Annotated in this window: 62 protein-coding genes; 37 read left to right on the plus strand and 25 right to left on the minus strand. The window is 56.4% G+C overall.

All coding sequences use genetic code 11. The features are described 5' to 3' along the window. The first annotated feature begins 128 nt into the window (after positions 1-128). On the plus strand, positions 129-548 hold the full coding sequence (locus ACGYLO_RS12340) for a hypothetical protein (protein ID WP_394376735.1): 420 nt from the start codon (positions 129-131) through the stop codon (positions 546-548). Between the two features lie 327 nt (positions 549-875). Next, positions 876-1,967 (plus strand): GTP cyclohydrolase FolE2, encoded by a 1,092-nt coding sequence (gene folE2, locus ACGYLO_RS12345; protein ID WP_394376736.1) that lies wholly within the window; start codon positions 876-878, stop codon positions 1,965-1,967. 423 nt (positions 1,968-2,390) lie between these two features. Here folE2 and ACGYLO_RS12350 read toward each other — a convergent pair whose 3' ends face one another. After that, positions 2,391-2,588, minus strand: a complete 198-nt coding sequence (locus tag ACGYLO_RS12350; protein ID WP_394376737.1) for a CsbD family protein — start codon at positions 2,586-2,588, stop codon at positions 2,391-2,393. Positions 2,589-2,924: 336 nt separating this feature from the next. On the opposite strand from ACGYLO_RS12350, the gene acpS reads away from it, so the two are divergent. The 6 genes from acpS (at position 2,925) to ACGYLO_RS12380 (ending at position 6,637) form a co-directional block, all read left to right on the plus strand. Next, positions 2,925-3,338: a holo-ACP synthase gene (acpS, locus tag ACGYLO_RS12355; RefSeq protein WP_394376738.1), complete on the plus strand. Its 414-nt coding sequence runs from the start codon at positions 2,925-2,927 to the stop codon at positions 3,336-3,338. A gap of 106 nt (positions 3,339-3,444) precedes the next feature. Then, the gene (locus tag ACGYLO_RS12360) at positions 3,445-3,990 is read left to right on the plus strand and encodes a hypothetical protein (RefSeq protein ID WP_394376739.1); all 546 of its coding nucleotides are present in this window, start codon (positions 3,445-3,447) and stop codon (positions 3,988-3,990) included. 64 nt (positions 3,991-4,054) lie between these two features. After that, on the plus strand, positions 4,055-4,282 hold the full coding sequence (locus ACGYLO_RS12365; protein WP_394376740.1) for a hypothetical protein: 228 nt from the start codon (positions 4,055-4,057) through the stop codon (positions 4,280-4,282). A 45-nt stretch (positions 4,283-4,327) separates the two neighbouring features. Then, complete coding sequence (locus ACGYLO_RS12370; protein ID WP_394376741.1) at positions 4,328-5,773, plus strand: hypothetical protein; 1,446 nt, start codon at positions 4,328-4,330, stop codon at positions 5,771-5,773. A 73-nt stretch (positions 5,774-5,846) separates the two neighbouring features. Then, positions 5,847-6,200, plus strand: coding sequence for a hypothetical protein (locus ACGYLO_RS12375; protein ID WP_394376742.1), 354 nt, complete (start codon positions 5,847-5,849; stop codon positions 6,198-6,200). Then, positions 6,197-6,637: a hypothetical protein gene (locus ACGYLO_RS12380; RefSeq protein WP_394376743.1), complete on the plus strand. Its 441-nt coding sequence runs from the start codon at positions 6,197-6,199 to the stop codon at positions 6,635-6,637. Before ACGYLO_RS12375 ends, ACGYLO_RS12380 begins: the two co-directional genes overlap by 4 nt. On the opposite strand, the gene ACGYLO_RS12385 is transcribed toward ACGYLO_RS12380, so the two are convergent. Continuing rightward, the gene (locus ACGYLO_RS12385; RefSeq protein WP_394376744.1) at positions 6,616-7,122 is read right to left on the minus strand and encodes a disulfide bond formation protein B; all 507 of its coding nucleotides are present in this window, start codon (positions 7,120-7,122) and stop codon (positions 6,616-6,618) included. The two genes, ACGYLO_RS12380 and ACGYLO_RS12385, sit on opposite strands and share 22 nt — an antisense overlap. After that, positions 7,119-7,853, minus strand: coding sequence for a DsbA family protein (locus ACGYLO_RS12390; RefSeq protein ID WP_394376745.1), 735 nt, complete (start codon positions 7,851-7,853; stop codon positions 7,119-7,121). The genes ACGYLO_RS12385 and ACGYLO_RS12390 overlap by 4 nt, the downstream gene beginning before the upstream one ends. Before the next feature lie 395 nt (positions 7,854-8,248). Here ACGYLO_RS12390 and ACGYLO_RS12395 point away from each other — a divergent pair, with 395 nt between their 5' ends. From ACGYLO_RS12395 to ACGYLO_RS12405, 3 genes are all read left to right on the plus strand, one after another. Next, positions 8,249-9,436 (plus strand): glyoxalase superfamily protein, encoded by a 1,188-nt coding sequence (locus ACGYLO_RS12395; RefSeq protein ID WP_394376746.1) that lies wholly within the window; start codon positions 8,249-8,251, stop codon positions 9,434-9,436. Between the two features lie 188 nt (positions 9,437-9,624). After that, on the plus strand, positions 9,625-10,428 hold the full coding sequence (locus tag ACGYLO_RS12400; protein ID WP_394376747.1) for a hypothetical protein: 804 nt from the start codon (positions 9,625-9,627) through the stop codon (positions 10,426-10,428). A 117-nt stretch (positions 10,429-10,545) separates the two neighbouring features. Next, positions 10,546-10,929: a helix-turn-helix domain-containing protein gene (locus ACGYLO_RS12405; RefSeq protein ID WP_394376748.1), complete on the plus strand. Its 384-nt coding sequence runs from the start codon at positions 10,546-10,548 to the stop codon at positions 10,927-10,929. Between the two features lie 7 nt (positions 10,930-10,936). Here the strand turns inward: ACGYLO_RS12405 and ACGYLO_RS12410 are convergent, their stop codons facing one another. Beyond that, the gene (locus ACGYLO_RS12410) at positions 10,937-11,572 is read right to left on the minus strand and encodes a hypothetical protein (protein WP_394376749.1); all 636 of its coding nucleotides are present in this window, start codon (positions 11,570-11,572) and stop codon (positions 10,937-10,939) included. Positions 11,573-11,817: 245 nt separating this feature from the next. On the opposite strand from ACGYLO_RS12410, the gene ACGYLO_RS12415 reads away from it, so the two are divergent. Next, entirely contained in the window at positions 11,818-12,543 is a 726-nt protein-coding gene (locus tag ACGYLO_RS12415; protein WP_394376750.1) for an ankyrin repeat domain-containing protein, read from the plus strand. A 75-nt stretch (positions 12,544-12,618) separates the two neighbouring features. Here the strand turns inward: ACGYLO_RS12415 and ACGYLO_RS12420 are convergent, their stop codons facing one another. Continuing rightward, entirely contained in the window at positions 12,619-13,221 is a 603-nt protein-coding gene (locus tag ACGYLO_RS12420; protein WP_394376751.1) for a hypothetical protein, read from the minus strand. 171 nt (positions 13,222-13,392) lie between these two features. On the opposite strand from ACGYLO_RS12420, the gene ACGYLO_RS12425 reads away from it, so the two are divergent. The 15 genes from ACGYLO_RS12425 (at position 13,393) to ACGYLO_RS12495 (ending at position 23,839) form a co-directional block, all read left to right on the plus strand. After that, complete coding sequence (locus ACGYLO_RS12425) at positions 13,393-13,593, plus strand: hypothetical protein (protein WP_394376752.1); 201 nt, start codon at positions 13,393-13,395, stop codon at positions 13,591-13,593. Between the two features lie 132 nt (positions 13,594-13,725). Next, positions 13,726-14,346, plus strand: coding sequence for a hypothetical protein (locus tag ACGYLO_RS12430; protein ID WP_394376753.1), 621 nt, complete (start codon positions 13,726-13,728; stop codon positions 14,344-14,346). 134 nt (positions 14,347-14,480) lie between these two features. Beyond that, the gene (locus ACGYLO_RS12435) at positions 14,481-15,473 is read left to right on the plus strand and encodes a phage Gp37/Gp68 family protein (RefSeq protein WP_394376754.1); all 993 of its coding nucleotides are present in this window, start codon (positions 14,481-14,483) and stop codon (positions 15,471-15,473) included. 264 nt (positions 15,474-15,737) lie between these two features. Next, positions 15,738-16,181: a hypothetical protein gene (locus tag ACGYLO_RS12440; RefSeq protein WP_394376755.1), complete on the plus strand. Its 444-nt coding sequence runs from the start codon at positions 15,738-15,740 to the stop codon at positions 16,179-16,181. Next, entirely contained in the window at positions 16,178-16,744 is a 567-nt protein-coding gene (locus tag ACGYLO_RS12445; protein ID WP_394376756.1) for a hypothetical protein, read from the plus strand. The genes ACGYLO_RS12440 and ACGYLO_RS12445 overlap by 4 nt, the downstream gene beginning before the upstream one ends. After that, positions 16,713-17,591 carry a hypothetical protein gene (locus ACGYLO_RS12450; RefSeq protein WP_394376757.1) on the plus strand — a complete coding sequence of 293 codons (879 nt, stop codon included), beginning with the start codon at positions 16,713-16,715 and terminating at the stop codon, positions 17,589-17,591. Before ACGYLO_RS12445 ends, ACGYLO_RS12450 begins: the two co-directional genes overlap by 32 nt. 62 nt (positions 17,592-17,653) lie before the next feature. After that, the gene (locus tag ACGYLO_RS12455) at positions 17,654-18,307 is read left to right on the plus strand and encodes a 3'-5' exoribonuclease domain-containing protein (protein ID WP_394376758.1); all 654 of its coding nucleotides are present in this window, start codon (positions 17,654-17,656) and stop codon (positions 18,305-18,307) included. 56 nt (positions 18,308-18,363) lie between these two features. Continuing rightward, positions 18,364-18,747 carry a hypothetical protein gene (locus ACGYLO_RS12460; protein WP_394376759.1) on the plus strand — a complete coding sequence of 128 codons (384 nt, stop codon included), beginning with the start codon at positions 18,364-18,366 and terminating at the stop codon, positions 18,745-18,747. Then, complete coding sequence (locus ACGYLO_RS12465; RefSeq protein WP_394376760.1) at positions 18,744-19,109, plus strand: hypothetical protein; 366 nt, start codon at positions 18,744-18,746, stop codon at positions 19,107-19,109. The genes ACGYLO_RS12460 and ACGYLO_RS12465 overlap by 4 nt, the downstream gene beginning before the upstream one ends. Positions 19,110-19,222: 113 nt before the next feature. Beyond that, entirely contained in the window at positions 19,223-19,729 is a 507-nt protein-coding gene (locus tag ACGYLO_RS12470; RefSeq protein ID WP_394376761.1) for a hypothetical protein, read from the plus strand. A gap of 9 nt (positions 19,730-19,738) precedes the next feature. After that, the gene (locus ACGYLO_RS12475; protein ID WP_394376762.1) at positions 19,739-20,635 is read left to right on the plus strand and encodes a hypothetical protein; all 897 of its coding nucleotides are present in this window, start codon (positions 19,739-19,741) and stop codon (positions 20,633-20,635) included. Positions 20,636-20,698: 63 nt separating this feature from the next. Continuing rightward, complete coding sequence (locus tag ACGYLO_RS12480; RefSeq protein WP_394376763.1) at positions 20,699-22,000, plus strand: hypothetical protein; 1,302 nt, start codon at positions 20,699-20,701, stop codon at positions 21,998-22,000. Between the two features lie 12 nt (positions 22,001-22,012). Continuing rightward, complete coding sequence (locus ACGYLO_RS12485) at positions 22,013-22,228, plus strand: hypothetical protein (RefSeq protein ID WP_394376764.1); 216 nt, start codon at positions 22,013-22,015, stop codon at positions 22,226-22,228. Positions 22,229-22,334: 106 nt separating this feature from the next. Further along, complete coding sequence (locus ACGYLO_RS12490) at positions 22,335-23,063, plus strand: hypothetical protein (RefSeq protein WP_394376765.1); 729 nt, start codon at positions 22,335-22,337, stop codon at positions 23,061-23,063. Between the two features lie 8 nt (positions 23,064-23,071). Continuing rightward, on the plus strand, positions 23,072-23,839 hold the full coding sequence (locus ACGYLO_RS12495) for a hypothetical protein (protein ID WP_394376766.1): 768 nt from the start codon (positions 23,072-23,074) through the stop codon (positions 23,837-23,839). An 18-nt stretch (positions 23,840-23,857) separates the two neighbouring features. Here the strand turns inward: ACGYLO_RS12495 and ACGYLO_RS12500 are convergent, their stop codons facing one another. From ACGYLO_RS12500 to ACGYLO_RS12520, 5 genes are all read right to left on the minus strand, one after another. Continuing rightward, entirely contained in the window at positions 23,858-24,619 is a 762-nt protein-coding gene (locus tag ACGYLO_RS12500; RefSeq protein ID WP_394376767.1) for an exonuclease domain-containing protein, read from the minus strand. Between the two features lie 20 nt (positions 24,620-24,639). Continuing rightward, positions 24,640-24,945 (minus strand): hypothetical protein, encoded by a 306-nt coding sequence (locus ACGYLO_RS12505; RefSeq protein WP_394376768.1) that lies wholly within the window; start codon positions 24,943-24,945, stop codon positions 24,640-24,642. After that, entirely contained in the window at positions 24,945-25,298 is a 354-nt protein-coding gene (locus ACGYLO_RS12510) for a hypothetical protein (protein WP_394376769.1), read from the minus strand. The genes ACGYLO_RS12505 and ACGYLO_RS12510 overlap by 1 nt, the downstream gene beginning before the upstream one ends. A gap of 11 nt (positions 25,299-25,309) precedes the next feature. Then, a complete protein-coding gene (locus ACGYLO_RS12515) occupies positions 25,310-26,035 on the minus strand; it encodes a hypothetical protein (RefSeq protein WP_394376770.1) in 726 nt (241 codons plus the stop codon). Positions 26,036-26,172: 137 nt separating this feature from the next. Continuing rightward, positions 26,173-26,577 (minus strand): hypothetical protein, encoded by a 405-nt coding sequence (locus ACGYLO_RS12520; protein WP_394376771.1) that lies wholly within the window; start codon positions 26,575-26,577, stop codon positions 26,173-26,175. A gap of 348 nt (positions 26,578-26,925) precedes the next feature. Between ACGYLO_RS12520 and ACGYLO_RS12525 the strand changes: the two genes are divergently transcribed. After that, positions 26,926-27,102 carry a hypothetical protein gene (locus ACGYLO_RS12525; RefSeq protein WP_394376772.1) on the plus strand — a complete coding sequence of 59 codons (177 nt, stop codon included), beginning with the start codon at positions 26,926-26,928 and terminating at the stop codon, positions 27,100-27,102. A 67-nt stretch (positions 27,103-27,169) separates the two neighbouring features. On the opposite strand, the gene ACGYLO_RS12530 is transcribed toward ACGYLO_RS12525, so the two are convergent. The 6 genes from ACGYLO_RS12530 to ACGYLO_RS12555 all read right to left on the minus strand — a co-directional run bounded on the left by ACGYLO_RS12530 (position 27,170) and on the right by ACGYLO_RS12555 (position 34,552). Beyond that, positions 27,170-27,376, minus strand: a complete 207-nt coding sequence (locus ACGYLO_RS12530) for a cold-shock protein (protein WP_394376847.1) — start codon at positions 27,374-27,376, stop codon at positions 27,170-27,172. A gap of 99 nt (positions 27,377-27,475) precedes the next feature. After that, positions 27,476-28,012 carry a hypothetical protein gene (locus ACGYLO_RS12535; RefSeq protein WP_394376773.1) on the minus strand — a complete coding sequence of 179 codons (537 nt, stop codon included), beginning with the start codon at positions 28,010-28,012 and terminating at the stop codon, positions 27,476-27,478. A gap of 11 nt (positions 28,013-28,023) precedes the next feature. Beyond that, complete coding sequence (locus tag ACGYLO_RS12540) at positions 28,024-28,593, minus strand: hypothetical protein (protein ID WP_394376774.1); 570 nt, start codon at positions 28,591-28,593, stop codon at positions 28,024-28,026. A 70-nt stretch (positions 28,594-28,663) separates the two neighbouring features. Next, positions 28,664-29,509 (minus strand): M48 family metalloprotease, encoded by an 846-nt coding sequence (locus tag ACGYLO_RS12545; RefSeq protein ID WP_394376775.1) that lies wholly within the window; start codon positions 29,507-29,509, stop codon positions 28,664-28,666. A gap of 70 nt (positions 29,510-29,579) precedes the next feature. Beyond that, positions 29,580-33,311 (minus strand): AAA family ATPase, encoded by a 3,732-nt coding sequence (locus ACGYLO_RS12550; protein ID WP_394376776.1) that lies wholly within the window; start codon positions 33,309-33,311, stop codon positions 29,580-29,582. Positions 33,312-33,313: 2 nt separating this feature from the next. Next, positions 33,314-34,552: an exonuclease SbcCD subunit D gene (locus ACGYLO_RS12555; RefSeq protein ID WP_394376777.1), complete on the minus strand. Its 1,239-nt coding sequence runs from the start codon at positions 34,550-34,552 to the stop codon at positions 33,314-33,316. A gap of 145 nt (positions 34,553-34,697) precedes the next feature. Between ACGYLO_RS12555 and ACGYLO_RS12560 the strand changes: the two genes are divergently transcribed. Next, complete coding sequence (locus tag ACGYLO_RS12560) at positions 34,698-35,363, plus strand: DarT ssDNA thymidine ADP-ribosyltransferase family protein (RefSeq protein WP_394376778.1); 666 nt, start codon at positions 34,698-34,700, stop codon at positions 35,361-35,363. Between the two features lie 81 nt (positions 35,364-35,444). Here ACGYLO_RS12560 and ACGYLO_RS12565 read toward each other — a convergent pair whose 3' ends face one another. Together ACGYLO_RS12565 and ACGYLO_RS12570 are read right to left on the minus strand one after the other, a co-directional pair. Beyond that, positions 35,445-37,304, minus strand: coding sequence for a hypothetical protein (locus ACGYLO_RS12565; protein ID WP_394376779.1), 1,860 nt, complete (start codon positions 37,302-37,304; stop codon positions 35,445-35,447). A 57-nt stretch (positions 37,305-37,361) separates the two neighbouring features. Further along, positions 37,362-38,108, minus strand: a complete 747-nt coding sequence (locus ACGYLO_RS12570; protein WP_394376780.1) for a hypothetical protein — start codon at positions 38,106-38,108, stop codon at positions 37,362-37,364. Positions 38,109-38,289: 181 nt separating this feature from the next. Here ACGYLO_RS12570 and ACGYLO_RS12575 point away from each other — a divergent pair, with 181 nt between their 5' ends. From ACGYLO_RS12575 to ACGYLO_RS12585, 3 genes are all read left to right on the plus strand, one after another. Then, entirely contained in the window at positions 38,290-38,928 is a 639-nt protein-coding gene (locus ACGYLO_RS12575; protein WP_394376781.1) for a hypothetical protein, read from the plus strand. A gap of 70 nt (positions 38,929-38,998) precedes the next feature. Further along, entirely contained in the window at positions 38,999-39,379 is a 381-nt protein-coding gene (locus tag ACGYLO_RS12580) for a hypothetical protein (RefSeq protein ID WP_394376782.1), read from the plus strand. A 144-nt stretch (positions 39,380-39,523) separates the two neighbouring features. Continuing rightward, a complete protein-coding gene (locus ACGYLO_RS12585; RefSeq protein WP_394376783.1) occupies positions 39,524-39,790 on the plus strand; it encodes a hypothetical protein in 267 nt (88 codons plus the stop codon). On the opposite strand, the gene ACGYLO_RS12590 is transcribed toward ACGYLO_RS12585, so the two are convergent. Further along, a complete protein-coding gene (locus ACGYLO_RS12590; RefSeq protein WP_394376784.1) occupies positions 39,753-40,301 on the minus strand; it encodes a hypothetical protein in 549 nt (182 codons plus the stop codon). The two genes, ACGYLO_RS12585 and ACGYLO_RS12590, sit on opposite strands and share 38 nt — an antisense overlap. 112 nt (positions 40,302-40,413) lie before the next feature. Here ACGYLO_RS12590 and ACGYLO_RS12595 point away from each other — a divergent pair, with 112 nt between their 5' ends. The 3 genes from ACGYLO_RS12595 to ACGYLO_RS12605 all read left to right on the plus strand — a co-directional run bounded on the left by ACGYLO_RS12595 (position 40,414) and on the right by ACGYLO_RS12605 (position 42,388). Beyond that, the gene (locus ACGYLO_RS12595) at positions 40,414-41,274 is read left to right on the plus strand and encodes a hypothetical protein (protein WP_394376785.1); all 861 of its coding nucleotides are present in this window, start codon (positions 40,414-40,416) and stop codon (positions 41,272-41,274) included. A gap of 152 nt (positions 41,275-41,426) precedes the next feature. Beyond that, the gene (locus tag ACGYLO_RS12600; RefSeq protein WP_394376786.1) at positions 41,427-41,804 is read left to right on the plus strand and encodes a hypothetical protein; all 378 of its coding nucleotides are present in this window, start codon (positions 41,427-41,429) and stop codon (positions 41,802-41,804) included. A gap of 107 nt (positions 41,805-41,911) precedes the next feature. Next, positions 41,912-42,388, plus strand: coding sequence for a hypothetical protein (locus ACGYLO_RS12605; protein WP_394376787.1), 477 nt, complete (start codon positions 41,912-41,914; stop codon positions 42,386-42,388). A gap of 22 nt (positions 42,389-42,410) precedes the next feature. Here the strand turns inward: ACGYLO_RS12605 and ACGYLO_RS12610 are convergent, their stop codons facing one another. The 5 genes from ACGYLO_RS12610 to ACGYLO_RS12630 form a co-directional block, all read right to left on the minus strand. Beyond that, positions 42,411-42,632, minus strand: coding sequence for a hypothetical protein (locus ACGYLO_RS12610; protein ID WP_394376788.1), 222 nt, complete (start codon positions 42,630-42,632; stop codon positions 42,411-42,413). A gap of 149 nt (positions 42,633-42,781) precedes the next feature. Then, the gene (locus tag ACGYLO_RS12615) at positions 42,782-43,399 is read right to left on the minus strand and encodes a hypothetical protein (protein ID WP_394376789.1); all 618 of its coding nucleotides are present in this window, start codon (positions 43,397-43,399) and stop codon (positions 42,782-42,784) included. Positions 43,400-43,520: 121 nt separating this feature from the next. Continuing rightward, on the minus strand, positions 43,521-43,832 hold the full coding sequence (locus ACGYLO_RS12620) for a hypothetical protein (RefSeq protein ID WP_394376790.1): 312 nt from the start codon (positions 43,830-43,832) through the stop codon (positions 43,521-43,523). Positions 43,833-43,843: 11 nt separating this feature from the next. Then, the gene (locus ACGYLO_RS12625; RefSeq protein ID WP_394376791.1) at positions 43,844-46,051 is read right to left on the minus strand and encodes a PcfJ domain-containing protein; all 2,208 of its coding nucleotides are present in this window, start codon (positions 46,049-46,051) and stop codon (positions 43,844-43,846) included. Further along, complete coding sequence (locus ACGYLO_RS12630) at positions 46,051-51,747, minus strand: strawberry notch C-terminal domain-containing protein (protein WP_394376792.1); 5,697 nt, start codon at positions 51,745-51,747, stop codon at positions 46,051-46,053. The genes ACGYLO_RS12625 and ACGYLO_RS12630 overlap by 1 nt, the downstream gene beginning before the upstream one ends. A gap of 191 nt (positions 51,748-51,938) precedes the next feature. Here ACGYLO_RS12630 and ACGYLO_RS12635 point away from each other — a divergent pair, with 191 nt between their 5' ends. Together ACGYLO_RS12635 and ACGYLO_RS12640 are read left to right on the plus strand one after the other, a co-directional pair. After that, a complete protein-coding gene (locus ACGYLO_RS12635) occupies positions 51,939-52,478 on the plus strand; it encodes a hypothetical protein (protein WP_394376793.1) in 540 nt (179 codons plus the stop codon). Positions 52,479-52,537: 59 nt separating this feature from the next. Then, a complete protein-coding gene (locus tag ACGYLO_RS12640; protein WP_394376794.1) occupies positions 52,538-52,846 on the plus strand; it encodes a hypothetical protein in 309 nt (102 codons plus the stop codon). Between the two features lie 123 nt (positions 52,847-52,969). On the opposite strand, the gene ACGYLO_RS12645 is transcribed toward ACGYLO_RS12640, so the two are convergent. Then, on the minus strand, positions 52,970-54,328 hold the full coding sequence (locus tag ACGYLO_RS12645; protein ID WP_394376795.1) for a hypothetical protein: 1,359 nt from the start codon (positions 54,326-54,328) through the stop codon (positions 52,970-52,972). Positions 54,329-54,514: the final 186 nt, after the last annotated feature.

The raw sequence follows: 54,514 nt of genomic DNA on the forward strand, positions 1-54,514 counted from the left end.
TCAGGCACACCCCATGTAGAAGACGTAAATCTGCAACAATGAATCCGCGTCACAGGTTTATTTTTCACAATACCCTACCCTGCCATCAAGGCACCCCCTATTTCACTATCAGCACAACACAGAGGACCGTGATCGACATGACCAGACAGAACGCCCTGACCCCAAATGGCCATGTCCGCGCCCGGCACGCCAAACCCGCCACGACCCGCAGCACGTCGACATCAGCTGAGGTCGGTGAGGCACATGCCAACCGCTACCCCAAGCATGAGGACCCAACCAAAGGTCAGGTCTACAATGGTGTCTGCAACACCACTGCATGTGTGGGGCGCCGTGCCGTCTGGTTGAACCGCGGAACCTTTGGGCTCTACTGCACCACATGTGCGCGTGGCCAAAACCGATATAATGAAGTCCCAATCTGCATCCCGGTCGATCGCAAGCCAACAATCGCTGAGATGGATGCACACCATCATGCCATGATGGCGGATATGTCCGCTCTGCGCAAAGCACGGCATGAACAAACAACTGAGCCTTATTTCAGCAATAGTTAAGTTATTCGCTTTACCCCGATTCCGTCTATCCCTATATAAATCAAGTACGCCGATCAAACATTGGATCACGCTTCGACCGGCCAGGCGATTCTGGCCATACGACCAAGAGGCCGAGCAGCCCATGAGCCCAAAAAAGGGCCAGGTCATCAAAAGGAAATCATAAGACGTGACAAGCATGGCGGCCCTTAAAAGGGCGGTCCAATAGGGCTATCTGTACAAAACATACGTCAAAACATGTATGTTCTGTCGACCAAAAGGCTAGAATGCCTATGGCCATTTGGTTAGTCCTGACCTACACAGCCGCCATAACAGACATGAGGCTGAGCTATGAACATCGTCAATAACATATCAAGAAAACCAGATCGGGAAGCAGCTGAGGCGGCTCTTGCGACTCTGAAAAACTGGATGTTCAACGCAACATCCGAAGAACTGGCTGAGATCAACGCATCTGACATGCGAATGCTCGCAGGTGATACCTACCCTACATTCAATCGTGACTATCCCAAGAACTTTACGGTCGACGAAGCTTATCGCGATACCCTGCCTGACCTGCAGAATGGCCCGTCCAGCCTGATCCGCGGCGCGCAGCAGATGATCCAGCATGTTGGCATTTCCAACTTCCGGTTGCCCATCGGCTTTCGTATGCGAGATGGTGGTGCCTTGACGCTCGAGACATCCGTCACCGGCTCGGTCTCGCTTGAGGCGGAGAAGAAGGGCATCAACATGTCCCGAATCATGCGCAGCTTTTACAACTATGCCGAACAGACCTTCAGTTTCGAGGTAATGGAAGCCGCGCTTGACGGTTATAAGGCTGATCTTGAAAGCCTAGACGCCCGGATCCAGATGCGCTTCTCCTATCCGATGAAGATCGAAAGCCTCCGGTCGGGCTTGTCGGGCTATCAGTATTACGACATTGCCCTTGAGCTCGTGGAGCAAAACGGTAAGCGCAAGAAGATCATGCATCTCGACTACGTCTACTCGAGCACCTGCCCCTGTTCGCTTGAGCTGTCTGAGCATGCCCGCGCCACCCGCAGCCAACTGGCCACACCGCATTCGCAGCGCTCGGTCGCTCGTATCTCTGTTGAGATGACGCCGGATACCGATACCCTCTGGTTCGAAGATCTGATCGAGATGTGCCGTAAAGCCGTGGCGACCGAGACACAGGTTATGGTCAAGCGTGAGGATGAACAGGCTTTCGCTGAACTGAATGCCGCCAACCCGATCTTCGTCGAAGATGCCGCGCGCCTCTTCTGTGAGCAACTCCTTCTGGATGATCGGGTCAACGATTTCCGTGTTGTGGCCAGCCACCAGGAAAGCCTGCACAGCCATGATGCGATCAGCGTGCTCACCCAGGGTGAGACCTTTGCGCAGGAGAGCATCGATCCGAAGTTCTTCAATACGATGTTCCACACCGGCTGACCCACTCAGGCATCCAGACCTATTAACTGGGTCCGATCGTAATGATCGGGCCCAGTTTCGTTATCCCATATCAGCGCGCGAAAATCGCTCATCGCTTCGATTATCGCATATCCCTGAAAAAACGGGCAACGGGAGCCCCAACGATGGCGATAGAACCTATGATAACAAGGCTGACGGATGCATTGTTTTCGTATCCTTGATCGCAGAGGTACATACCTACGCCCACTGACGCCAAGCCAGCGCAAATCAATATTTTATCAAGCATTTCAACTACCCGGCAAGAATTACCGCGTTCCATATTATGTTCAATTTCATTTAATCTGTCGGAATATACCGAGAAATTTGTTCTTTTAAAGGCAGTGCTCCAGAATGAAGAAACGGCCCTCACAGAGGGCCGTTTGATCAGGCTGAAATCGACCAGTGTCAGTGCCGTGTGGCGAACTCATCCACCTGCCGCTCAGCTTCATCCTTGGCGATGCCGTAGCGCTCCTGGATTTTACCGACAAGCATTTGGCGATCGCCGGCAGCCTGATCGATCTCATCATCGGTAAGTTTACCCCATTCAGCCTGTACGGAGCCTTTCATCTGCTTCCAGTTGCCTTGAACCCTGTCCCAATTCATCGCTCTCTCCTCTTCAAATTTGCTTCGCAAGATTAACGTAGCGAATATGGAAGGGGTTCCATTTTACGGTAATGAAAAAAGGCGAACCCTCGCAGGCCGCCCTCATCCTTTGCAGAAGCCTGAAGCCTGCTGGCCTCAGTGTATGTCAGACGGCCGTGCCCTCAAGTCCGTATCGCATTTGTTTTCCACTTTTTGCTGTTGTGGCATTTATCGATGGAAGAGGGCTGACCGCCCACTGGCGCCGTAGCACCGCATTCCTGCTGAGGTTGACTATGCGTGATCGTCGAGCATAAGTAAATACTGTATTTTTCGCATATGGTCTGGGTTCTCAGAATTATGATATTGGGTATCGGCTCCGATCTGACGCGCATCGACAGGATCAGGGCGTCCATCGACCGTCTTGGGGTCCGATTCCTGCAGCGAGTATTCACATCAGGTGAGATGGCCAAGGCAAACACAATTCTGGATCCCGCGGGCTTCTACGCCAAACGATGGGCGGCCAAAGAGGCCGTTCTCAAAGCACTGGGCACTGGCCTGAACCGCAACATTAGTTGGAGGTGCATAGAAACCTACCACTTGGAAGGCGGCCGACCTGCCGTGAGGTTGCTTGGTGGTGCAGCTGATCATCTTGCAGCCATCTGCCCGCCAGGACATCGCGCCGAGGTCCACCTGACCCTGTCGGATGAACAGGGCTTAGCACAGGCTTTCGTGATCATAGAAACGAGACCGATTTCAGAGGACGCGGATTAATGCATGGCATTTTCACAACATCAGGCGACCATATTCGCAGGCCCTAGTAAGGTGAGAAATTCGGACATAGATCAAAAGTATCCCATGAGGAGATATGGAGTAGAGCATGACAGAGATCTCGATCACCGGCATTTTCGTTCTCGAGCGTGACATCGAGCGTTTCAAGCCTGACTTCATTCTGTCGATCACCGATCGGGATGGATGTGATCAAGAGATTGCGATGGATGTCCTCGCCAAAGCGCAGGTCCCCTACCATCACATGGGGTTCTATGATGTGCCGCGGCTCCTGAATGGCTGTGTACCGCCAAGTATGCCTGACATGATCGAGATGATGGCTGTGCTCGACAATGAGCTGCCTGACGCGCCCGAGCGTCTTTTGGTGCATTGTCATGCAGGCGTGTCGCGATCGCCAGCCGTTGCCCTGATCGCCCTTGCGCATCTCTCGGCACGGATGGGTGAGACATCAGAAGAAGACGGGCGCCGGATCGCGCAGCAGGTCTTTGATGCACAACCCATGTCACAGCCCAACAAACGCATCCTCGCCCTGGCCCAGCAGCTCTTCGGAGATATGGGGGATGCCATGGTCCGCGAAGGCATCATGCTGCGGGAGGCCTGCGACTACGGCAAGGTCGCCGCAAACGATATTTGGTAGGTCTTGCGAAAATCAAAGTCTCCCAAAATACCTATCGCCTATCAATTCTGAAACGGTTCCCCTTATGCTTCATGACCTTCTTACTGCCAAATCCTTCCCAATCTACCTCGGCCGTGCCCTGCTGGTGCTCGCCCTGATCGGTCCACTGTCCTACTGCGCTGTAGAGGAAAACCGCTCGACATCTCAGGAGAAGATTGCATCCCAGCAGATCGTTGCTGACCTGCAGGCCGCCTGCATTGCCGAGCGTGGCGCATGGGACAACTGGAAAGAGACTTGCGAATTTGAAGATTGACGGTACTGTGCATGAATTACCCATACCGCTACTGCCGAGGATCGCATGGCTCTGAAATCCAAGAAGACACTCGCCAAACTGAACCTCGAAGACAAGTTCACCAAAATCGACGGCATTGAGCTGATCGACTTCTATCAAGTCCTTCATGCTCCGGGGTCAGCAATCGACAGGCCAATTGGCATTGCCGATCTCGGCCAGGCCCTCGGCTTGGATGCGATGCATGCAGACGCTGTGCTGCGGGCTGCGGCGCGCGCAGGATATCTTGAGCCCTCCAATATGGGCCTTGGCCTCTGGCATCGCACCGTTCAGGGCAATGCCCTTGCACAGGCAAAACCCTCGAAACGTATCGAATGGGAGCAGGTTGAGGCCATTCTGCCGGCCGTCATTGAGGAGAGCACTGCGATCAACCGTGAATTTGGTCACCTCGTCTACATCAAGGAGATCCTGCTTTTCGGAAGCGCGATGGATAACGACCGCATGAGCTATGGTGACGTTGATCTGGATTTCAACATTCAACGCCGCGCCGAGTATGACAGCGAACCACAGGTGCGGGATGCGATCCTTGAACGCGTCCCTGAATCCAAGCTGCGTGGCATTCTCGGCGTTCCAGCTTTGGCCGCGGAGAGCCAAGACGCATCGGAGATCCTGAGGCGCATCAAGAAGATCAGCCCCTTCGTCTCAGTCCATCGCAATGAAGCGGAGTCGAATGGGTTTCGTCGCCGCCAGATCTTCGAATGGGATTTAGAGGCTTCCCAACCTGTACCGCAAAAAGCGCTCCAAAAAGAAGTGCCCGCCACTGTGGCAAATTACTTTGTGGAGACTCCTCCCGTGACGGCGCTGGCACCGGTGGGGCGTATCATTGACAAGGATCCCTCCGGGGGTGAGTTGCGCTTTACCAGACCGCGCGGCCTGGGCCTCTATCAACATGCCTTCGCGCTCGAGGAGGAGGCGTTCAAGCCTGAGGTCGTCGACGGTGTGGTACAGCCTCGGAAAATCAAGAAAACGAGCGAGCTGGCCGCGGCCGGCTACCAGCACCTATGTCCGCATTGGAAAGAGGATATCGGAGGTCTTGAGATGTTGCGCCGCACATTCGCTTGGTGTGAGGAGCGCGGAACACTGCATGCCAAGCAGGGCTATGTCATCCGTCTCATGGTACATCCACACAATCGCTTCTTGGCGCTTGATGGGTACAATCACCCCGTATTGGCCTTCTGTGATTACGCTAAAGGGCGGGTCAAGGGAGACGTCTGCCATTCAGAAGCTAAGCGCGTAACTCTGAATGATCTGGCGGGTGGCTTTGCCATTGTGAAGGCCTTCCATAACTGCCTAACGGAGCTCAAGTTCAAACCCAATGATAGCCTCGACTTCATTATGGATATCGATCGTTTTTTGTCCATCGAGGCAGAGGAAATGCCCACCCTGAAGGAGATCGAGGAGAGAGGCATGGATGCAATCTGGTATGCAGATCATGACAGCATGCCGACACCCTAAGTCCATGCAATGCACAAGCCATAATAGGCCCTCATCTATATGTGCGAAAAACGTAGATGCTTAACCTGGGAAAATGGAACTGATGACGGTAGAAACCAAGACACGAGCTGCGCTTTCGCTGAATGATGTGGAGCCCCAAAACTACGCCGACTGGGCCAGCTTGGCGCCCTGGGATGTCTTCTTCTCTGATCTCGTCCTTACCGTGCATCACATTCTGACTGAGCCCACCTGCCCTTCGGTCAAAATCGCCTTTGAAATGCCCGAGCGCGCCGGTACGGATGTACTGGCGCACGGCTGTGGTGATACGCTAGAGGAAGCGATCGCCACTGCTGTGGCGAAGGCCAAGGAGGCACTGCCTGCATTGACTGAAAAGCGTCGCGCGGAAGTCGCCGTGCTTAAGGAAAAGCGGAAGTTGGATAAAGTATGACGGATCAAAACATCGAGACCCAAGACCGACCGATAACGGATCTCGCGAAATCGCTTTATGAGCTCTCAGCACGCACCACTCCCGCCTCAGATGCTGATCTCATCCAGGCCGCGGCAAAGTATGTTGAAGGGTCCATCCCCCCTTCAGAATTGCCTGTGCCTGAATACGATCTGGCGCATCTAGGTGGCAACTGCCCCGTACAGGCGGAAGGTGTGATCAACGGAAAGTCCTTCTATTATCGCGCCCGTTGGGATCGATGGTCTTTGAGTATCGGGGCTGACCCCATCGGCGCGCCGGAATGGACCCATGTAGAGATTTGCGGCGCGGCCTTGGAAGCGGGCTGGATGGAAGAGGACGAAGCGAAAGAGCACCTCGAACGGGCTTTGGCGCTTTATGCTGCTGGGCGACCTGGGGCTCAGATCCCGCCGGTGGGCTGATTATCTCGTGTAAAGTATGCCTTGATCCAGAGCGCTGCGAGCAGAGATGACAAGATAGCGTTCCATGACGCCATCGAAAGACCTGCCATTTGCCAGGCCACCTCATCACATTTGACGACCTTTGCTGTCATGATGATTTCCAATGCGCGTTCAGGTGATACATTTGTGAGATCGACATTCCCCGAACAGGATTGAAGCCCCTTCCAAAAACCCCGCTCAACACCTGTGTGGAATACGCCAATACCCGCAGATGTGAAGGTTGCCAGCGCGCCGAGGATGTAAACCCAGGGCTGGCGGAGCCGAATGCTGATCAACATCAAGATCACAGCCAGCAGATGCGGCCAACGCTGCCAAAGGCAGAATGTACAGGGCGCGTATCCTCCGATATGCTCAAAGCCGAGTGCCCCCAACAGCAGGGATGCAGAGCCAAGGCCAGCAAGCAAGCTCAACCTTTTGCGGTTAAAAGTGCGGCCCGCCCAAATCATGCAATACGAGCCGCATCGATCCGGCCGCGCAGGGAGGAGAAGCCTGACCAACCGCTGAACATATTGATACGCTCGGGAGCCTTATCATTCGCAACAAAGAACATTGGGGTGCCCTGAATGGGGAAGGTGCGCATCGTGGCCTGGATCCGGCTGGTCACGTCAAGCTCGGACTCTGAGAGCATCTTATTGATCTCATGCTCAGCAAGTCCAAGCTCTTCCCCATAGCGATTGGCAACGATCGGCAGTGCTCTTCCCGTCCGAAGATCCAAGCCAGCTGCGTAGACGGTTTTCAATATTTCGGCCGGCGCTGCATTGGCGCGGGCGAAGCCGGCCAGGAGCCGAGTTGAACCCAATGAGCTTTCTGAAAGGCCAATCGGGGCATAGGCAACACCCAACCCAGCGGCTTTTGCGTAGGCCAGCAATTTCTCGAGCCCGTCTTCGACGAAGGACCTGCAGTAGGTGCAATCTGTCGTCCCGATAATGAGAATACTTTTCGCATCAATGCCAGGCGTCAGGTCCAACGTATGACTGTCGATACCCGCGCGCGTCAATCGATCATCGAGCGTGCCCTTCCCCGGAAGAACCGGAAAAGTTGGGTCCAAAAAGGTTGCCCCAATGCCGGCCGCGGCCGCCACTCCAAAGCAACCGCCACCGATGATCAGCATGCGGCGCATCTGCTTGGCTTCCTTGCGCTCGCGCACTGATAGTTTCTTGTTGTTTGATTTTCGCATGTCTTCTGTCCTCGCTTTACCCAGCACATATGCCCAAAAAGCGCAGTTGAAAGGCTCAATGAATTACATTTTTCTCATCGGTGTGACCAAACCAGAATATTTGACATCAGTACACGGTAAAGAGGCTTAGATGCGTCGATGATGGTAAGATGTGACGGGTGATCTCATACGTTATCCACAAAAGATTGCGGATATGTCAATTCAACGGATTGTCACACCATGGCCTTCGCATATCATAAGAACGGTGCCGCGCATGGCCGTTCCGATCCGGGCATCCGCCTATGAAGAACATGCGCTCCGACGAAAACGCCATAGCGATCTCCTTTTTCATGGGGTCCTGGCGGTCATGGATCGAGCTGCCGACGAATGACCCCTTTTGAGAAGGATGCTTTCGCATGCCCAATACGACACCCGGACTCCCGGATTCATTGACGACGGCTAAGGCCCAGGCCCGCCGATTGAGAACAGCCCTCGAGGGCCGCCTGCCCCTTAAACATGGCCAATCGCTTGAATTGATTGCTCGGCTGCATGGCCAGGAAAGCTGGGGACACCTCCACGATATCTTCGAAGGCAAACCCTCTCCAAATGCAATCGAGGAAAGTGATGACCCGATTGCATTGGCAGGTCTGGTGCTGGCCGAGCGCACGACTGTCGGTACCTTGATGCAAGACATCGATAACCGCTCAAGGCAGCACTATGGCGCACCAATGCTGACGATGGCAGGAGCGTGCCTGTCCGCAATCTTATCTCAATGCGCTAAAAGGCAAGACGTCGATTGGGCAGGAGACACCTCAAGCATGCCGAATGATGTTTCGCCATCATACCTGCGCTGCTTGAAGGATCATGATCTCCATGAAGGCATGGTACGCGCTCGAGCTCTGGGGCAGCTAAGCTCCCGGAAATTTACGGATCAAGTCCTCAAGATGACAATCGACCTCTTACAGAGGCCGGTTCAGCCGCGCCGTGTAGGTGAGGATGTTTTCAATAGTCTCCTCCAGCACCTCACTGCGAAATTTCGCGACATGCCTGCATATCCTGCGTCTGAGCTTCCCCCAGCTCGGGTCTTCGACGGCCTCCATAGCCTCGTGATCGGCGAGGATATTACGGCCCTACATGGGGCCTTCCCGGGTATCATAGATATGCGCGGCCCAGGGATCATCCATCCAGTGGAAATCGCGAAGGCCCTGAACACCCCCTACCCGGAAGCTGGTTTTTCTTCCGGGACAGTTGCCCTCAAATTTATGGCCGGACTAAAGATTGGCATGCGTCTACAGGATATGCCATCCGCGCGACCGGTGGGTGGAGAACGCCTGTCCGTATTGTTGAGCCTATCTGACATAACCTCATGTAAGGGCGCAGAAGTTCTCCTGGCACAGGCACGCTCGTTGCGGCTACATATCCTAGTTCATGTTGATCGGCTTGATATGGACGCGGACCTACTTGCTCCAGTTCGCAGTAACGTCTCAAGCTTGATTGAGATCAGTGATGAACGCGAGGTGCGCGTGAAATCCTTATCTCACCCCAGCAAAGACAAAGATGGCTTGGGGCAGATCTTTAATCAGTTTAAGCGTCGGGCACGCTGAACCCAGCTGGTGTACAGAAATGACATGTTTAGCTGTGATTTTTGTACACCTCCTCCATCCTTCCTCTCACTGTATGGCTCGCTACATGTTGCCCCGCAGCCTCGCTTGCTGGGCTAAACGCTCTGCGTAGATTGAATGCGAAAAGCAAACGATTAACTATAGAGCTACACCGTCGAAGGGAGACAATCATGCCGGAAATCATCAAGGCTTGGGTTTATAACCCCACCAAGGCAATTTTCGGCAAGAAGTCCGACCGCGCAGCGCGCCTCCAAGTGTCCTGCGAAAATCCCCAGAGCTGCGATCTCTTCGTGAATGACAAGAGCTGCTTGCTCACCGGTTCCTGTGCCAGCTGCAAGTTTGGAGCGAAGACCCGCAAAGAGGGTCCGACCCAGCGGGCGCGGAAGTTCCACGACTGGATTTCCGACGAGACGGACTACTGCAAGAAAATCGATCGGGGTGTCAAATCCCTGAAGGCCTACAACCGGATCTTCAAGAGCAACGGGCATTACTACCTGCCCTACGGTGGTATGTCGGATGCGATCTTTATCGATGGCGCTCCCTTGCGTAGTCAGTGGGTGCCCGAGGAGGCCATGGATGCCGAGCAGCTGGAACGTCTCTGCACAGCGCGGCCCCGTAATGTCTTTGGAGAAGTGATCAGCCGATATCAGTCTGAGGAGGTTCTGAAATTCCTTGCGGACATCAAAATCTATTATCCGGAGCTCTTTGCCCTTCTCTCGGATGAGCAGAAGGCCCGGGTCGAGACCATCGACTATGTCGGCCGCCAAGCGGATCTAACCACCGTGGCACCGGGGCCTGTGACTTTGTCAAAGGATGTTTGGGAGTGGGACGGTGAAACACTGCGGCGCGAGGGGAGCATGTTGTTGCAGCCTGTACCGGGCGCCTGCGTGCAGACCATCGTGCCTGAGCCCGGTGCAATGGTGACCATCACACGCAACGAGCAGGTCACTGAGAAAACCGTGCTTTTGGACTAAAAACGCAATGAGTTCCTATAGATAGATGAACAGCTTTTGTTTGACACCCTCCATGACGCTGCTAAATCGAGAAAACTGAAACGACATTGGAGCCAGCCTCCGGATTGGATATTGAAGATGAGCACACATGTTATCGATAGCCATGTCGGGAAGAAGATCCGAGAACTGCGCAACTTGGCCGGTGTGAGTCAGACCAAGCTTGCCGATAGTCTGGGCATGAGTTTCCAACAGGTTCAAAAGTACGAGACCGGTGCCAATAGGGTTTCCGCATCTAAGCTTTTTGAGATCGCTTCATACTTTAATGCCCCCATCGGCGCTTTCTTTCCCGAGCAAGAAGGCAGCTCAGAATTTGAAGGCATCAGCCCAGATGAAGCTGGCCTTGTGCGCGCATATCGTGAATCGAGCCCGGAGATCCGGACTGCAATACGATCTCTAACGCGGTCCCTAAGCATGGAGCAGGATAGCAGCCGGTCAGGCAATCACGAAGCTCAGGCAGAGTAAGTGAGCTTTACCGAAACGCCCCTCCACAGGCTAATATAGCATCTTCCATTGCGTCCTGCACTTTAGGTGCATCGGTGCGGTACTGCTCAGACAAGAGGTAGAAAACGGCATCTCGACCATTATAAGTTTTCGTTTCAGGGATGGCGTAGAAGTCTACACCTTGAATGGTCGCGCTCCCTTTCAGGTACTCTCGATCTACGCTTGCTACCCAAATCCCATCATGGTTCCTCTTGGTGTACAGAACCATTCCGCGAACCCCTCCCATCCAATCATTATAGCCGCGCCACGCTCCAATCCTCTCGACAGAGTTCAGGTTTGCATATGAGATGATTTGATAGGGCTTTGGGAGTGTGTTGTAGATGATGATCCCTTCATATACAGCCTTCACTGAACAGGGATCTTCACCGCCAGAGAGAGTGAACCTTTCTGTTGGGCTGTCGATATGGACTAGATCCGCGAGTTTCTGAACAGCTTCTCGTGGGTCAAGGTCGGGAAGCTCATACCCTCTGTATGCATCATCAAAACAAGCAAGTCTTGCGATATCATTGTCCATCGATACGCACTTCGACCCATCCGCATGGGCCTGCGCCCCGAACAGCCCCGCCGCGAAAGCCAGACCGGTTACCCTAAGCAAAGTCTTCATCAGATACCCCTTTGGAATGCTGCAGTTTAAAATTCTTGTATGAATTCACTCAGCTTTGGTGATGTCAGATTCCAGATCAAGATATTTCTACTCGGAATTCCCTGCGTCAATATGATCAAGTTTGCCCAAAGGACGCCCGACCTATGGGCTCCAAAGCTCATCGAACTTGACGTCTGAGCGCCTGCTCGGCACCATTCATCCATACTATTTGTGAATATGGTTTGTGGATTTTAAGGAGAGCTGTGATGGCATCCAAGCTTAGGATTTCCCGTGTTGGAATTAGCGTCTCTCTGACCGTCCTGATGATGATTGGCACAGCGACAATGGCGCAGGACCTTTCATGCGTTGTCATGAAGGCATCTGAAGAGACGGCCGAGGATACATTAGCTAGGAACAGGTGCATCAATGAATGGTGGGAGCATGCCACAGTTACGGACGTCGAAAGCTTCCTTGAGAGCTATGATGTAAACACGCGTTATCGATCTGACTTCACCCCTCTGCACAAGACTATAATATTTGGGAGCAAAGCAGCGACTATGGCCGTGATAAGCGCTGGTGCTGACGTCAACGCGCGTAGCAATAAAGGCCAAACACCGCTACATGAAGCTCCAAGAACGGATGACCCTGAGATAGTCTCCGCGCTGCTTAAAGCGGGTGCCGACGTACATGCACGCACCACTCGAGGTGAAACACCGTTGTGGCGTGCAGCTTGGCGTGAGAGCGAGGCGATAATTAAGTTGCTCCTGGATGCCGGGGCGGATCCCAATGCCGCCGATGAAAGCGGACTTAGCGTACTTCATGTGGCTGCGAAGTATTCCACGCCGGAGGTGGTTCGGACCTTGCTGGAGGCACGAGCCGACGCGACCGCAGTCAATCAGGAGGGCGCCACAGCCTTCCAGTTGGCCGAGGATAACGAGAAATTAAAGGGAACCGAGACCTACTGGCAACTCAATGATGCGAGTTTCAAGTAACGGGACGGTCATATCTCGGGCATAGAAAAGGCCGCCCCGAAGGGCGGCCCATACATCTCTAAAAGACTTGCTGGATCAGTTCGTGACCTGCGTCTTTGCCTGCATGTTGATCGCTGCGGCGAACTCAGCTTCGCTCATTGGGATCATCACACCGTCATCCGCCACGGAGAAGACCGAGGCCGGCAGGGCAATGCGTTCGATCGGCTGATCGAGCGAGCCTTCCATTTCGCCATCGAGGTCTATGACGACAACGCCGGCGCTCTGATCCACAGAGTTAACCGTCCCCAGGGTCTCGCCAGACTTCGACGTGACCACGGCATCTGCGGTCAGAGCGGCGTCAATCCGTGCAGCTGTGTCACTGGCGGCAGAGTAGCCTTCGGCCGCAACAGCTGCAGCAGCCTCACCGGTCGCATCCAGCGCATCAGCTGTTACCTCGCCTGCATCGTTCAAGGCATTGGCTGTCGCACTTCCGGCATTCTCGACTGCGTCGCCGGTGGCGTCACCAATGGCCTGTGCGGTATCGATGATCTCGGCGCCGGCGGCGGAGGCTTCGGCACCGACGGTGGTCTGGTGTCCGTCGACGTCGGTGACCTCAGCTTCAGCTGCGAGGTCCTGCGCGCTGGCCATGCCAGCCATGAGTGCGAGTGCGGCGGTGGTCGTCATGATGTGCTTGGTCATCCTGTTCGTCTCCTTATGCTCGATTACCCTTATGGGCTTCAGACAGACAACACCCGCCTTAGCACAGCGTTCCAATGTTTGTGCGAAAAACAATAAGTCAGGCGCTTTTCCTTGTAAGGTTCGCTCTTTTGGCACATCTGACTAGCAGATGCGAAAATAGAGGAAACCATCATGCCTTCACCTATTGTCGAAGCAAAGCGCCCGAATTACGAGAACGGTTTCGCCTCAGTTCGGACTCGCGCCAAGGCCGAGGGTCTGGCGCGCCTTGCCACGCGTGAAAGCTTCGCCCGGCGTTTGACGTTGACGCAGGTTGATCTCATCGAGACAGATGCGGAATCTGAGTTGGCGGACGCGTCGCACCCTGCCCTCTAGGCCATTGGGTCTCGCTCTCTGTATATATTAAGGAAGTCCGTCAGATACCCGTATAACGGGTTGCATTCACGGAGGTCTCAGTGATTTAATGCAAGCAATTCATCACCGTAGATCGAAAGAAGACCGCGCCCAATGAGTGACATGTTCGACGTTTACTGGCGGGAACGCGGTATTGCCCTTGAGAGAAGCTCGCGTCGGAATGCAGCGCGCGCTCAACAAATCATCGATGAGCTGGCCGAAGAAAGGAATGCAGCTCTGAGGCAGAGGGATGCGGCACGAGAAAGGGCAGATGTCTGGCAGGCCCATTATATCGGCTTGAATGCGCGCGCGGAATTCCTGCTCCAAGAGCTGGATAAGGCCTATGGTGGGGCCCACCTCAACCCTGTTCGATCGCCCGCCAGCGAGGGAGAAATTACCCTTCCGAGGGGCCCGCGCGAAGGAGAAGTCATCGACTTCAGCGAGCTCGTATACCTCACGGCCATGAATCGCCATATACATGAAAAGAAGAGCCATCTTGGTCCCTACCAAAAGCTGATCGAGCGCTGGAAAATCTTCGGGGCTGGAACCCGGGAGAACCAGTGGAAAGAGCGTGTTTCTCATATCGTTGAGTTTTACGAAAATTATGTTCCGCGCCTCACTGCCTTCGCCCAGAGCGCGTCCCCCCATGTCGAGAACGACAAAATCGAAGAAGCTGAGCAGGATCCCGATTGTGGTCACCTGGACAACACAAAGCAACCCAGTCAGGATAAGTGAGCCTCCGTATTGCGCGGTAGGACTCCCTACCTGCGGCGTGATCAACACGGTGACCGCCGTATTCCTGCAAATTTGCGAAAAAGATTGCCTTACCCTGTTGTTCTGCATATCTGAAGTCTGAAACGGAGGCACAGATGGCTGAGAATACGAATATCGAATGGGCGACCCACACCTTCAATCCCTGGATGGGATGTCAGAAGGTTGGTCCGGGCTGCGACCATTGCTATGCGGAAGTCTGGGACGAGAAGGCCGACGGCGAGAGCCGTTGGGGCCCACATGCTGTGCGTACCCGCTCCAAGCAGGGCAACTGGGACCGCGTTGTCACCTGGAACAGCAAGGCGCGTGATGCAGGCATCCGCGAGTCCGTCTTCGTGGCCTCCCTGGCTGATGTCTTCGACACCCACAGCTCGATCTTGCCAGAATGGAGGGCCGACTTGGCGGCTCTCGTTAAGAAGTGCGAAAATCTCGACTTCATGTTTTTGACCAAACGTGCCGGAAACGTCGAGAAGCTGCTGGGTGAGATGTTTCCTGAAGGTGCCCCGGGCAATCTGTGGATCGGTGCGACCATCGTGAACCAAGAAGAGGCGAACCGCGATATCGTAAAGCTTCTTAAGGCTAAGTCGGCTTGCGGCTTCCCGGTAGCCTTCCTGTCGATGGAGCCCCTGCTGGGTCCGGTGGTGCTGACTGACCTGATCTACAAGGATCACGGTGAGACGATGCGCTTGAACGCTCTGACGGCCGAGATCTGGGCGGAGGAGTCTGAGAGTGCTGCGGGTTATGCCAATGAAGCAGACGGTGTGGCAAAGCTCGACTGGATCATCGTTGGCGGTGAGACCGGCGTAGAGGCGCGCCCCATGCATATCGATTGGGCACGTTCCCTGCGCGATCAGTGCGCCGCGGCGAGCACGCCCTTCCTCTTCAAGCAGTGGGGGAACTGGTTCCCTTACGGTGAGATGGACGCCAGTGGCGCGATGAACAGCGTGACCCGCGGTGAGAAGCCGGGCGTATGGCACGAATGGGACGGCGCCAATGGCTTTTCGGTATATCTCGACAAGAAGATCGCCGGGCGGTTCCTTGATGAACGCACCTGGGACGGCGTACCACAGGTAGAAGCGGAGCCATCCTGATGGGGGAGTACAGCTTCTTAGATCACATGTTTGTCCTGAACTGTGGCCTGCTCTCGATCGCTTGTTCCATCTACATCGGGGTGACGATCTTTATCGTCATCTCGGTACTTCTCATGGCGTTTTATACTATCATTTTCGCAGTCTCGGGATGGATTGAGTACCGCGACCGAAGAGCGGCGAAGCGGCTCCTAAGCCAAAAGAACCAATAACAATGCCTGCCCTGGTGGCGCGCTGCGAGAAAGGCCACATTAGATGAAGCATTACATGACCGCATCGAGACCCATTGTTTCTGTTCAAGTGACCGAACGCCTTATGGTCTATGTTGTCGGTCCGATGGCCGTAGCTGCCTCTGGCATTTTGGCCTTCTATGTCTCGACCCAAGGCGTGCGAGAGCGGGAGGAACAGATGGACCACCTGTTCATGTCAGTGATGGAAAGCTCAAACTATGAATTGGCGCTCGATCGCGACCAGCTCAACAGCTTCGCCCCCTTTGCGAAATCTGGGGTGATCGTGGCCCCACAGGACACAACCGGCATTCGTCCCGTACTTTTCTGCCTCAACGGCGTCGATGGCGGCATGAGCGCCCTGATCGGAGACTACGACGGCCTCAGGGTTGCCAAGGACGCGCTCGAATTCACGCGAGAGCAGAGGATGATGGAGCGCTGCGAAGCGGCGCTTGCGCAGTACGAGGAAGGGAAGAACCAATGATCGCACAGCAGAGGAAATCTGCCCGAAAACGCATTCAGCCCGAAGAATTGCCGAATGATTTCGAAGGTCTGATCAAGGCTATTTCCTACACATCGCTGAGCGAAACTCGCATTGATGACGATATCAAAGAGTCCCAAACGAAGGAGCAAACCGACAGGTTGATTGCATGGCAAGCTTCAGCGCGTCGGGCTCAGCGTTACTACATCAACTTGCGTGAGGTGGCTGTTGCGAAACTGAAGGCCCTCCATGGCGTAGACAGCCAGGCTCAAGCAGTGAATTTCGCCCAGACCTACCGCGATGCCACCAAGCTTGCGAAGAAGAAAGGTCGCTATCTGGATGGTCGAAGCCAAGCGGGTCTCTCTGCGGCAAAGAAGTTCGTGTCCGAACACGCACCGGAACTGATGGAGGGTCTTTATCGGGCAATTTCCGACGCGCAAGAGCAGTACGAAATTGACCACGATACTCTTTCGAAACCTGCCCCAGATACGCTTGGTCTCGCCATTGAAGAGGCCGCGGAGCAGGAGCGCTGCGATGTGGAAACGGCAGCCCAGCCAGACTTCTGAGATCAGGATCACCAATATGAAAACCGACATACCCTACGTATTTGATGCTTACGTCGCTCCCGAGGAGCGTGTGCAGGATGCGACGCTGTACTACTATTTGGATCGGGCGCTGGAGGGTAGAATGGTGCCCTGCTCTTTTCAAACCGCACCTGCCTCTGGTGTGACATGGGGTATGGACCGGCCGGGCATCCTTCCTGGGCGCCGTGAGATGGCGCGTGCAGCCTATGAAAACACGCATACTCTGGCAGCTCTTGATGGCTCGATCATCCCTGCGGCCTTGGTGGTGCAGAAGATTGCCGAGAGCCCGGAGCAAGGTCTTACCATTCGAAACCTCAAGGATCCGTTGGGGTCTCTGCGCCATATGCAGCCTGGCGATGACAGCTCTGCGCACCTGCATGCGATCGGCGCCTCTGAGGATGATCCCGTTGTAATCCACCCTGACTACGATCTTCGCCATAAGCGCCGTTTCATGGTGGTGGCGGGCAAGATCACCTGCGAAAGCCCGAAGAAATTCAAGATGGATCTGATCAACCCATCGGACGATGACTTCGAAGACCTTCAGGTTGACGAGCGAACAGATCAATTCATTCATGGTGACCTCGATTGGCGCGACGCGCAACATGCGGCCGCCATGACCCTCTTGACAGCTTACCCCCTGCCCTGCGGCGCCATTGATGTCGGCCTCTACAATGATGGGGGTGAGATGCGCGCGCGGATTGATTGCGTGATCGCAGCGCCGCCGGGCGGCGTCTTTCCTTATATGGCTGATATGTCCCGCCATGCTGCGAAGATCATCGAACATGCCGATGAACTGTCACCTGTCCCATCCGAAGAGATGGCACCTTAAGCGCAACTTTCATGAGCAAGACTTAGTCTAGGTCCAAGACCAATTGATTTCGGAGAAACACGATGAACCGCAGTATTAATGGCACAATGATTGATGGCGAAACCCTCTCTCTGGGCCCCAAGGCCCTGATCTGGGAGGTGGCGGTCGTCCCTTTCCGCATCAACATCTTCGAGGATGGCGCGACCTGGGAAACCACCGGTCTGCCCTATCATGCGATGATCGATTACGACGATATGTCGACCCGGGGATTTGATATCGACATGCAGACCATTGCCTGGACTTCCCGGCAGCGACGCGGCGATCCGGCCTGGGACTACTGGCGCGAAAAACACTTCAACCCCGGCGCGGACCTCAAAGCCCTGCCCCGGCCGGGCGTCATGCTGCAGGATCCCTCGAATGTGCTCTTCAACATGTCCCATATGGTAGGCGATAAACCTGTCTGGTTCCGCAACGCGGCCTTCGATGTGCCGGCGATCGAGAACCTCGCGGGCATCTGCCAGCGCGAGATGCCCTGGCACCGCCGGCAGCAGTCCGATCTCTACACCCAGATCAACATGATCAAGCAGTTCATGGACTTCGACGACAAGCTCCCGGCCGCTGCCGAGCATACCGCTCTGAGTGATGCCATGGCGCAGATCGGTCAGCTCACCGACATTACTGGTAAGCTTTACGCGCAGAGGGCGCCGAGTGCTGATCTCGGTGAAGTGACGCCCTGAACGCTGCCTTGGCAAAATGCGAAAAAGAAACCTTCAGATCAATGAGAGATACACCAATGAATGACATGAATACTCGAGGCGCGGCATACAAAATCCAGATCACGGCCTTTGCCTGCGCTGCCGCTGGCTTCTTCACCCTCGCGATCTATTCGGTCGCGATGAGCCAAATCTTGGCTGCGACCTGCACCACCCTCCTCGCCGTGGTTTCAACATTGCGCTGCCGCTACCTGTCCAGGCGCGGATATACGAACAATCAAGATCCATTCGTCTGGACATTTTACGCGGTCGCCATGACGCTTCTCTTCGGGTGCCGAAATCTTGGCGTGCCGGAAGATCTGGTTCAGTACAGCACTATTGCCCTGCTCTTCACGTCTGTGCCGATCCTCCATGACCTTCTCGCCCATGTTCGCAAGGGCCGCGGCAAAGCGCAGAACCTGTGAAGAACAAGGCTCATGTCGGTTCACGGATCACCCGCATCTCCGGAAGGACTTCAATCGTCCTGCTGAACGCGGCGACCTTGGGTCTATACTTCATCGGCGTGATTATCTGGCAAGAGCAGATACAAGTCCTCCAGCTTGTGACCTTCATGTCCTATCTGTCTCTGGCGCTCCACTGCGGCAGGGACCTCACAGAGAGAAGTCCAGACCCGCCCTTAGGAGTGTCCCGCGGCAGTCTCATCGGCGCACCGCTTTTTGCCTATAGCACCTATCTGCTGGGTGACCCCGAAATTGCCCTTGTGGCCGCCCTTATGGCGACCCTGTCTTTCTGTATGTGGTTGGGGGTTATGGCCGTCTCGGAATAGCTTCGCACTTTCATAAAACTGCCTGAGACTACACCAAGAGGTGATCTATGAACATGCAGCCCCACGGTTTGAAAATCGGCAACCCCTTCGCTCCGCAAGAGCCATCACATGGCATGACTACGATGTGGGTCATGCGCGACATCGAAGAGCCCGACATTCTGCTTTCGGATGAAATGGATCACTACGATGCCATGCGGGTGGATCTTGACCCCCGCAAGGGCGCTGTGATCAGCCGGGTAGACGCCTTGCGCGAAGTTCTGGTTACCGGCCGCGGCCATGATGACCGCCACCTGACGGCGCCCACGATGATCGATGTCACCCCTGCCCTGAAGTGCCTGACCCTGCGGGACTTCGTCGACATCCAATCCGAGGGATTTGCCCCCGGGGACGCGACAGCGCGGCTCCTCGATGAGCTCGAGGCCCAGGGTGACCCACGCGCCGGCCGGCTCCGCCTCTATGAGCGTGAGTGGTCCAGCCCGGACGAGACCGGGCGCCGCGCCACAGCCTGCCTGCATGTCGACGAGGACCAGCTTATGGCCTGGTGCGAGAAGCATCGGCCCGAAATCCATGAAGAGCTTCTTTACCGCAAAGAAGCCGCAACGCCCAGCTACACAGATTAAAGAAGCCAAATGCACTACGATCTCTCTGAAATGTCCCAAACCCAGGCCGCAGCCTTCATGAAGCGCCGCATGGCGCATGCCAACCTCGGCATCATCCAAGAGGCCATGGCAGATGCCGGTGTCAAAAACATCCGTGTCATTGGCCGCACTTCTGATGAGGTGCTCAAGATCGATCGCGATTGCGAATGGCAGTACACCCGTGATCCCGAAGAGGTCGGCAACCCTGAGGTCAAGCTGCTGGACTGGAGCCTTGGCAATCATCTCTATGGGATGGAACCCCGGCCCCTGCGCGATGCGGTACGGGCCTGCGCTTTTGACATCATGAACACTTTAGCGCCGTGCTGGAATGAGGCTGAGAATGCCCTGCTCGATCTAAATATCTCCGATAAAGACGCAAAGCTTGTGGGGCACATCGATACGCAAGGCCTCGAGCGCATCCAGGTAAATGCGAAACTAGAGGCATACGACCCGGTTGCCGCACTCGGTGAACCGGTCCTGCATTGCCATGAGGGCTCATGGTACGAGATCAAGGATAAACATGAGGCAAAAGCCGCGACGCGTTTGGGGCAGAACGGTGTCGAGGTGCATTATGGGTATTATACATCCACCAATAAAGATGGTGAGCGCCCTGACCAAGCGGAAGAAATTTCCTGGCTAACATTCGTTGAGCATGACGGCGCAGAAAGCAGGGCCGAGGTAACTATGGCGGCGCAAAAAAACGCGACATATGACGCCGAAAAATGGCCTCATAGCAGCCATGTCACAGGGTACCAGAATGCTGACGCATATCACTTCTTTGAGGCAGACATCTATGCTGTTTCAGAATTTCTGGATCTTCACGTTGAGCCGAACCACATGTGTCGTGCCCTGCCGGAGCCTGAGGCAGAGGATAATCTGGAGCCTTAAATATAAAGGTCCTACAATTTCCCTTTAATGTGACGTCCTGAACCAAATTTGGAGACCCTAAATATGAATGATGAAGCTCTCTTTGGGGTCAAAATGACACTCATGATGGGATCAGAGATGATCCCGAAACTCAAAGCCAGCTCTAAGGGCAGATCGGATCCGCTCTACGATCAGGTTGAGGCTGCTTGCGAGAACTTCGCGAAGCTGCTGCAGGATGGCGGTCTTCCGGCCGTGAACTACGAAGCCCAGCGCAACGCAGAGATCGCCCAGCAAGGCAAAGATGCTGAAGAAGACCCGCCCTCTGGATCGGATTTCCCCGCCTCAGACCCGCGGATGCTGGTGGATGCCGAGTGGATGAACGTCGAGGATTACCTGGATGAGTTTGATTGCATCCCGCTGACTGTGCATCTTCCCTTGATGCCAAGGGATCAATTCATCGGTGCGATGAATGTCGTCTACGAGGCGGTCCGCGAGACCTTCTCCGACGAGATCGAAGCCCTTGATGTTAATGGGATGGGTATGAATGCCACCCTGGCGTATAAAGCCGATCGGCCCGACCTCCTTCGCTTCCTGACAAACGCGCCCGAGACAGCATGGCAGGCCATGGGGAACCGGCTCTACAATCCGTCCTCAACAACACTGCGCCAGCTCAGCGGCGCGCGCTTGATGCGCGACATGCAAGTTTTGGGGCGAGAGAATATTAGCCTCCACAGCGTCAAGAACGCACTCCGGAAGCCCTCAGGTGGTTTTGGGGAGGCCGTCGGCCGAGAAGGGTCAGACATTGTCATGCTGAGCCACTTTAGCGCCGGCTCCCTGATTGCCATGGCGAAGTTCGGCGAGTTGGAAGGGGTCTTGCGGCGCGTCGATAAAGCATTCGAAGGGCGCACGTCGATGGAGCATCTGCATTCGGTCGATTACATGTCAGAGAAGATCCTTGATCGCTTCAGCGTGGCGCTCAATTGGTCCGCGGGGCTGAAGGAGCGGCTCGATTTCCAGAAAGTCATCTCCCACGGTGAGCTGTCCGGTGAAGGCTCGACCCAGATCCTCGTTCGTCTGGACGGGGAAGTTGTGATGTTCCTCTCTGAAGAGAGCGGCATGGTCTCCGTACCCGATAATTCCGGTAAGCCTGGCAGCCAGTTCATGCAGAAGGCTGGCTTCTCTATTTCAGACATCGATGTGCTCTTCCCGCTGATTTCGCTCGACCTTGCAGAGGTCACCCGGGTGACGGATTTTGAGTATCAGCTGCCGATTGCATCGCAGAGCTATAACACGCTCCTGAAACAGCTTGCCCATAATCTCGATACGATGGGTCTGATCGAGCCGGCGTCTTTGCCGGTTGCAGATGATCTGAATGTGGAACCATGAAAAGGGAAATTGATGCCAAATAGAGCTAAACCCTATTCCGTTAAGCCATGCGGTGACGGACTCTCGATCAAGCAGCGCTACGCACAATTCAGACAAGCCAAGATCGACGCAGTGCGACAAATTGAACAGCACGACGTGAAAATGGCGGCCTCAGCGCGCCGGCTTCTTTCTGTTCCTGTAGAAACGCAGGCAAATGAGCCAGTGACTGACTGCGATCTGGAGCCGTAACCCGCCTCGGTCCATGCCTGCATTTCTCCCTGGCATTCTGGTCATGCGTTTTTTCGCGCTCCTCTAATACACTGTGGTTAATCAGTTATTCAGAGGTGCGATGAATATGGGAAATGCGAAATTATTATTAGCCCCGGGATTGTTTGCCTTGGGGCTATGGGGTGGCGGTGGTTTCTCTAATGAGGCCACCTTCAGCTACAAGGATGTCCTGCATGGGGCCCCGGCTTTCACACAGGTTCATAATGAGGTCATGGCCTATGACTTCCTGCGGGTACAAACGATCGGCTCTGAGCTTGAGATTACAAATCCTGTTCTGGAGAATAAGCTCCGCCTTATTGACGGTCGTCTCGACAAAATCCTGAACAACATGACCCAGGAACAGCCATGGCATTACGCCACTGCCATCGACAAGGTCCGCGAGAAGGCAAAGCAAGAGGTTCACCGCGGGGAATGGTCACAAGAAGGCCTTGAGGCCTACGCCGAGGCATCCATGGAGTTGGACCGCGGTATCGCAGAAATGGGCCAAACAGCGATTGAGACCATCAAGTTCGCCCGCGGTGAATCTCTGCGCAACGCTGATCGCATGGCATCTGTTACCCTGGGATACTCCCTTGGACAGATCTACCATGCTTGGGAAGGTGATCTGGATGATGGCATCCGCGGCTTCTGCGAGACATATGCGAATGAATTCGCTGATCTGACCCCGCAACTTGAAAAGGTAATGGTGGCCGGCCAGGGCAACGCGGTCATAGCGAGCTTTGTAAGCGACCCCTTTGCTTCTCCTGAGAAGGATGATGCAGAGCTGGTTCGCGTTAAAGAAACGCCGGAGCTTTGAGGAAGATTATGAATATGGACATGCAGGGCCAAACAACCAAAGAGGCTGATCCGAAGAAAACTCTCATGTTGGGCGCCGCTTTCTGGGCGGGCACTTTCGGTGTTTTGGGAGCCCTTCAAATCGGGCAGGATCAGGATTTCAAGGATTTTGCACAGAGCATCCCATCCTTCAATCAGCTGCACAACGAGGCCGTCGCCTATGACTATCTACGGGTAGCTGAGATTGGTGCGAATATCGAAATCAATGACGTATTCCTCGATGCCAAACTGCAGAACATGCAGTACCGGCTGCAACCCATGATCGAGGACATGATCCAGGAGAACCCTGAGGTCTACGAGGGTACGATTGCAGAAGTCCTTCAAGACGCCCAGGCTGAAGCCAAGGCTGGCCTCTGGTCGCAAGAGACCCTCAATGCCTATGCCGATGCCACTCTGCAGATGGACATCCAGATTTCGAACATGGGCCACGCTGCGATCGAGAACATTACGAAGTCGGAAAACGTGACGCATTTCGAAGCGGATCGTATGGCCGCGGTGACATTTGGCTACACCTTGGCTGATATGTCAGGTGCCCCCGATGGCGACATTGACGATGGGCTTCGCAAGATTGCTGAGCGACATCAGGAAGATTTTGCGAGCCTGAGCACGCCGCTGAGGAATATCATGGCAGCACAGGCGCCCACTCATCCGACAGGAACGGTGAGGGTCAGCAATCCATTCGAGACGCCTAAGGTTGAAAACGCAGTATATCGAGAAGACACGCCGGATTACAGATAACCCCTGCCCTCTCTGGGGTCAGTCCAGCGTGGGGAGGTCACTTTCTGCAGCTACAGGGATTGTCTGATCATCTTCCGTTTCCGGGTCGGCGAAATACGTCACATCCATCTCGCGCACCCATTCAGGGGTGAAGGATGAAAAGTCGGTTCTTCGCGCCGAGGATTCAGGTCTTTGATGTTTGCGATCTCGTGTCACAACGCCAGCTTCATCCATGAACTTTGGTAGATGGTTCAGGCAGGGGTTCGATCCGATATACTGCGCCAGGAAACCTGGCTGCAGGTCTTCGAGCTTCTCTACGCACATGCCAAGGATTTCGGCATCCAAGAGCGCGCCGTGGAGTTTGCGCTCTGGTGCTGTGATCCCCAGCCTTTGCACCAGGATGTCGAGCTTGAACCGCCCGCCGGTCAGATGCTTCTTGGCCATAGGGATCGTATCGTAGAAATCGATCGTCGGGATCTCGAGTCCGGTCACCGCAAACTCATTGATCAGGACATCCCGATCAAAGCGAGCGTTATGCGCCTTGCAGGGTGCGCCATCGATGAAATCGAGGATCTCCTCTGCCCGCTCTTCAAAGAGAGGTTTGTCGCTCAGGAAATCGTTGCTGAGCCCATGCACCCGTAGGGCGCCGAAGTGGACGTCTCGCTTGGGGTTGAAATAGCTCTGCCAGGTCCGACCGGTGCGCCGGCCGTCCACCATCTCGACGAGACCAATCTCGCAGGCACGATCGCCCAGGCGCGGGCTGCCGCCGGTGGTTTCGCTATCTAGGGCGACAGTTCTCATATCAGGGCCTCATCCGAAGTTCAGGGCTCGGGCGCCTCATCCTGTTCGAAAGGGTATTCACCCAATTCATGCACAGACTGGTCCAGGCAGTTACGATCGCGGAAGGTGATCTCAAAGTCATCAAGACAGGCAATCGCAACATGGCGGTGGAAATGAAGGGATGCCGCCTCGATAACATCGTCGCGCGTCGCAGCCTCCGGGACTTCAGACAAAGTGAGCCCATAAGATCCATCAACGCTGCATTCACCCATCTCATTGCGATCATCAGGATCTAGCTCGTCAAAGTCTACGAGACATGCAACTTCGATAACCATTTCTTTCTGCATCAGCTGTGCTCCAGTTCATTTGCGTTCCGCAGTTCGGGCTGTTGGGGCCCTGGTGCTGTGAAGGGATCCGCTACCTTATCGCTTTCTTGGCGAGAAACCCCCATGGCCTCTGCCACGTAAGCCTGCATTTTATTCAGAAGCAACTCACTGTTGGCTTCGTTGCAGGCACTGACATCTGCAAGCGTCGCATCCGGGGTCTTCTCAAACCAATCCTCAACCTGTTTATCGAAGGCATCCTGAATGTCTTTTTGCACGGCCTCCGGCAGCTCATCCGGAATATCGATGCGGAACCGGTGCTTCCAGGACATGCCGTCCTCATAGGGGATCAGTCCGACTTCTTTAAAATGCTGCATTTCGTGCTCCTTTATGGGCCTTCAGGGCCTTCTTCTTGTGCTTCATTGCGCAGTTGGGCGAAGGCTTCGGCAAGCTCGCGGTCTGCTGCGACACGCTCCTCGAGCTTCATCTCCATCCAGTTGATCACCGATCCACCGCGGATCTGACCGATATGTTTCATCGCCCAGCTACCGCGAAGTTTGTCAGCCTCTTGTGGGTCGATCATGCCTTGGAAGACATGCCAGTGGTCCCCATCTCGCTCCATCCAAGCCACCGCATGGCGTTGCATTGGTGTCTCACGAAGCAGGATGGGCCCTTCGCCATCTATATTGAGGTTGATTAGGTTTTGACTGGGGAAGAAGCTGAGATCGTCAGGCTCGACGCCACAGTGCGCGGCAACGCCCCGGCGGAGGGCCTCATAGTTGACTGGTTCATCTGACATACGAGACCGCCCCTCTCCCCGGTAGAGGCGGAACTGCCTTGGATGGTTCGGAAGCGGGGTCACGCTGGCCGCGGTCATTTCGCGGTCCACCCAGTCCAGCAGAGGCAACGGAATGCGGGTCGCATAGCCCTTTTCGCCGTAGCAGGTTACGCAGAGCCGGTCATCATCGTCAAAGCCGATGATGTAGTCGCCAGTCGGGTTCTCGGCATGGCTTTTGATGTGGTAGTCGATAACATGCGCCCAGCTGGCACCGGACCAGCCACGGGAGCGGGGAAAGTCTTTGTCGCCGCGGGGCGGATGGGGAAATGCTGCCATGGTCTATCCTTCGCATCGTGAGCCCCATTGTCAGCGGAGGCTCTGAAAATGCGAAGAAGTCTTCGCCCGCTGCTCAGGTTATTCCTGTCAAGCGAGCAGCCCGTAATACGAAAATCCGCATTGAGACTCAGGTGCTATCAATCACCCAGATACTTGAAATGTGGCACATAGGTCTTCGCCAAGATCTTCTTCATATCCTCATTGCAGGAATCTAAAGTCGATTGATCGACAACCAGCTGCTCGGACAAAAGAAGTGCATCTGTATCGAATCGTGCTTTTTTGTAAGTTTGCTCGGGATCGTTTTCTTCCCTGCTACGATCATTCCGGAGCAAAAGTTCATCAATCGCTGAGATTTCATGTCTCTCTAACTTTTCTGGACTATCGAAATCCAAGTCAGAGTTGATGTTGAATGCGTATTCATCAATGGCGCGGCAAAACCCCCAACGGTGCAACTCCTGATCTTTCTCACTTAGTGTTGCAATATCGGTTTGCGCAGTTGCACTTGATCCCAGAGCAACCAAAGCAACGATCAGCTTGTACATCAAAAAATTCCTATAAAAATAGCGTATGCCGTTAAGCTTAAGAGATAGGGGTAAGGCTTACCAGCCCAGCTACTGACCAACAGCTAAAAGTGCCCTTCACTGCGAGGGTGGAAACATACCGCTGGGGTCCGCGCGCCTGTCGAAGTTTACGGCATCTGATGAGGTGTTCCTAATCCCCCGAATCTGGCCTGAGGTCATGACCTATATTTGAGTTGCAGAATTCTGCGAAAAACATGCTTGATCGCGGGGAGGCGCAGCCTTATATTCATCTCATGCGATAATTTTCCTCTTCAGCTTGACCCGAAAACCGTCACTTCCGGCGGCCGGTCAGCTATGGAGGACTTTCTTTTGAAACATGATCATATCGGTGAGCGCGATGCAGCTCACAAGCGCGACCACGTTATCCGCACCGCGGAGTGGGTGCTCCGCAAGATCTACCGCAAGGCCACCGGCCCAGAGATCATCGCCAGCCGCAACCGCATCCTCGAAAGCATCCACAAAGAGGCCCAGCGCCGCAGCCGGTAAGACAAAGAAAGAACCGCCGAGCTGGCACCCCGGCGGTTCTTCAAACCACTAAGTCATTTGAGTCTGTTCAGGCGAGAGCGATGTTGGATGCGCTTTCGCGTCCATCCCGGCCGGGTTCAATATCGAATGTCACTTTTTGGTTGTCTGCCAGGCCTGTGAGACCGGCGCGTTCCACCGCTGAAATATGGACGAAGACATCCTTGCCGCCTGAGTCAGGCGCGATAAAACCAAAACCCTTTGTTGTGTTGAACCATTTTACAGTACCGGTAGCCATTATCGTATCTCCAAAGTCTTTCTGATCACTCTGTGCGACCGTCGAAAATACTGCCAGACCAAGACCATATGGCAAGCAAAAGATTGGTTTGGCCTGCATTTACGGTTGAATCCGCTGAATAAAGACGGCCCAGTCGGGCGGATTAAACCAATCATTCTTCATCCCATCTACGATATTCGCAAAATCCTCAGGGTCGTTCAGCACTGAGAAGAACCGACGGTCCGGGGTGACACTCACCCGCCAGAGATTGGACCGGTCCGCATCCCAGCAAGCGCCGATCGTCGGATCCTCTGAGGTTCTCCCCTTCTCATGGAAAGTGCAGGCCTCAGAGAGCTTTTTGATCTGGTTGGGGGCGAGAACCCGCTTGAGGGCACGGGATTTCCTGACCTCCGCCGCGGCGCGTTCCCCATGTTCCGGATCATAGTCATCATCGAGCCGCTGGGAGTCGTGGAACATGGCGAAGGCCAGAACGACCCGGCGATCGCATAGCGCAAATGCGTCACAGATGCGCATGCCGGCCAGCGCCACCCCGCGCCAATGGCTGTCGCCGTGGATGGGGCTGTCCATCATGGTCGCGCGGGTTTGAACGCTGGACAGGAGATCCTGCCACAGCTCAAAGGATGGTCTGGCGCGCATCATTCCCCACATCAGCTGCCCACAGCCAGGCGCACCAAGGCGCGCCCATCACCCTCATCGTAAACCTCGATGATCTCGATCACGAGATCGGTGATCCCATGCCCCCAGACGCCAAAGGCGCCATCTGTGCTTGGCCGATTGAGGAAGGTGATGCCGCCAGCCTCTTGAGTTTTTGGGACCTCCTGACCCTGATCTTCGATCCGGTAAATCTCATGGCATGCTTCGCTGACTGATTTACAGATGAGATGGGCGGTAAGGCAGTCTTCAGGCAGATCCGTGATGATAAGATGGGCCGGTTTGTTGAGAGGATAGTCGATGATCATCTCCACGGACTTCGCGCGCATGATGACTTCATCCATCTTGAAGTCACCGCGCTCCGCATCGAAGTCACCGTATCTGCTCAGTTCGCTCTTCTTGAAAGACAGCGCATGCACCACTTTCGCGTCCAGGCTCTCGTCGGATGCTTCATCAGCAACGGCGGCGATCGGGTAGATAAGAGAGTTGCCCCAGATCCGCTTGGATGCCTTCCCCCGCGCCTGAAACGCTTTCTCATCTTCGAGCATCTTCAACTCAGCTTGCATGGCATATTTCTCCGATCGATCTGTGTTTGAGGGCTGGCGAGGCCATCTGAACCTCGCCAGCCTAAATCATCTATTTCTTGCGGATCAGACCCTGACCGGCGTCTGCGGCATTTGCTGTCTCAATCACGGTCGCCAAACGCTTGGCATCGGGCGGATGTGTGCCCCAGAACGACAGGTTGCCATTGCTGGTCTTGGCCGCCGCTGGCCGCGCAAAGAACTTGGCGCCTTTTACCGGGTCATATCCAGCCTGCTTGGTGATATATGTAGCAAGGACGTCGCTCTCGAGCTCATAAGACTGGCTGTAGGCCTTTTGTCCGACCGCGGCACCCAGCGCCATATTGCGTTGCATCTCGGCACTGTCCCCGCCCGTGTAGCGATACGGGTTGCCTTGGCTCGCATAGGCCTGGCTCGTTGCTGTGAGCGCCCCCATGAGAATGGCCCCAGCCAAAGCTTGCTGTTCACCTTTTTTCAGGTGATCAGCGATGTGATGCCCGTATTCATGACCCAGGATGAAGGCCAGCTCATCGTCATTCTCGATCTGCATCAGCATTGGAACTGTGAAGGCCACAAAGGGACGGTTTTGACCGTCACGTGTGTGATAGGCATTTGCGACGGGCATCTTGGTGTCGACCAGAACCGGAAGGTCACAGGGTTTGGCGCCAGATTTTGCCGCCTCTTGCTGACAGAACGCCATCGCGACTGGCTTTACCCGCGAGACCACCCGATCAAAGCGTGCCGCGGCCGCATTGCTGCTGGTCGTCCGGCGCTTGGTCACCGCGCGCTCCTGCGCGAACATGGTCTTGGCCGCGGCCTCGGACCCCGCGCTGATGCTGGGCACAGTATATGACGTGCCGCAGGCAGATAGGCCCATGGTGGCAATGACCGCCCCTGCTTTGAAAAGTCGTCCAATCTTCATCTTTCTAATCTCCCTTTTGAGAATCTCTGGAGATCGCCTTTATTACATGCGGCGACCTCGGGTCGTAGCTTTATGCAGCGGTAGACAATGCCACCGTGCTTGATCCGGCCCCGCGACGGGTCACCCGAACCTGAACTGGAATGCGATCCTTCATGGCTTCGACATGCGAGATCACACCAATCGTGCGCCCCTGAGCCTGCAAGGCTTCCAGTGCATCCATCGCGATATCCAGGCTTTCAGCATCAAGCGATCCGAAGCCTTCGTCGATGAACAAAGTTGTGGCAAGACCACCGTGGCCGCCCATGCTGGACAGAGCCAGCGCCAAGGCAAGCGACACGAGGAAGCGCTCGCCGCCTGAAAGCGACCGGGTCGAGCGCACCTCATCCCCCATGTCCTGATCCACGATGTGCAGGGCCAGATCATCGCCGCCTGTCATCAGCTGGTAGCGCGGCTTCAGGTCGCAAAGATGCTCATTGGCGCGCTCAACCAGAATCGAGAGCGTGACGCTCTGCGCGATCTGGGCGAATTTGCCCCCCTGCCGGGAGCCCACGGCCTCATTGACCGCAGCCCAGGTCTCGGCAACACCCTTGGCAGCCTTGATCTCGGCCTGCAGGGTTTTGAGGCGCAGACGGACTTCATTGTCAGCCTGCAGGCGTCCGGTGATGGCACCGATGCTTTCCCGCTTGTCATCGCGTTCGGTCTCGCTTGTTGCCAGCAAAGCGCGCAGATCTGCCTCCGCCTCTTCCGGCACACCTTTCTCCATGAGCTCAGCATAGTCAGCCGTGCGGTTCTGTAAGGTCGATTTCGCCTCACCCAGCGCGTCATCTACCGCTTTGAGCTGCTGCTTGATGGCGGCCGCCCCTTCGGGGCCTTTTGCGATGAGATCGGCAAGCTCGCGGCGCTCAAAGCCATGCGGTGCCATCTTTAAGGTCAGCTGCTCTGTGGCTTCGCGCTGCTCCTCACGCGCGGGCGCCAGGTTTGTCCGGATCAGCTTGAGGCGTTCATCGGCACCGGTCTTCTCGCTTTGAACATCCGCGCGCCGCTGGACCGCCTCCTCTTTTTTGCGCCCGGCCGCCAGACGCAAGTTGTTGTGCCGCGTCCGGTGGCTGTCGGTCTCTTCGCCGCCCAGTAGGGTGCTGCGCTTTTCTTGCAGCGCGGTCAGCGCCGCAGTTCTGTCGTTGAGGGCTTTCTGGGCTGTCTCAAGGTTGCCTAGCAGGCCGCGCAGCTCGGCCTCTGCAGCGGTAATCTTGGGCTCTGCGAGCTTCAGCGTGTTTTGATGTGTCTCGAGGCGCTCCTTTTGCGCCTTCCACCAAATCACGACTTTGCTGAGCTTCTCACGTTTTGTCGCGCCATCGGTATCCAGCGCCGCCGGTGTGGTCGAAACGGCCGCGAGTGCCGGGGCGATATCAGTGTCGATCGCGGCGATCCGTTCCTCGGAGTGGCTGACTTTCTGTTGCGCCAGTGCCATGCCACTCTCGATCTTGGTCATGGCGGCCAGTTCAGCCTCTCGCGTATTGCGGCGATCTTCGACAATCTTGCTCAGGGTCGCCATTCGGGTACGCTTTTGCTCGACGCTCTTTGTCAGGTCGACCTGCTCCTGATGCAGAGCCTCGATCTGGCCGCGTCGTTCCGTCAGGCGGGTCTGAAGATCTTCAAGCGGCGCCACCGCGCCGACGGGCGCTTCGGGCAGCTTGGTAATGCCTGTATTCACCGCGGCCGCATGGGCGTCGGAAAAGTCCGAAATTGCAGCCTGCATGTCGTTCAAAGCCGTCTGCATGCTGTTATCGGCTTGTTTTACTGCCAGATCGGCAGCTTCCATACCACGCGCTGCAGCCGTACCGGCCCGGCGCGCCTCATCGAGCGCCTTGCGTTCCGCCTCAAGCCGCGCCCGCATGTCGCGCGCGAGATCCGCCAGCGCATCATCCTCATGGATGGGATGTTCTTTAGATCCGCAGACCGGGCAATCCTCACCGGGCTCAAGATGCTGGCGCAGCTTCACGGCCAAATCGGAAACCGCAGCCTCCGCGCGGTCCACCGGTGCGGCCAAGGCCTCCGCCGCGGCTCCGGCCCGCTTGATCTCCACCTCGGAGGCCTCAAGGGCGGCCTTATGGGTCTGAGACGCCTTGGTCTGATCTACCTGGATCTTTTTGGCGGCCGCGTGACTTGTCTCGGCCGTGTGGTGGGCCCGCGCGGCGCGCAGCATGTCCTTCACAGCCGATGCACCTTCCCCAAGCTTGCGCAGCCGCAGTTGCGGATCATCCTTAGCAATCGCCGCGAGTCTGTCCGAAAGCCCTTTGATCGCCTCTTCCAGTTCCGTGATGGTCTTTTTGTCGATTTCGTTGGACTGGTTCAGCTTTGTCAGGCGCGACTTTGCCTCTTCGAGCTTTGCTTGATCCGTGGTGATGGCATTCTGATGTTCGGTAAGCTTGCGCCGCAGAGCAATGCGCTCCTCGATCTGAGCATCGATATTGCTCCACCGATCCGCCAGAAGGTAGGTATCGGGCGCCTTATCCATTGCGGCTTGAGCAGCTTCCACCCCTTCCTGCGCGGTCTTCTGACCGGCGCGCAAAGCGTCAAGTGCTGTGGTTGCCTCGGTGACCTTGCCAGAGGACTCACCCTGCCGGCTGCGGGCGGTCGCGACTTCGGTCTGCGCGCCCTGGCTCAAGCTGTCGAGATGCGCGGCTTCAGTCCAGATGGGCCCGAAGGATTTGAAGGTCGTCTCGGCTTTTTCAAAATCTACCTGAGCAGCATTCTGTGCCTCAATGGCTTGATCGAGCTTGCCTTGCAATTCACTGCAGGATTTCGCTGCCTCGGCCTCACTACCTTCCAGCTTGGCCACAGCCTTGTCAGCCGCCGCAGAGCGCTCGCACTCGCTTCTAAGGGTCAGTGCTGCCTCAAGGCGCGCCAGAGCCTCCCGTTGGGGTTTACCGGCCTCAACGGCCGCCTCAGCCTCCTTAAGCTTGGATCCTGCCGCATCGACCCGGGCCTTGGCGGTATTAAGCGCCTCATGCGCCTTGATCTTGCCGGAGAGCTCAGTCAGCTTGAGGGTCAGCGCGGCGATTTCCTTGCCCAATGTGTCTGTCTGCACGGCCATGGCATCGCGTTCTTCATCCGAAAGAACCGGTGTGGCACCGCGGCGTCCTTCCAGTTCAGACAGCTTCTGCTTGGCTTCCTCATAGAGCACATAGATGCGCTTGGAGATCTCTCGGTAAACCTCGGTGCCGGTGACCTTCTCCAGAAGGGCGGCGCGATCGGCGGTATTTGCACTGAGAAAGGCGTCGAAATCCCCCTGGGCCAGAAGCACCGTGCGCCGGCATTCCTCATAGGTCAGTCCGGTGATCTCTGTGACCCGGTCTTTGACGGCGGTTATCTGGTTTTCCAGCATCAGATTGTCATCGAGACGCGTCAGCACACGGTCCACGGACTGCAGCTTTCCATCGGCACGGCCACGCGCGCGGCGCGCGGTCCATTTGGCACGGTAGGTGAACCCGTCGGCCGCGAGGAAATCGACCTCGGCAAAGCCTTCATGGGTGCCGCGGCGCAGGATCGCCCGCGGGTCGCTGGACTTTATGGTCTCCCCGGTGACGTCGGGGACATCGTCATTGACCCCAGCGTCTGAGAGACGTGGGCAGCTGCCGTAAAGCGCGAGGCACAGGGCGTCGAGAATTGTAGACTTCCCCGATCCGGTCTCGCCTGTGATCGCGAAAAGGCCCGCCGAGCGCAGCGGCTCCTGGGTCATGTCGATCTCGAAGCTGTCGGCAAGGCTGGCGAGATTGGCGCCTCGGATACACAGGATCTGCATGTTCAGGCTCCAACCATGGCTTCGCGGAAGGCCGCAATGTGATGTTCTTCAGGCTCGGTGACATTGGCCTTGATGAAGGCTTGCCGGAACAGCTCTTCCGGCGTTGTGTCCTGCAAGGACACCGGTGCTGGCCGCTCCTCTTCGGTGGAGACGCGGCGGACCCGCAGACCGGCAGTCCGCAGAGGCATGGTGTCGAGAAGCTTCTCGGCTTCCGCAAGCAAAACCGAGGCAGGGCCCGTGGCCTCCAGGCTCACATAGATGAAAGGCTGGAGGCTTTTGGGCAGATCGGGATCGAGGTCCAACTCGCCGAGCTTTTCCTCGAAGAGCTCAAGGCTCATCGGGCCCGCGCCGGGCTCGGGAAGACGGAGCACCTGCGCCGGACGCGCGATCGGGTGATGCGTATGACGTAGACCATCCTCATCCAGATCGATGATCGTCACCCCGTGCTCATAGGTCATCTCGGCGGCCGAGAGCGGGAAGCAGGAACCAGAATAGCGGATGCGCCCACCGCCCAAGGTTTGCGGCCGGTGCAGGTGGCCCAGCGCCACATAGTCGAAGGCTTCCGGGAAGACATCTTCGGGCAAGGCATGCTCGCCGCCAATCAGGATGCGCCGCTCCGCACTGCCCGCCTCGCTGGAGCTTTCCGATGCGCCATGGCAATGCAGATGCCCTATGGCGATGATCGGCAGATCGCCTGCAATCTCACGCGCCCCGCGGGCCATGGCCACATGAAAGCGGCGCGCGGCCTCGACGATGGGCGAGCCACGGCCTTCGTTTGCAGCAAAGCTCAGCCCTGGCAGATCGGCGGCGCGCAGAAAGGGAATGGCGCAGACCCAGGCCACTGCTTCACCATCACGCCCGGGCAACGGGATCATGTGCTGGGCGACATCGATCTCATCCCCGTTGCGGCGCACCGTGGCCACCACATGGACATCGAGGCTCTCAAGAATGGGGCTGGGCGCTTCCAGACGCCCGGCAGGATCATGGTTGCCAGAAGTCTTGATGATGGTGAGATTAGGCCGGCGCTCCTTGCAGCGGCGCAGCGCACGGTAGAGGATGCGCTGGGACTCGCCCGAAGGGTTAATGCCGTCATAGACATCCCCTGCGACAATCATCACGTCGATCTCTTGCTCCACGAGGACATCACAGAGATTTTCGAGCCATTGCACATGTTCGGCTTCGCGCGTCCAGCCGTTCAATGTCTGACCAATATGCCAGTCTGCCGTGTGTAAGATGCGCATTGAAATTGCTTACCTTGCTAAAGAATCCAGCATTGCCTGAAATAGAATATGGTGCAACAAAACAACTATTGGAAGAGATGGTCATTGTTATTTTTTAACCGATCACCATTTTCGCAACAGCGGTTTCGGAGGTATCGATAACCCGATGAAGTACCACGAGATCATCGAGGACCACATCCGCAGGAGTGTTCAATCCCGCGGCATTAACAATGTCCTGCACTTCACGCAGATCGAGAACCTGCCGCACATCATCACCTATGGGCTGATGTCCTATAACGAATGCGATAAGCTCGACGAACTGGTCTATGGAAGCGGCCCGGACCGCCTGTGCGATGACTCTATCTCTGTGACGATCGAGAGCTTCTATCCCAAAATGTTCGAAAGCAAGCGGCGTGCCGAAGGCGGCACCTGGGCCATTCTGACGCTTGAGCCGCGGCTGCTCTGGGAGCTGGAATGCAATTTCTATCCCCGCAATGCGCTGACGAAAGAGATGAAGTTTTGCCAGAAGAGAAAGAACAACGGATACGCATTTGACCGGATGTTCGAGGATCTCGACCCCTGCGGCTGGATGGATGGTGAAGGGTACCGCGAAAAGCTTGGCCTGCCAGCCAATCTGACCACCTTCTCCGATGCGGAAGTTCAGGTCATGCAGAAGATCCCGGCCGAATGGATCACGGACGTCTGGATCGAGGACATGGAAAACGCGCAGGCAGTTCAAGAGCAGCTGAACCGGCTGCCAGGGCCGGAGCGGGATGTGAGGGTGGACCCCTTCGAGCCGCGGTGGAGCTTCGGTCGCCATGCCTGGGGATGAGGCGTAGAGCGCATATGCAGGCTGGAGAGTGATCTTGATCGATAATTGCGCGCGCCTACACGCCTGCTGAAAGTCCGGTGGTTAAAATCGGATATTCGAGAACGCCTGTCTCATGCTCTCATAATGACTTGCTAAAGCAGCCTCCGGATTGCGGAACTCCAGCGCCAGCAGATCGATGATCTGATAAGGCCGCGCATGGCCGTCCCGGCGCCATGTATCCCGCTCGGCGTCCTCAGTCCGGCACTCCCCGAAAGGCGACGCCTCAAATGGGTCATGTGCATCACCTTCATGCCCAAAGAAGCTTTGTGACCAGACAATTCCACGACACTCTGTATTGATCATCTGTTCGATCTGCTCACGAAGCGTCTTGTTCTCGATATGGAAAAGGAAGCCGTCCACTTCGAACTTTGGGATGCGTCCCGAGCCATAGTTGCGCGAGATCTTTCGTACTTCTGCTGGCAGTAGATCGAGATGGCGCAGATCGCTCCAAAGCGAAACCAGAGGAAGTCCGACCTGGCCACGACGTTGCTGCAGGAAGTCTGAGACGTCTTTGCTTGGTGCATCCAGGTCGACGCCCTCGAACATATCACCATAGATAATATCGTCGCCTCTGGAATCTCGGATCACCACAACCCGGCTGCGCAGCAACCGTGCCCCGCCATCTATCAAGATTTGCGCGGCCTGCCAGGGCCCGTCTCCAGGCATATGAGAGCTGTAAGGGATGAATCTTTGCTGCGCAAAACTGTGGCTGTCGCTGGTCGAGGCTTCTTCTGCCAACCAGAAACGGCGCAGCAATTCTTCTTCACACGCCATTTCCCCGAGGCCGTCTCGTATACTATCCGGCAAATCGCGTCCAGCTTTGAGGAGAGCCGCAAGCTGCTCAGTCTCCGGACTGAAATGTAGCTTGCCGATGGTGACCGCTCCCGTTGCTTCGCGGGACGCGAAAGCCTTTACGGGGACCGGCGAAGATCCGGGACCTTTGATTTCTAAGAGCTCCTCGGATGCCATAAAAGGTGGATCGATCACATAGGCGCGCGTTTCCTCTACCCAGTTACCTGGCCGTCCTTCGGATTCATGACCATCCGCTATATTCTGAAAACGTTTGTGGTGGATCAAAGGGGAGCTGGCCGTAATCATTTCGGACAGGTCTGGCAGAATTACAGTAGCATCCCCGAGGTAAGGGCTGACCGCCGCTTCAGATGGGAGCGCGCCACCAATTTTTGCGGATGCCGGCAAGTTGACCCCCACCCGCCCATCGATGAGCTGCACTAGCTCCGCGCCGGCCTGATATGCGGCGGCTAGAAGCAGGGTCTCGGGGATGCCGCCCGGAACCTCCTGTAGATCCAAAGCCTTTGGAACATCCCCTAGCGCAACACAGACGGTGTCTGAGGTCTCAGTACCGGGGCTGAGTTTGTTGATCAGCGCAAGAAAGAGATCGGCAGTTGCCTCAGTATCTCCCAACTGGAGGAATAAGTTCGACGCCGCAGGCTCATGCATGGTCCCACTTAGGCGGTAGCGTCCATGGCCGGTCAGCGGTGGTGGGTCAGTTGCCAGATTTCGGATCGTTTCTCTGAGTTTTTCGAGATCCGTGGCGCCCTTCATAGGATGAAGGAAATTGAAGTGAACCGTATCCGCGTATCGCTCGGTTTCTTCAGGCGTTTGGAACAAGACCGACATGCTCGCCAAAGCCAGTGCCCGTTGTGCATCGTCCTGCGATATTCCCAAAACCCCTGCGAGGTCTTCAAGACAATTGCCTTGATCTGTTCCGGGAGCGGGGAAGCGGTCATAAAAGCGCGTGCCACTTCGAAGGACAAACGTCGACCATGGCCGGCCGAGCAGGACCGCGGCAGAAAAGCTAATCTTGGCCAATGCGACAGTTTCTACAGGTTCTGCCAGAATGTCTCTCAAGCGCCCCAGACGCAGACCATCAACAGTTTCCACTACACCCATCCCTGAATCATTTTACTATTGCCCTCATCTCATAGATATTCGCAAACTTTAAAGTTGCAAGTTCAGACTCCTTTCCACCTCGTCCCAGTCTCTGGCTCTGTCGATGGCTCGGAGGCCGCGGTAGATCGCATCCGAGAGGCCGATGTTGAACCGCATCATGTCGTAGTTGCCCAAATGACTCAAAAAGGACCACGGAAAGACCGCTTCACGGGTGCTGAACGTAACCATCTCACCGGTCTCGAAGGCTTGCACTGGCCCCAGGCTCCCTTGCGTCCAAGGATTGAGGAACTCAGAAATATAGGGCCCTGCGATCCTGAACTTCTCCAGCCGCTCTTTGGGTGGGCGCAACGATCCTGAGGGCCTGAAGGAGGCCGCCTTCGCCCGCTCTATCTCGCGCGCAATCGCTTCTTCCGTGGCAATGGGCAGCACCCATTTTCCGCAACACAGCAGCATCGTCTGGACTTCCACCCCTGCCCCGCGATCATGGTCCCGAAGAGCCGCCTGATAGCGTGGTATGTCTGAAGCAATCTGGTGCGACATCCGCTCCGCGAAAGAGGTCACCCATGAAGGTGAAAGCCGCGCCGCTTCGCCCAATGTGCAGGTGCCACCCGTCCAGGTGACGATCGCCTCATCTGGCGCATCCTCTCCCCCATGGATCGGTTCAGCCACATCCCGAACGCGCAGGGCTGCGACGCAGGCGAGCAGCTGCCGCGTCGACCCCATGAACTGGTCGCCCACGATCGCCGGTTGTCTGTCGCTTAGTAGAGCTGCCCGGAGGGCATCATAGTTGGTCATGGCAATGCCCTTCATGGACCATGCTATGTGTAGATGAGCGACATGTCATCCCGCTGCTGCATTCACGATCTCTGTGCCAATCATTGCCACTACACGGGTGCGCAGGAATATTTTCGCAACGCACATTGCACCCCGAAAATGGGCGCATATTGTTCTGTCGAACGAACTATTGGATGGCAAAATGACCAAGACCACCGCAAAGCGCAAAATCACCGCCCTGGACATTAAGAAGATCACCAGCCCGACCGCCTCAAGTGTTGCGGGTCAGTTCATGGTTCTGGACGACAAAGTCGAGATTGATGACCAGACTGCCATCGAGGTCCTGGGTGAAGATGAGACCATCAAGGTGGCATCCGGATCGACTTTTTGTGTTTATGACACGAAGGATGAGGGCGAAGTGGCGCCCGTTAAGTTGCATGCGACGCAGGATGTTATGCTGAAAGGTCCCTTGATCTGGGCACGCCTGCCAACGATCGACATCCTGCCCATCATCAGCAAGCCAGTCGAAAAAACCGTTTTCACGACCTGTGAAAAAGTCTGTTTCATGAGCGCTTTAGGTTTTCTCTACGCGATCGGATCTGCGCCCTTCGCGGTCGCGGCTCACATAGCCTTCGCAGGTGAAGAAAGTATCCTGGCAGCCTTAGTGGTGATCCTCATCGCCCTCGGCACAGGCGCATTCCTCCTCTTCATCACCGACAAGATTGAACTTTTCGAAGCTAAGGCACACGAAGATGGGGTGAGTGAGAAATTCAAGGCGACCATGATTTTCAACACTCCCGATATCACGAGCCTCACCCACGCAAAGAAAACCGCAGATTGAAGGCGCAGATCGCCTGGTCCGGCCCGCAAAGGGCGGGACGTACTGCGAAATACGACACCCTGGAGTCCTCATGAAAGTCGACCTCTCAACCGACCTTGCCAATCTCATCTCAGTCACAGGCCGACTGATTGTTTGTATCCATGCGTACGCCGGTAAATTGGAGGGCAAAGGCGCGACAGCAAAAGCTGCACTCGATACCATGAGCGAATACTCCTCCATTACGGCAAAATTCAGCTCCTTCACAACCGAGTTTGTGCTGTATGCAACCGGGGAAAGACCAAATGCGGCCTCGGTGGTGGAAAGCTGCGATCGCCTGATCCACGAGTTCGAAAACATCAAAAAGAAAGCCATGAACGAGGGCAAGACAAACGATTATTTGGCTTTTAATGAAGGCCTTGCACGCCTGGAGGATATTCGAGGCAAAATCATGGGAACCGCCGTCCTGAACTAAGAATATAGCACCCTGATGCGTTTAGGATCACATCGGTATCTATTGCGAATAATGGAGACAGTCAGAAATGAACATGAAGGTCAGAACCGTGAACATGAAGCCGGGCGATATTCCGGAAAGTAAAGCAGTGACGAAAGAATGATCATGGACATCATGTCGACACCGGAAGAGATCATGAAGGACGCGCTACGGCGCCAGCTTAAGGGTCTTTTGGATGAATGTACTGTCACCCAGTGCAAGCAGTTCGAGAACGTGTTTAAGTGTACTGCGGACGAACTTCCAGACGCGCAGGTGATCCATGCCATCGAGATGTGCCAGCGGACTGTGCGCCGAAACCGTGCAGACCGTGGCAGCTTGATCCTTCAAAGCTCGGTCACGGCTCAAACCATGGCGCCGGCTCAATCAAGCTGATCTCCAGATATTCAGTCCGCCAGGCGCATCCCGAGCCGACGCCCCAATCCGTATCCAACCAATCCATTCGCGGTCTCGAGGTCTCGCTGAGCAGATCCGGGATCTCGATGCCATCCCAGCTCCGCGCCACCTCGGGCCAGTCGATCAGGAAGGCCCGGGCGCGGCCGGGCATCTTGGGATCCTGATCTGGATCATAGCGGTCCCGCGTGCCCGGGCGCTGCCAGAAGAACCCCTCGCGCGCATGCGGCATCGGTTGACCATACTTCCGAGAGAAATCGAGCAGAGCCTCCGTGTCGGTCATCTGCAGCAGGCGGAAGCCGGGCTTCAGATCGACTTGATAGCTGTAGGCGCCGGCCTGTCGGCCATTGAGGCCCGGTGCGGCCCCCTCTACCAACAGATCTACCCAAGTATCCTCATCGGCCCACCAGAGGCCACGGGGCTTGCGCTTGAAGCCCTCCTGGGCGGCATCTTTAAGGCCGTCGATAATTTTGGCGCTGTTGTGGATGCGCATGTAGCCCTCATGAATACCGTGGTTCTCAACATGAATTTAGCATGGAAATCATGTTTTTCGCGACACCTTTATGATAGATTATGGGAAACCCGAACGTGCCAAAGGAATGCACATGCGCCGCACCACATTGATGACCGCCGGCTTTCTGGCCATGGCCTGCCCGGCGGCAGCAGACCCTCCGCTTGCAGATGAGATCTTCGAACCTCTGATCGCATCAACTCTGATCGAGAGTTTCAGCACAGATGTGGGCTGGGAGATCATGGATGGCGGTGTTGAGCGCTTTGACCACACGAGGGTCTCAGGGAAATCCTGGCTGGTCCAGGCTCTCGCCATGCAGATTGAGCCCGCGGAGGCCATGCCAGAGGTTTACCTTGAGAACCTCATGCTCAACACCAGCAATAATGTCCTGGTAGAACTGGAGATCCTCGCCCTCTTTTTGGCAGAGGACCTGACGCGTATGACGTCTCTGGACATGCCGGTTGGTCAGGCCCTCCTCGGCGCCACGCCGTCGGGCATGCAGCAAGTCTGCGCGTTGATGTCTGCGCCTGTCAGTGCGATGGGCGAAGGCGTCACATTCACGATGGATGGTTTTGAAGTCGGGAAAATTGCAGGCTTCAAATCGCGCGTCCAGATCCTGCCGGGCAAAGAAACCTGCACATTACGCACCATCGCCCAGGCGACAGACCTCCAGCTTGAAACGCCAGACGGCCGTACGACGGACATCGGGGTCATCTCGATTGTCAGCGAAGGTCCCGCCCTCGCCCCTGAGCTGCGCAGCAGCTCAGTAACACTGGATCAAATGACCCTCACCAGAAATGGCGAGACCGTTGAGATTGAAGGGATTACAGAGGTTCTTCGGGGCAGCTTTCAGCTCTCGCTGAGCGATGCGCTTTACCGTGTGGCCACCGGGGATGTCTCGGGGATCCATGACGCGATGGATGTTGTCGCTGCATTTGCAGATGGTACCTCATGACAGGGGTCGCCCGTCTATGTCTGATGCTTGCGCTCTGCCCAGGGGCTGCATGGGCCAAGCCCGCTACAACGGATGCAGAACACCGCTGGGTGGCCCAACACGACAGTCGGTCGGGCTCCACGCTTCATTACAGATCGCCCAGCAATGAGGACGTGATCCGCTTTGACTGCGTCGGACCAAGTCTTGCAATGCCCTTGATGGACATGACCCGCCCCTTCAACAGGATCCTGAGCATCAAAAGCGATCTGGCCCATGATTGGCTGGCCGGACGTGAGGTCTTCGCGATGGTCATGGGGATGGATGGATGGCGCAAGGTTGATGTCCTCGCGGTTCAAGACCGGCTCATCATCGGGCCCAAAGAGACCGAGCGCGGCGTGATCCATATGCAGATCACCGGCAGCATGAAGATCAAGATTTTTGCCAATGCGCAATCAGGCGTGGTCGAGCAGGACGTTGAGGTCCCCTATGCCGGCATGGTTGCGCCTGAGAAGGAGCAAATCAAAGGCTGCCGTTCGCACTTCAAGAGGTAGCGCCACCCTCGGAAGGTTTTCCACAAGAAAGCCGAAGCTTGGAGATAATCCGTATTCTCGCCTGGGTGACTTCGTGCAAACCTGATCGGGATACAAGGATTATTGATATGGATAGCCTTCTTTTCGCAGCGCGCACGATCGTCCTCGCCGGTATTGAGGACAGCGGTGTGCCTCTATCGCATACCCTCGAGTTTCATCTCTCCTCCACCCTCGCCAAATTCATGGTCCAACCGATGGATGCAGAGGCTCTGACCTGGCGCTTGGCCAACGCCTCAGATGAGGACCCCCGCGGGGGCAAGGTGCGCGATGTCGCGGATGAATGTCTGATCTGTTGCGCCCTCTTCCCGCAGCGGCTGCGCCGCCACGGATCGATCCAGTATTTCTCCGGTGTCGGGCAGACCGCCTATGATGCCATCGGCATGTCCGAAGTGGCCTTGGGCTTTCCGCATATGCTGGATGTCTTGGCCGAGTTTCGACATGAGGATGGTGATGAGATGATCCTGGTCGACATGGCTCGGTCCGGCAGCACAAAGGCACGTCAGGAGCTGCGGGAAAGCAATGTGGTGATGTTCAGGCCCCGGTAGGCCGACCATCGAGTTCCCAGCCTCAGAAGCCGTATTGCGCGGGTGGCATCTGGAAGAACTCACAAGACCATTGGATCTCCCATTCGGCTTGTGCAGATTGCATCTGCCTGCCGAAGATTTCGGCTGCTTCTTTGGTCTGCTCATTGCAAACATCTTCTTCCTGGAAGGGTGTGATGATGGGCTCAAAATCTCCCAGGTCAGAGGTCATTGTCATGACAGACAGCCAGATGATGGTGGGGGACATGTTGTTGGTCTCCTTAACGTTGCGGTCCGCTGGTACCGCTTGAAGGAGCGAATGAAAACCAGGCAGGTTTGGAACGGGAAGCAGTAGACAGCGCATGAAAAAAGCGCCCCGAAAGGCGCTTAATTCTATCATTTTCGCAAGAGAGCTGCTTAAGGAGCAGGTGTCTCTTCGGCGTCCTTGGACTTCTCAGCCGCAGGCTCGAACTTACCGGCGCCTGCGACGCGGTACATCTCGACCCATTTCTCTTCGCCTTTGACTTCGCGCTTCTCGTGTGTGGCGCGGCCAGGAACGTCGATCTTGGCGCCCTCTTCGATGCCTTTCAGGGCCAGAGCGTCGTCGCCGAATGCGGCCACGGCGCGGAAGATCTTGGTGTCGCCGCGCTCAACGCCAACCCATGCGTTGACGTAAGGCTGCTTGCCGTCTTTCTCGTAGCTGTCGAAGTTGTGACGCACTTTGGTGGCCACGCCGACGATCTGCTCAGGACCGGTCGCATAGATGCCCATGTGAGGGTTTTTGCCACCACCCAGCAGGGTGCCGCGGATGATCTGCTCGCCACCGGCGTTCACGGCGTCTTCCAGAGTTTTGGCGTTGTCGTTATAGCCTTTCACAGCTTTTTCGCTTGTCGCGCCATCAGGGCCGGCAGTGACGAAGGTTGCGGAAGCAACACCTTTGTCGTCGACCTTGAAGCTGTCAGCTTTGAAGGTACCCACGTAGGAAGTGTGGATGTTCTTGTTCTTGGACTTCTTGTCTTTCTTGTCGTCAGCCATCGATTTTCTCCATTTTTCGAGTTTGCCGTTCTTCTATGTTTCAAGGTATCCAGGGCTTGTGAAAAAGCGAAACTATTATTTTTTCAGAGTCCCAAAATTTAATACGCTGCCCTATCCGACCTTAGATTTCCGGGGATGCCGTGTTGAGATCGTCATAAGCGACACGCAGAATATCGTTCAGAAGATCTGCCATCTCGCGGACATCAAAGTCATCCGGGTCCAGAATATCGAGTGCCGCGATCCCCTGTTCGAGATCCTTCTTGGAAAACTCAAAGGTGACCGTGCCCGGCTCCATCGTGGTGTCCAGGATCCGCTGGGTCAGCCCCTCAAGGTGCTCAGCATCATCCGGATCATCCGGGCTCAGCACCTCGAGCGCGGAGTGCAGCACCTCGCGCTCCCCTTCCTGCAGTTCGATGTAAGTCTTTTCGCTCATTGTGGTCTCCATTAACCCATCATATCCGGTTCTTCTTCAAGCTCAGCGGCTTTCTCGGCCGCCTTTGCGGCTTCTCGCTCTGCACGCTCGCGGCGCGAAGCTTCGATCATGAGGGCCGCCGCGCGCGGGGACATGGCACCGACCAGCTCCTGCGCCCCTTTGTCGGTATAGATTACCGCGGGGTTGGGAGACTTCTGGATGCGACCGCCAAGCACTTCACCCCATTCTTGCCAATAGGCGAGACGTGCATCGTCATCTTCCCAATCGAGCTCGAGGACAGATTTCCATGTCGTTGTTGGCGTCACATGGGTGCGCGCGTTCTGACCTGTCTCGATCAGATGCGCCCGCCAGATGCTGATCTCCTCAAGGTTCAGCGGCACGGCTCCAGATTTCACCGCAGCGACGAATTCCTTAACCGCCTTTTTGCAGTCCTCGCTCGGGGTTGCGTTGCATTCGGCCCGGTGCTGCACCGTGCGCAGGGCGTTTGCCGCCGCCATAGGGTCGTCGCCGTCGATCCCGGCAAATTCAACGGTGGAGAAACTGTGCTCTCCCGCCTGATCCTGCACAGAGTAAATGTGACATTGAGCACGTCGCGCACTGGACTTGTAGCTCCCCACACAGTGCTTCAGGCGATCAGATTCCAGACTGAGTGACGCGCCGGTGGGCAGCGGGCGGACCACAAGTCCATTGGAGGCCACAAATTCACGGGTCATCAATGGGAAGCCGTCTTCACCGTACTTTTTGAAGCCCTCGGTTGCGTTTTTCGTATAGGCAAGCATGGACTTGCCCTCGATCTCCATCATCGCCGGGATACGCGAAGCATAGCGCCGCGAGATCTCCATCATCAGCAAGGGCACGTTCTTCGTCTTCCCGATGATCAGGTTGGTGGCCGATTCAAAGGCCGAGATGACATACTCCCGGCTGACCATAGGCTCTGGCTGCTCTGTCTCCTTGATCGAAGCCAGCGCCTGCGGCAGGACTGCAGTGCGGCTGAAATGCTCGATCGCCTCCATCGCATCGATTGTGGTCAGGGCCATGGTCCGACGGTCAAAATCCTGGGGATTAAAATCCGCACCACGGGCCAGGCTCTCATGATACTTGACCCAATTGCCCTTCGAGGCTTCAAGGATCTCTGCAACAGGAATGCCTGTGGCGTTATGCAGCGGGATCGCCATGGCTGTCAGAATGTCGTTAAACTTCAGCCAGCTCTCATCGTCTTGCGGCGTTCGGTCAGGCGGCAATTGCGACAGGTACCGCAGCGCCATATCGATCGGGACAGACCCGGAGATTTGCGTGTGGCGCGCGCGGTTCACACCTAGCGCGTCTTCCCCTTCGATCCTTTCACCGGCCTCGAAGATGCGGCCGGCAGGCGCCGCGGTTGTCAGCTTGCCAATACGTTTGACGCCAGCTTTCGCAAGGCCCGTGGTTTCGATCAGGATCGGCTGGATTGGTTGCATCTCATCGACCGCGCGCGACAGCGACATTCGATCGGCAATGAGGCCTGCAAGGATCGGCATGGATTTTGCCGCCTGCATTCGAATATTCGCAGTCTTGGTATTGCGCGTGCCGTACCAGTTTACGGCCTGAGAGCTCGGGCGCTGAACGTGCTTCAGGGCTTCTTGCGCCTGTGCGATATCCGGGTCTCCCATATCGCCGATCTTCAGCTTCTTGGGCATGCGGGCAGTCGTGGCGATCTTATAAGCCTCGAAGCCTGACATGCGCGCGCCGATCTTGAAGTTGCGGCCGCGTGTCATGGAAAGCGCGCCGCGATCACCGATGCGTACGAGGCCTCCCGGCATTGGCATGTCTTTGGGATATGTGATGAAGCGAGACGAGATCAGATCATCGGTGGCCTTTTTTGCCGGTCCATCATCGAAGGCACTCATGAAATCCTGCCAAGATGAGACCTGATTGGCGGTTTTATCTCCGCCATATTCTTCGCCAGCTCGGATCAGGTTCTCTTTGCCGATGTCTGCGAGAATCGCCATGGCGACCGTTTCGTGAAACTCAGCGGCAGTCGCAATATGCGCAAAATCATAGAGGAAGGGCGTGACCTTGGGGATCGCCCCTTCGCATTTCGAGATATGAAAACCCCGCATTGCCCCATTGGTAAAGTCAACCTGATACCGCAGCCAGGTTGGATCTTCTTCGGTGGTCCAGAGGTAGCCCGCAGCGCGGGCTTCCTCTGTCTGTACGTCGCGTGCAAGTCGGATGGCCATTAGAATTCTACCTCAAGGTCGCCGGCCCATTCGGCCGTTTCCTCATCATCGACCTCTACGTCGAAAGTTTCACCGGCTTCCTCCTCCCCTTCTTCGAAGAAGTAGGTGATTGGCCCGTCTGCGCCCTCCAGACCCCGGGGCCCATCGCGGTTGATGAGCTCCATGGTCTCGTTGGTCAGATCACGGTGCGTGCCATCGGTCATCATCGGGATGTTCCCCAGAAGAGACAGCACGGTGTAGAGGCGGTCGCGGCCGGCAGGTGTGTCGACTTTGAACTCCGACAGGTACTTGTGGTTCGTACCAGGTTTGCGGAAAGCCCGTGTCGGAATGGTCGCCGGGAACGGTTTGTTGTGGATTGCTTCATAAAGACCCGGGCGGGACTCATAGAACTCCACATTGCCGCGGCGCAGAGGCTGCATGTCGATCTTAGCATTGCGCCCGGTGAGACGAATGATGATGTCGGCCATGTCACGCGGACCGGGTCCGCGCGCATCTTCCTCCATCGAGCCCCAGATCCGCATGTAGCTCGACGCATCGCCCCGTACGAAGTCACCGGCGGCACGGGTGAACTGCGTGGCAACCTCCGAGGCAACCACTGCATTGGGCAGAACAACCGGCAGCATTGTCATGTCGATTTTGCTATCATGAACAACGATCCCGCGGTGAACGGCGCCGTGGGTGTCACGGTAGAGCGAAACGGTACCGAGGCTGTGCTCATTGGCCGTAGTGATCGCCTGAAGGATGTTGCCACCCAGGATCTGAACCGGCATCTGCTGGCGCAGGTTTGCGGCCTCAGAGAACTCGCGCAGATAGGCATCGTTGAACCCGTCGGAGATGCCCGGACGGAAGCGGATGTCTTCCATCTTATTGGACATGATCCGCGACACAGCGATGGTTTCAGGCTTGCTATCGCCCGGGCAGATCGTCTTGATCTTATAGGCGCTGGGCATGTCGTAGTGGCTCGGGTCCTTTGGCGGGACCAGATCGACCACGGTCCGTGCCTTGAAGCCGTCCATGTCTGTCACAGATGGGAAGCGCAGGCTCACGCCCGGCTGCAGGTTTTCCAGAACCCAGGCCAGATCGGTGATCTTATGGTACTCGCGTGCAAAGCGGCCCGGGATCACTTCCGGGTTTGCCAGAGCGGCATCCATCTCATGACCACCCGGCAGATACGGACGCATCAGACCCGCGAGGTTCTGGTTGATCCGATCCGCGTAGGGCTTGAGACCATCGGAGCCATGCATAGTGATGGCCCGCTCGACCATAGTCACCAGACGCTCGGCCGCGACCGGGTCTTCACCCAGATCGTGGTTGCCGGTGGACATATAGACTGGGGAGAGGAACACGGATGTGTCCAGGTCGCCCTCTTCAAGCTCTTGACCCGAGAAGATGGTGGTGGTGCGGATATCCACGGTGCCACCGAATTCTTTGGGGCGCAGCGGGTTGGCGTTGCGGCTTTCCAGCTCTTCGATGAGCACGTCAAATTCCATGCGGATACGCTGGATCAGATCGTCCTGCTCATGGGCTGGCAGCATGATCGAACGCGCCAGGACCTTGTTGGCCAGGCTTTCCAGACCTGATTTCGCCACACCGGAGCCTTCGTCATTCTCGCCGTTGACGTCCGCCACGTTCAACACGTCTTCTTCAGCGAACTTCGGGAAGCCCAGGCGACGTGCCAGCGCTGGCGAGGAGAGCAACACGTTGCGTGTGGCTTCATCCCCGACCCGGTTCAAGAGGTCAGGCACATCATCGAGCAGCAGCGGGTGGGAGCGGTTGCCATCAACGGAAGCGCCGAGCGAACGCAGCTTGCCATTACGCTGCTGCAGGATACGCATCTCTGGGGTCAGGCCGGTCATGACCGAAACCACCTTGGGCGAAGCCACCTGATCGTAGCGGTTTCCGCGGCCCTGCGCCTGAACATATTTGATGATGTCGATCGGCGCTTCGAATTCGATCAGCGAGCGCGGACGCTGGTCGTCGAAGGTGACCCCGGCGTGGTAAGACCCACCGGTGGCACCCGCCGAGTTGTAAAGCAGGGCATCGAGATGGCCGCCGTTGAAGCTGTCGACAATCTCTTTGCGGTTCCGGCCGCCACGCTTCTGAATGCGGTTCTCGCGGTAGCACAGCGTCCGCCCGGAAATCTCACCGGTGCGGATGTTGTTGGCCTCCAGGCGCTCGATCAATGCATCCACCGGGGAAACCGGCAGATCAGGGATCTCATTGATCAGCTCGTCGATGCGCGCAAAGGCTGCGTTGATCGCATCATAATGCTCGCGGTCCCCGCCCAGAGCGTCCACCTCAGCCTCAAGGGCTGTGAGGTCAGCCTTGATCTCATCGTTCATCACACGCGGAAGCTCGATCCGGCGGAAGGCTTCACCGATGTCCGCGACGAGCTGGCGGCGTTCACCTGGGTCAATGGTGGCCCGGAAGGTGATGATGATGCTTTCCAGCTCAGCCAGATGATCTTCTTCCAGCTCATCGGTGATGCTCTTCAGGGCATCCTCATAATCTTCGATGGCGCGCTGGGAGACAGCCTCTTCGTAATAGTTGGTGTTGGAAAGCCGGGTGTAGGCTTCTACCACGTCGCGCAAAGGCGTGTGCGGCACGATTTTCGCATCGATTTCCGCAGCTCGGGCCGCCATGCGGTCACGCTCGGTGCCATCGTCGATATTGGCAATGGCATCCTGCAGGCGCTGGGACGCCGCGATAACGCCGCGGCCGTTGGCGTTGCGGTGACGCGCGGCCTTCGAGAACTTGCGGAAGGCACGCATGGCGTCCGAGTTATTGGCGCGCGGATCCAACGTATCCCCGTCGATCTTCATCTTGTAGAGACCATTGTGGATCCGGCGGATCTGATCACGAATGGTCATCTCCGGCAGTTCTGCCAGTTCTTCCTCAGTCAGACGGTTACCATCTTCGTCCCGGCTCATCTCATTGAGCAGAGCCGCATTGGTCGAGTGGAAGGTGATCAAAGGCTTACGCCCCTGGTCCATCTCGGCAATGGCTGCCTCGACAACCTGATCCACCTTGATGGCGTTCATCATGATCCGCGCGAGGTTCGACAGCGGACCGCCGATCGCCAGCGAATACTGCGACAGCTCATTGGTAGCAGATCGCGCCTGGCGCTCATCCATACCGGCGTTGACCATCTGACGGAACTGTACGGCCTGAGCGCGGCCGACAACTTCACCGATCTGCGTGGAGACGTCGATCATGCCTTCCACGATGGGCGAGAAGCGGTTCATCGTGTCCTGGTACTGCAGCATCTTTTGGTCGTCAGGCAGGTTGACCACATATTCCGTGGCCGAGAGATCGTGGTCCCGGCGGATCATCACGCCATCTTCTGCCAGCATGGTGGCGAAGGCTTCCTGAGCCACCTCACCGCCCGAGGCGATGTTCTCGAGGATGCCGGCAACATTGGAGCCCTCACCTTGCGGCAGCAGCGGCTCATAGAGATCCATACCCTGCGGGTTGCGCGAGGGCGTGCCTGTAGCAAAGGCCACATTTTCAGGCTTCAGACGTTTGATCGCCTTGCGGAAGTTGCGCCCGGTGTTGGAGCGCGGGTTCAGCGCGTTATGCGCTTCATCGAGAATGAACATCGTGTCGTCGCTGGCGATATTGGCCAGCCATTCCGCTTGCGGTGCGTCTTCCTTGACGTTGAACTGGGAATAGGTGGTGATGATCAGGTTGTAGCCTTCAGGCCAGACACCCCGTTCAAAGAGCTCACGGCGCTGCTTGGGCTTGAGGGAGACCATCTCGCGGCGGATCTCTTCGCCGGTCACCGCATCCACGGTGACATCGACGAACTCGGAGCCAGAGGTCAGCAGCAGAACGCGTGCTTCCTTCAGGCCGTCGACAGCCTTGGTGTCGCGCAGAACATCGGGCACGTTAATTGCCGCGGACTCGGTCACATAGAGGCAGCGGTTTTCAGTTTTCGCACGCAGGTGTGTCTTCATGATCGCTGACATGGTGCGGCCTTTGCCGACACCTGTCTGGTCAGCCTCGAGGAAGCCGCGGCCACGCTCTGCTGCATTCATACGCAGGGCAACAGCGTCGACCTGTTCAGGGGTGAGAATTTCGCCAAGGTCTGCCACCGAGCGGCCAAGGGCCTGGGCAACCATCGCGTCAATCCCACCATAAGGCTCTGCATCACGGAAGCAGCGGTTCAGAGCTTTCGCTGTGGCACCCTCAAGGGCGCGCGGAATCATGGTGAAGGGCTCGCCCACCCGGCTCAGCGGCTGGTAGGGGCGTTGACGGGTGTTCTCTGCGCGATCATCTTCGGCCTTTGCGGCATCACTCACAGCCACTTCGCCGCGGTTGAACTCACGGATCTTGCCGCGCGAGCGGGTGATCTCACGTTCCAGCGAGACGAGATCGTCGTCTGTGGCCACGGTGATCGAGCGCAGGGCGGCCTGGGGCAGCGCATCTAGAGCTTCTGGACGGCGATCGCCCACAAAGAACATCTTCACTTCGCGACCGTCGCGCACACCATCGGCAACGCCGGGGGCGACTTCAGCTACAGCTTCAAGGCCGTAAGCACGGCCGATCTCGGAGCGCAGGCGTTCGAAGTTGTCTTCGTCGATATCCGCAGGAACGATGAAGATCGAGTTGCCTTCCGCCGGGCGGCGCGACAGCACGTTCATCGCATAGTCCGTCATGCCGGCCTCAGAGACTTCAGAGAAATCCTGAACCTGAAGACTGGCGTCCGATGCACTGAGGCGCGGCAAAGCGACACCCAGATCACGATCACCGCGGAAATCAACACTGTCATGGCCGCGCGCTTGGCGGCGGATCAAGGACAGAAGGGAAATGCCGGGGCGAAGATCTTCGCCCTTCTCGGTCGAGCGGGAGATGACGAAGCTGGTGTTGGCCGAGATCCGTAGAGCCTGAATGAAGGCGGAGCGCTCGTTGTCACCCTCGATCGCCAAGGCTGTGATCTGACGCAGGATCTGTTCGCGCAGCAGGTCGAAAGCTTCTTCTTGATCAATGACGATCTTCCCTGCCGGGCCTTCCTCAAGAGCGGCATTCAGAACGCGATCGAAATCACGGCGGTGCAAGGTGCCCTTGCGCGCCATGCGCACGATGCCGGCGGCAACACCATTGAGGTCTTCCGCTTTCCGGGCGCGCAGGAAGAGCGCAGGACGCCCCCCCTCGATTTCATGCATGAAGCTGGTCGCGCCTTCCGCATCGGTGACGCGGATAAAGCGACCTTGGCTGTCACGGACGACTTCCTCGCCACGCATGTTGAGGCCGATGACCTCCACAGTGTCGGGATCTGGCACGATGGCCTTAGGCGCATCATCTGCCTTCGGCTCTTCAGTCTCACTGGTTGCTTCCGCGGTACGGGGCGCCCGCTTGAAAAGGTTGATGATCATGTCGCTCGACATCAGGCGCTCGCGCGGCATGCGGGAGAGTTCGCCGCCTACCATCTCGGCAATGTGGGATGTCTTGAAGGGGATCGGCTTGCCGCGCTCAAAGATCATGGTCAGCATGTTGCCGCTGCTGCGCATCTTGAAGCCTGATTCTTGGGCCTTTTTCGCAACCTCAGCGCCGTCTTCGTTCTCTGCCACGCGCAGGATCAGGCCAGGGTTACCCTTGTCGTCGATGAGGCGCTTCAGCAGGGCCTGCTTTTTGGGGAAAGTGACCCAGGAGACCATTTGAACCGGTGTATCTTTTGTTTCGGAATTGTCAGCCATGACTTTGTAGTCCCCGTGTAGCCCGTATTTTCAACGAATGTTTCTCTTACCTACAATCTCTGCCAACCTTGCGAAAAATCCAAGTACATCCGGGAAGATATCTGCGAACCAAACCTTTCCTAAAGCTGCCCTAAAATGCCAAATCTGTGCTATGCAGAGGCTGTGTTTCCACATCGGCATGGGGATGATCGATGAGCGACAGCAAGAACCGCGATGACAACAAACTGTACAAGCAGGCCTATGATGAAGCCCGGAATGGTGGGCGAGACCCCCTGAAATATGTTGCAGAACGCCTCTTCTTTTCACCGCACCCCGCGGAAGAAGCGGGCCGCGCCGCGGGCGAAAGGGACCGCAGAAAATATGGTCCGCAAACCAAGACGCAGCCTGATCCAGTGCAACGACACCCGAAAACAACGAACTCCCCTACCCGCACTGCTCTACGGAGCGGCACGTCGGGTGGCAGTTCCCCGGGAGTTCCAACTGGCTCATCAGATGTCGCGATGCTGGTTGTCTTCGCCATCGCCGGTTTGACTTACCTTGGCTGGGTCATCAGCGTCATGAACTCTGGTGGCCCCTCTTCTGCGGGAGAATTCGTTCTTGTGGCACCTGGCGTGCTGGGTGTCATTGGCGTGGGGTTGTACTTTGGCGCCATGTTGATTGGGGCAGCCATCGGAATCGGCCTTTTTATTGGCTTTCTGGCATTCTTCTACCACGTTTTTATCGGAGGCTAGATTTTGCCCCCACGCATCACAGGAGCCTTAGGGTTCAACGGAAACGGACTAGATCAGCTATGACCAAACTCGCGCGCATCACCTGCATCCTGGGCATCACCCTGGCTTCGGGGGCAACTGCTTTTGCAGGCCCTTTCGACCGATCTCACGCGCTATGCGAGGCTGATAAGAATGCGGATGATATATTACAATGCGGTGTGCTTCAGCCTCATGTCACCAAGACCTACCGTATGCGCGACTTTCTCGAAGTCTATCCTCTGAGCACTTTCTCAGAAATACTGGAGCTCAACGGATGGGAAGAAGATGAGGTCGGCTTGGATACGATCGTTCCCAAGGGGAAAAAATTTGTCATAGACAGGTTCAACTGACGGATATCTGAGCAGCCAAACGGCTCAATATGAGTGTTCGGTGAGGCAGCAACTGCGGGGGGTGCAAAAAGAAAAGGGCCGGATGAATCCGGCCCTTTTCATATTTTTCGCAATGTATCGAGATTAGCCCTCGAGGTTCATCTCGTCGTCTTCGACCGAACCGAGCAGATCGTCGAGTGCGTCACCCTCGTCAGCTTCCAGCGTGTCTTTCGGAGCTTCGGCCTCGGCCTTCGCTTCGACTTTCTTGCCAGCACCGGCTTCAGCGCGCAGACCAGCAACAGCGGCCTCACATGCTTCAGTCATCTCGGTGTAGTAGGCGCTGCGCGCTTCGGCACAGGCCTCAACAGCCGGGTACGGCGATGTCGGCAGCTGCTGGAAGCCCTTGATCACGAAGCCGCGCTCCATGCCTTCCATGCGATCCTCGAGGAGGGTCATGGTCGACCAACCTGTGGCGGGGTGCTCGCGCAGCTCGACACCGGCAGTGTTGAAGAACTTCTTCAGGGTGTCGTCCGACAGACCGCGCCAGCCTTTGGATTCAAAGGTCGCAGCTTCGGATTTGTCAGCGTAGGCTTTGAAGCCTTCCGCCAATTTCGCACCAGTGTCCGACGGCAGAGCATCGTCGCCAGTCAGGTTCAAGGCGCGCTGAAGGCGCATGCCGATGGTCGGGCAAGCCCAGTTCTGGGGGTCGATGGTGCTGATGCGAGCGCGGACGCCCTTCTCTTCAGCTTCCTTCATGGAAGTTTCCAGCATTTCGGCAGTCACAGGACCCACGGAGTAGCCGCGTGTCGGAACGACCGAGAAGCCGCCCTTCTGCAGGACTTCTTCGACCTGTGCGATACCGTCACCGAAGGATGCGATGGTTTCTGCGGCGCGCTCGGCTGCGTCGTTTGCAGTCCATTTGCCATCAACCATAGCGCCGGAGCGGAAGAACGGAGCCTGGATCACGTTGCCTTCGTCGTCCTGACCGAAGAGGGTCACGGCGCCTTCAGCAGCAAAGCCAGCTTCGATCGCGGCCTGGAGATCTTCGACGGTGGTCACGTGCTTTTCAGCATCCATCACCAGCTGGTTCACTTTCAGCTTCGGACGACCTTCGTTGTCGCGGCGGCCATTGTCGACGTAGTTGCAGACAACATCAGGGATGATGTGGTGCTGGTCGACCTTCGGATTGCCGTTGAAGGTGATCATCCAGCGGCTGTCGTAGACGCCGTCTTTGCCTTCCTGGACGTTCTCGATCCGCAGTGTGCCACCGTTTTCGATGTTCACTTCGGATTTGCCGCGCTTCTTGGTGTAGTCTTTCTGGCCCAGAGTGCCGGAATACTTCACTTCGATCTCGGTGCCTGCGGCGGGACCGGATACCACTTCGCCGACAACGGTGTCAGCTTTGAATTCTTTTGCCTTCAGTACCAGGTTGCCACGGACGGTGGACGAAGCACCGCTCATTTTGCGGCGCGATGATGCGAAGAGTTTCTGGAGGTCACTCATGGTCGTTCCTTTGTTTTGCGTTCACGATATCCAACCCGGACCCATCTTGGGTGTTCACCCGGGCGACAAGTTATAAATGGGCGCACTGAGAGAAAGTACCAAGTGCTATTTTTCGCAAATCGTGATTTATTTTTCGCACTCACTGATTGGGCATAGGAAAGCTGTGATGTAGAGGTCTCGGAGGTA

The organism is Sulfitobacter sp. 1A13353 (assembly GCF_043557255.1).
Lineage (GTDB): Bacteria > Pseudomonadota > Alphaproteobacteria > Rhodobacterales > Rhodobacteraceae > Sulfitobacter > Sulfitobacter faviae.

Coding starts and splice junctions, on each gene's coding strand:
- folE2 (WP_394376736.1), top strand. CDS start 876: ATGAACATCGTCAATAACATATCAAGAAAACCAGATCGGGAAGCAGCT.
- ACGYLO_RS12350 (WP_394376737.1), bottom strand. CDS start 2,588: ATGAATTGGGACAGGGTTCAAGGCAACTGGAAGCAGATGAAAGGCTCC.
- acpS (WP_394376738.1), top strand. CDS start 2,925: ATGATATTGGGTATCGGCTCCGATCTGACGCGCATCGACAGGATCAGG.
- ACGYLO_RS12360 (WP_394376739.1), top strand. CDS start 3,445: ATGACAGAGATCTCGATCACCGGCATTTTCGTTCTCGAGCGTGACATC.
- ACGYLO_RS12365 (WP_394376740.1), top strand. CDS start 4,055: ATGCTTCATGACCTTCTTACTGCCAAATCCTTCCCAATCTACCTCGGC.
- ACGYLO_RS12370 (WP_394376741.1), top strand. CDS start 4,328: ATGGCTCTGAAATCCAAGAAGACACTCGCCAAACTGAACCTCGAAGAC.
- ACGYLO_RS12375 (WP_394376742.1), top strand. CDS start 5,847: ATGGAACTGATGACGGTAGAAACCAAGACACGAGCTGCGCTTTCGCTG.
- ACGYLO_RS12380 (WP_394376743.1), top strand. CDS start 6,197: ATGACGGATCAAAACATCGAGACCCAAGACCGACCGATAACGGATCTC.
- ACGYLO_RS12385 (WP_394376744.1), bottom strand. CDS start 7,122: ATGATTTGGGCGGGCCGCACTTTTAACCGCAAAAGGTTGAGCTTGCTT.
- ACGYLO_RS12390 (WP_394376745.1), bottom strand. CDS start 7,853: ATGCGAAAATCAAACAACAAGAAACTATCAGTGCGCGAGCGCAAGGAA.
- ACGYLO_RS12395 (WP_394376746.1), top strand. CDS start 8,249: ATGCCCAATACGACACCCGGACTCCCGGATTCATTGACGACGGCTAAG.
- ACGYLO_RS12400 (WP_394376747.1), top strand. CDS start 9,625: ATGCCGGAAATCATCAAGGCTTGGGTTTATAACCCCACCAAGGCAATT.
- ACGYLO_RS12405 (WP_394376748.1), top strand. CDS start 10,546: ATGAGCACACATGTTATCGATAGCCATGTCGGGAAGAAGATCCGAGAA.
- ACGYLO_RS12410 (WP_394376749.1), bottom strand. CDS start 11,572: ATGAAGACTTTGCTTAGGGTAACCGGTCTGGCTTTCGCGGCGGGGCTG.
- ACGYLO_RS12415 (WP_394376750.1), top strand. CDS start 11,818: ATGGCATCCAAGCTTAGGATTTCCCGTGTTGGAATTAGCGTCTCTCTG.
- ACGYLO_RS12420 (WP_394376751.1), bottom strand. CDS start 13,221: ATGACCAAGCACATCATGACGACCACCGCCGCACTCGCACTCATGGCT.
- ACGYLO_RS12425 (WP_394376752.1), top strand. CDS start 13,393: ATGCCTTCACCTATTGTCGAAGCAAAGCGCCCGAATTACGAGAACGGT.
- ACGYLO_RS12430 (WP_394376753.1), top strand. CDS start 13,726: ATGAGTGACATGTTCGACGTTTACTGGCGGGAACGCGGTATTGCCCTT.
- ACGYLO_RS12435 (WP_394376754.1), top strand. CDS start 14,481: ATGGCTGAGAATACGAATATCGAATGGGCGACCCACACCTTCAATCCC.
- ACGYLO_RS12440 (WP_394376755.1), top strand. CDS start 15,738: ATGACCGCATCGAGACCCATTGTTTCTGTTCAAGTGACCGAACGCCTT.
- ACGYLO_RS12445 (WP_394376756.1), top strand. CDS start 16,178: ATGATCGCACAGCAGAGGAAATCTGCCCGAAAACGCATTCAGCCCGAA.
- ACGYLO_RS12450 (WP_394376757.1), top strand. CDS start 16,713: ATGTGGAAACGGCAGCCCAGCCAGACTTCTGAGATCAGGATCACCAAT.
- ACGYLO_RS12455 (WP_394376758.1), top strand. CDS start 17,654: ATGAACCGCAGTATTAATGGCACAATGATTGATGGCGAAACCCTCTCT.
- ACGYLO_RS12460 (WP_394376759.1), top strand. CDS start 18,364: ATGAATGACATGAATACTCGAGGCGCGGCATACAAAATCCAGATCACG.
- ACGYLO_RS12470 (WP_394376761.1), top strand. CDS start 19,223: ATGACTACGATGTGGGTCATGCGCGACATCGAAGAGCCCGACATTCTG.
- ACGYLO_RS12475 (WP_394376762.1), top strand. CDS start 19,739: ATGCACTACGATCTCTCTGAAATGTCCCAAACCCAGGCCGCAGCCTTC.
- ACGYLO_RS12480 (WP_394376763.1), top strand. CDS start 20,699: ATGAATGATGAAGCTCTCTTTGGGGTCAAAATGACACTCATGATGGGA.
- ACGYLO_RS12485 (WP_394376764.1), top strand. CDS start 22,013: ATGCCAAATAGAGCTAAACCCTATTCCGTTAAGCCATGCGGTGACGGA.
- ACGYLO_RS12490 (WP_394376765.1), top strand. CDS start 22,335: ATGGGAAATGCGAAATTATTATTAGCCCCGGGATTGTTTGCCTTGGGG.
- ACGYLO_RS12495 (WP_394376766.1), top strand. CDS start 23,072: ATGAATATGGACATGCAGGGCCAAACAACCAAAGAGGCTGATCCGAAG.
- ACGYLO_RS12500 (WP_394376767.1), bottom strand. CDS start 24,619: ATGAGAACTGTCGCCCTAGATAGCGAAACCACCGGCGGCAGCCCGCGC.
- ACGYLO_RS12505 (WP_394376768.1), bottom strand. CDS start 24,945: ATGCAGAAAGAAATGGTTATCGAAGTTGCATGTCTCGTAGACTTTGAC.
- ACGYLO_RS12510 (WP_394376769.1), bottom strand. CDS start 25,298: ATGCAGCATTTTAAAGAAGTCGGACTGATCCCCTATGAGGACGGCATG.
- ACGYLO_RS12515 (WP_394376770.1), bottom strand. CDS start 26,035: ATGGCAGCATTTCCCCATCCGCCCCGCGGCGACAAAGACTTTCCCCGC.
- ACGYLO_RS12520 (WP_394376771.1), bottom strand. CDS start 26,577: ATGTACAAGCTGATCGTTGCTTTGGTTGCTCTGGGATCAAGTGCAACT.
- ACGYLO_RS12530 (WP_394376847.1), bottom strand. CDS start 27,376: ATGGCTACCGGTACTGTAAAATGGTTCAACACAACAAAGGGTTTTGGT.
- ACGYLO_RS12535 (WP_394376773.1), bottom strand. CDS start 28,012: ATGCGCGCCAGACCATCCTTTGAGCTGTGGCAGGATCTCCTGTCCAGC.
- ACGYLO_RS12540 (WP_394376774.1), bottom strand. CDS start 28,593: ATGCAAGCTGAGTTGAAGATGCTCGAAGATGAGAAAGCGTTTCAGGCG.
- ACGYLO_RS12545 (WP_394376775.1), bottom strand. CDS start 29,509: ATGAAGATTGGACGACTTTTCAAAGCAGGGGCGGTCATTGCCACCATG.
- ACGYLO_RS12550 (WP_394376776.1), bottom strand. CDS start 33,311: ATGCAGATCCTGTGTATCCGAGGCGCCAATCTCGCCAGCCTTGCCGAC.
- ACGYLO_RS12555 (WP_394376777.1), bottom strand. CDS start 34,552: ATGCGCATCTTACACACGGCAGACTGGCATATTGGTCAGACATTGAAC.
- ACGYLO_RS12560 (WP_394376778.1), top strand. CDS start 34,698: ATGAAGTACCACGAGATCATCGAGGACCACATCCGCAGGAGTGTTCAA.
- ACGYLO_RS12570 (WP_394376780.1), bottom strand. CDS start 38,108: ATGACCAACTATGATGCCCTCCGGGCAGCTCTACTAAGCGACAGACAA.
- ACGYLO_RS12575 (WP_394376781.1), top strand. CDS start 38,290: ATGACCAAGACCACCGCAAAGCGCAAAATCACCGCCCTGGACATTAAG.
- ACGYLO_RS12580 (WP_394376782.1), top strand. CDS start 38,999: ATGAAAGTCGACCTCTCAACCGACCTTGCCAATCTCATCTCAGTCACA.
- ACGYLO_RS12585 (WP_394376783.1), top strand. CDS start 39,524: ATGGACATCATGTCGACACCGGAAGAGATCATGAAGGACGCGCTACGG.
- ACGYLO_RS12590 (WP_394376784.1), bottom strand. CDS start 40,301: ATGCGCATCCACAACAGCGCCAAAATTATCGACGGCCTTAAAGATGCC.
- ACGYLO_RS12595 (WP_394376785.1), top strand. CDS start 40,414: ATGCGCCGCACCACATTGATGACCGCCGGCTTTCTGGCCATGGCCTGC.
- ACGYLO_RS12605 (WP_394376787.1), top strand. CDS start 41,912: ATGGATAGCCTTCTTTTCGCAGCGCGCACGATCGTCCTCGCCGGTATT.
- ACGYLO_RS12610 (WP_394376788.1), bottom strand. CDS start 42,632: ATGTCCCCCACCATCATCTGGCTGTCTGTCATGACAATGACCTCTGAC.
- ACGYLO_RS12615 (WP_394376789.1), bottom strand. CDS start 43,399: ATGGCTGACGACAAGAAAGACAAGAAGTCCAAGAACAAGAACATCCAC.
- ACGYLO_RS12620 (WP_394376790.1), bottom strand. CDS start 43,832: ATGAGCGAAAAGACTTACATCGAACTGCAGGAAGGGGAGCGCGAGGTG.
- ACGYLO_RS12625 (WP_394376791.1), bottom strand. CDS start 46,051: ATGGCCATCCGACTTGCACGCGACGTACAGACAGAGGAAGCCCGCGCT.
- ACGYLO_RS12630 (WP_394376792.1), bottom strand. CDS start 51,747: ATGGCTGACAATTCCGAAACAAAAGATACACCGGTTCAAATGGTCTCC.
- ACGYLO_RS12635 (WP_394376793.1), top strand. CDS start 51,939: ATGAGCGACAGCAAGAACCGCGATGACAACAAACTGTACAAGCAGGCC.
- ACGYLO_RS12640 (WP_394376794.1), top strand. CDS start 52,538: ATGACCAAACTCGCGCGCATCACCTGCATCCTGGGCATCACCCTGGCT.
- ACGYLO_RS12645 (WP_394376795.1), bottom strand. CDS start 54,328: ATGAGTGACCTCCAGAAACTCTTCGCATCATCGCGCCGCAAAATGAGC.